Here is a 55399-nt window from a genome sequence, read left to right as displayed (position 1 = left end):
AAGCGAAGCGTCAGCGGCAAATGTTTTATCTGTGCGAAAGCGAAGCGACAGCAACAAAGCGCCCAGTCGGAACGGAAATCAACCACACGTTATGGGGATGAGCGAGCCTCTAATTGATAATAGGGGATAAAGATGGTTAATCATTACACCTGTTAAATAACCTAATTATCACTTTATATCTAAGTTTTCTTTTAGAAATTGTATAAAGGGGTGTTCAATTGTTTCATTTTTCCTCGTGCAAATAAATAAGCTTTGTTTAATATCAATTCCATCAATATAAATCCGAGCTAACTTTTGGCTTTCAATGCTATTTGTCACACTAAAAGAAGGGGCAAGCATAAAGCCATAACCTGCTTCAACAACCTTGATCGATTCATGTAAGCCTTGCATTTGTACGCCTACTTTAGGTAAAGGACAATCATTTGTGTAAAATATAGCTTCAAGTAAATCTAGCGTGGCGCTACCTTTCTCTCGATAAACGATTTCCTCTTTTGACAAAGTCTTCAGTGGTACCGTTTGGTTCGCCAGTTTATGCAATGGATGTGCGACAAAATAAAATTCTATGTCTACTATTTTTTCGAAGTTTAAATCCTCTCGTTCTAGATTGCCTTGAACCACAAATCCAAAGTCAGCTTGATAATTTAGTAATTGTTCTTCTACATTCTTAACATTTCCTAATGAAATAAAAAATTTTACGTTTGGCTTCATCAATTTATATTCCGCAATATACGGAGGCAAAACATAATTAATCGGAATATAGGATGAGGCAATCTGTATTTTTTCTTCTTTTGTTATAAATGTTTTTATTTTCTCAGTCATTTGCTCTTCTAAATAAAATAAGCGTTGACCTTGTTCGTAAATGTATTGTCCTTCTGTTGTAAGTTGGATACCACGCCCTTTATTTTTGATTAATTTTAGATTTAATTCTTTTTCTAAATTACGTATTTGAATTGTGACAGCAGGTTGACTTAAGCGTAGTTCATTTGCAGCTGCCGTAATACTTCCTAGCCTTGCTACACTAGTAAAAATTCGTAATGAATGTAAGTTCATAAAACACCTCTTTTATAAAAAAAAATTATGAATTCGCTAAAAATATTAAATTGTTTTATATGGATTATATCAGTATTTTTAAGGTAGAGGTGATTTTATGGGAGTTTTATTAAGTGAATGGATTTCAATAAATGGATTGCAACTATTTACTATTGGGGTAATTGCCGCAATTATAGGTGTTATGTTTGGTGCAGCTGGATTTATTTTATTACCTGCTATGTTATTAGTTGGAGTTCCAATACACACAACTGTTGCGATTAATAAATTTGCAACAGGCGTTTCATCTTTATCAAATGTTATAACATTTATGATAAAAAGAAATATTTCAATTCAAACCGTTATACCCCTTTTTATAATTTCTAGTTTTGGAGGTGTAATGGGTGCATTTTTTGCTACTCGCTTATCCGAGCAAATAATGAATGTTATCGCTTGTATCATACTTATTTTTGCCTTTTTCATTGTATTAAAGAGCAATAAATTGCTAGTAGCTGATGAAAAAGAAACGGAAGTACAGCCGACATCATTGGCTATTCCATTTCTTATTAGTATATATGATGGGGGTTTTGGACCAGGATCAGCATTGATGAATATAACGTATTATTTGAAAAAGCATTATCTTTATATAAAAGCAGTTGAGTTTACACGAATCATATCATTTTCAAGTTGTTCAGGAGCATTTGTCTTTTACTACTTTTTAGGCATTATGAATTGGGGAATTGCTATACCTGTAACGGTTGGCTCAATTTTCGGATCGTTTATTGGATTGAAAATTTTACCTTATATGAAAGGGAAATGGATTCAAACGCTTTTACCTATTATCTTGTTCTTGTTAATTGTACAAGTAGTTTCCGATTTGTTATTCTAGTAACTTTCAGGCATCTGAAGCCTTTATGCGCTTACCTGTTTTACCTAAAAACCTTAAACTATAGACCAAATCATCCATTCTAAAAATGATGTGAGTTGAAATTTCACATCATTTTTTTGTATAAAATTATTATAGGTTGTTAGGATGCTTATTGATTACCTCATCAATCTTTCTATTCATTTTTTTTGCTTCAGTTTGGTTATATAAATAAAATAGCAGCCAAGAAATAGTAAAAAGTAAAATACTGAAAAATAACATTAACAGAATCGTCCCTAGAGATGATGTTGGAATCCAATTTAAAAGTGACGCAACAACTGAAAATATTCCTATAGAAATGGTAAAATGGATAGCCGTTTGTTGTAAAAACGTTAAACGCTCTACTTTATAAATAGATGATGGTAATACACAAGCAATTCCTACAATAATTGAACCTAAAACCTGATGGATGAAATCAGCCATAATAGCTTCTAAAAAATTGTCTCCAAAAATCCAATAACCAAAAAGATTAATAACAACAAAAACTGTACATCCCATACTTATACCAAATCCTACATTCTTAATAAAATGCATCTATTTAAACCCCCAAACGCTTTTTAAATTGTTTTCGATAATTACGAGAAATTACTTCCTTAATGCCCAAAACTAGCTCAATTTCCATTGTTCCATTAAATGAAGCCTCAATATTTTTAATTTTTGATAGGTTTATAATTGCAGATTTAGAAATCCGTATAAAATTATTCCCCAATAGTTGCTCTAATTCATATAAAGGTTTACTTAAAATAAGACGATGATCATCCTCATCATATAAAGCTAATTCTCTTCCTTCAGTTCGAATAACAATAATTGAATTTGGATCAATGATATATGTTTTATTATTGGCTATTCCTGTTAAAATTTGCTCTTCATTCTCTTGTTGTAATAACGAAATAGCAGCTTGAATCGTTGGAGTAAGTTTAGCTGTACAAATTGTAATGTGTGGTTCTTCATACTCTGTATCAATTTTTATCTCTATTTTCAGAATTATCACCTCTCAAAAAATTATAGCATACCCAGTGTTTGGGAAAATGTAGGTTATTCTTTGAAAAAGGCATGTTACACAATCGTGGCAACATGTTACTCCAAACGCATTGTTTGCGTGCTTTTCATTCGATATATTGAGCTCAAAAAGGAGGTTGATTTATCGTATGGGGGCATTAACTACTTCAAAAGAAAGAATTAAAACAGGTTGGGTATTGACAATTATTGCGACTATTCTCACAGTCAGTATAATTTTTTGGTTTGTGAATAATCCTGTAGGTTTTATTGAACATGGAATTGGCTATAAGAGAGAATTAATTTCACATTTATATATTTGGATTTTTACACTTTTGATTGTAATAGGTTACATCGCCTATACCATCATTGCATTACCTTTCGTAAGAGCACATTTATTTACCTTTTCCTGGCTTAAAATAATCGGTATATGGGCTGCTATTGTGACTGGAATAGTTGAAGAAGTGCTTTTTAGACATTTACTTATGGAATATTTATTATCTATTGCATTTTCAGATCTATTGCAAATACTGATATCTGGATTACTATTTGGAATGGCTCACGGTGCATGGATACTTTTGAGAGGAGATTGGAAGATTGCACTACCTGTGATTATATGTACTACAATTTTAGGAAGTTTTCTCGCGATGTTATATATTATGGCTGGAAGAAGTACCTTTGCTCCAATCGTAGCTCATATTTTCATTAATTTAGTGATCGAGCCATGGTTAATGTTATCTGCCGTTTCTGGAAAATGGGATAGTAAAATAAAGTAATTGTTTGTGCAAGTACAAAGCCGATTCCGAACGCAATTATGCCGAGGTATAGATTGATATCTTTTTGTCTCGCGGAATTTTAAGCTACTGTTCAGAGAGGCTATAGAGATTGGTTGTATAGTAAGAAAAAGAAATAGGGTATATCAAAAGAAAACTCCTTTTGATATACCCTATTTGGTTGCTTATTCGATATTTGCGAATAGAGCAAGATCCTTCCGGTGACCAATCATTACTAATAAATCTTCCTTTTCAATAATCTGCTCAGGAGAGGGGGAAATGATAATGTCTCCTTCTCGAACAATGGCAATGACACTTACATTATATTTCGCGCGAAGGTCTAAATCTCGCAGATTTTGTCCAGCCATCTTTGAAGGAATCATAATTTCTTCTATACTGTATTCTTTTGATAATTCAATATAGTTTAGCATATTGGGGGAGAGAAGCTGATTGGCAACTCGCTCTCCCATATCTCTTTCAGGATAGATAATCCAGTCAGCCCCAACTTTATCTAAAACTTGCCCGTGTCTTTTTCCAAGAGCCTTTGCAATCACTTTTTTGATGCCAAGTTCTTTTAATAACGATACGGTTAAAATGCTCGATTGCATATCATTTCCTATTGCAACGATAACATAATCGAAATTGCCTATTCCTAAAGAGGTAAGAGCTTTTTCTTCTGTCGTGTCAGCGACTACTGCATGTGTCACATATAGTTCGGCATCTTCGACTCTTTCCTCATTAATGTCGATTCCTAAAACTTCCTGCCCAGCTTCATGTAATCTGCGAGCTACACTTGTTCCAAATCTACCTAGGCCAATTACAGCATATTGTTTAATAGACATTGCACTCTACACTCCTTTATCGTGATTACCCAATCATAATATTTCCCTTAGGATGACGGAATGCCTCAGATTTCCGTCGTTTTGTTATGGCAAAAGCAATTGTTAATGGACCTAATCTACCTGCAAACATTGTCAATATGATGACGAGTCGGCCACCAGGTGATAGCTCTGGAGTTAGACCCATTGAAAGTCCAACTGTAGCAAACGCAGAGGTTGCCTCAAATAAATACATCATAAAACTATGTCCTTGCTCGGTAATACTTAAGACAAACGTGACGAATATAACAATCATCATTCCACACATTGTGACTGTTAAAGCTTTTAATATTGTTTCGTTAACGATTCTACGTCTAAAGAGGACAACATCTTCTTTCCCTCTAATTTGTGACCACATCGTGGCAACTAAAAGCGCGAAGGTTGTAATTTTTATTCCGCCAGCAGTGGAACCAGAACCTGCACCAATGAACATCAGTAAGATGATTAAAAATAGTGTGGATTGTGTTAAGTCTCCTATAGGAAGGGTATTAGAACCAGCAGTCCTTGGGGTAACAGCTTGGTATAATGAACCAAGAAATTTGCCCCATTCAGACAATGGTCCAATGGTTTTGCTATTTCCATATTCAAATAAGAAAATTAAAAACGTCGAGCCAACTGTTAAAATAAGCGTTGTGGTTAATACAATTTTTGAATGCACGGAAAGGCGTTTTGTTTCCCGATATTCATATAGTTCATTTATGACGATAAACCCTAAGCCCCCAATTGTAATAAGAGCGCAAATAGTTAAAACGATAAACGGGTCGTCTACATATTCGGTCAACCCATTAAAGCCCCCCATTAAATCAAATCCAGCATTATTAAAATTCGAGATGGAATGGAAAAAACCATAATATATAGCTTTACCTACAGGCATATCGAACGAAAAACGGATAGATAAAATTAAACCACCTATTATTTCAATTACTGCAGTAAAAAGTAGTATCCGTCTAACCAATCTGACAAGACCAGCCATTGTAATATTATTGAAGGCCTCTTTTAATAAAAGTCTTTCTTTTAAGGAAATTTTTTTTCCTAATAGTAAAAATAATAATGTTGCAAACGTCATAAAGCCTAATCCACCAATTTGGATAAGAAATAAAATGACTAGTTCTCCAAATACTGAAAATGTATCGCCAGTATCCACAACAACCAAGCCAGTTACACAGGTTGCAGAAGTCGCCGTAAATAAGGCGTCTAAAAAAGAAAGTCCCTGACCATTCTCTGTCGAAATAGGAAGAGTTAACAAAAGCGTTCCAATCAGGATAATAGTTGCAAAGCCCAACACGAGTATTTTAGGAGGATTTAATTTATTTTTTACTGTTTTCATGTTAATCTCCTCAATGTTTGGATAAAGATTTTTAAAACCATCTAAAAAAAATATAAATTTACATAATAAAAAGACCAACTGTTTTTGTATGCTTCAAGATTATAAAGGAATAAAAAATAACCATACTCATAAAAGTGGTCTAACATGACCTCCTTCGCTGGAGCCGACGAAGTTAGCTGACGGGTAGAATGGCGAAAGAGTGTCTCATTCCTTCTGCTCATGCAGAATTAACCCCAAAATACTGGTTCCTCCGTTCCCAAAAATTATTGAGATTAGGCTGTAATGCAATTGAATGTGATTATTCTACGCCTATATTCTATTTTTTGTAAACCATAAATTTTTTGAAATACATATTGATCCCACATTAACGGGCACGATAACGCCCAGAGCAAACAAGGTGGGGTATAATCTGCCCTAATAATAAGCGGGGATAAAGATACCTCCAATGATGAAAAGATTCAATATATTGTGGTCAAAAAATCAACCTGAAATTCCTCAAGAAATAAAATTAAAAATTCACCATATTAATTCTTACACTTTCTATTGACCATTTTTAGACAATACGTTATAATTCTTTAGTACACAGCAGAAGGTTATTTGCCTATTTGTGTACTGACGTGTGTTCGGAGGGAGGGAAAGAGAGATGTCAAAAACTGTCGTTCGCAAAAACGAATCGCTTGAAGATGCTCTTCGCCGCTTCAAACGTACTGTATCAAAAAGTGGTACAATTCAAGAAGTTAGAAAGCGCGAGTTCTACGAAAAACCTAGCGTTAAACGTAAAAAGAAATCAGAAGCTGCACGTAAACGTAAGTGGTAATTTAATTTCCCATTAAAAATCCCTACGTTCATAACACGCAATTGTATGATTCACTGAGCAGACAAAAATATACCTGAAATTAATCATTTTTTGATTAATTTCGGGTATTTTACTTTGTGCTCAAATTTACGTACATATCGAAGAAGCCGAATGTGATCATTGCGATCCATTTGGCTTTTTATGTTACCGTTGATACATCGTTAACTATATCGATTAATAAAGTCCCGCAGATGTAAAATTCACTGTATAATAAAATTATTAGGATTTGTGAAACTTTTTACATGGTCAATCGTATATACAGAAGAGAAGCATGTTGGAAGGGAGGGAAAAAGATGCGAAGACGGAGGTTCCTCAGTTATTTATTAGTTATTTGGATGACTTTTTTGTTAGCGTTTCCATTAACGTCGGCTTTTGCAAGTAGCAAGGTCTACCACATACCTATTCATGATGAAGTAGAACGAGGGCTTCACGCATTTTTAGAACGAGCTTTTAAAGAGGCGGAAGAAAACGGTGCAAAAGCAATAATTCTAGACATTCATACGCCTGGAGGTTTCGTGAATGCAGCGAGTGATATTGCTATGCTTATGGATGCAACGGACATACGTACGATTGCGTATATTAACAAAGACGCGCATTCTGCAGGTGCCTTTTTAGCCTTACATGCGGATGAAATCTATATGGTGCCAAATGGAACAATCGGTGCGGCTGCGGTAATCGACTCAGCAGGGAATATGGCAGATTTAAAGGCTCATAGTGCGTGGCTTGCTCAAATGGAAGCAGCTGCGGAATCGTCAGATCGCAATCCAAAATATGCACGAGCAATGGCTGATGCATCCTTTGATTTACCAGAATTTCGAGCAGAAAAAGGGAAATTATTAACTTTATCTGCTTCAGAGGCAAAAGAAGTTGGTTATTCTGAAGAAACAGTTTCAAATTTCCAAGACCTTTTAGAAAAAACGCAATTAAAAGGTAGTGATGTCGTACAGATTGAACCTACTTTTTCAGAAAAAATTGCTCGTTTTATTACGAATCCAATAATAATACCAATATTGTTGTCGATTGCTAGTTTGGGGCTTGTCATGGAGCTGTTTTCGCCAGGATTTGGTGTTCCAGGTGTAATGGGATTGTCAGCTCTTGGATTATTTTTCTTCGGTCATATGGTAGCGGGCTTCGCTGGTTATGAAACATTACTTTTATTTATTGTAGGTTTAGCTCTTGTCATTGCGGAGTTTTTTGTCCCCGGAGGTATTGTTGGTGTTTTAGGTGGCGTGCTTATATTACTAAGTCTAATACTGGCAGGTGCAAACATGATGCAAATGATTTTAGCGATTTTCATTGCGCTTGTTGTAGCGATAATAGGAATGGTGATTCTGATGAAATTTTTCGGTAAAAAAATGCATGTTTTAAACAAGTTAGTCTTGTTGGATGCGACAACAACGGAAGAAGGCTATGTGTCTAACGTTAATCGCACAGAGTTGCTCGGAAAAGTGGGTAAAACAATTACACCACTCCGTCCGGCAGGTACAATGCTATTTGGTAGTGAACGTATTGACGTAGTATCAGAAGGTGGTTACGTTGATGCAGGGGAACATGTAGAAATTATTAAAGTAGAAGGCTCACGTATTGTTGTGAGACCAACAGAAAAAGAGATGGAGGAATAACAAATGGGTTTTGATTTGGCTTTAATAGGTCCAATTGCAGGGCTAGTCGTATTGTTTATTGTGATCGCAGTATTCTTTACCTTTGTACCAGTGGCACTGTGGATTTCTGCACTTGCAGCAGGCGTCCGTGTTAGTATTTTCACATTAATCGGGATGCGTTTACGTCGTGTAATCCCATCACGAATCGTGAACCCGTTAATTAAAGCACATAAAGCTGGATTACCTGTTACGATTAATCAACTTGAAAGTCACTATTTAGCAGGTGGTAATGTTGACCGAGTAGTCAATGCGTTAATCGCAGCTCATCGTGCAAATATCGAGTTAACATTTGAACGTTGTGCGGCAATTGATTTAGCAGGTCGTGATGTATTAGAAGCTGTACAAATGTCTGTTAACCCGAAAGTTATTGAAACACCATTTATTGCAGGTGTTGCTATGAACGGGATTGAAGTAAAAGCGAAGGCACGTATTACAGTGCGCGCAAACATTGAACGTTTAGTCGGTGGTGCTGGTGAAGAAACAGTTATTGCCCGTGTAGGTGAGGGGATTGTTTCTACAATTGGTAGCGCCACTAGTCATACGACAGTTCTTGAAAATCCTGATATGATTTCTCAAACTGTATTATCAAAAGGTCTAGATTCTGGGACAGCATTTGAAATCTTATCGATCGATATTGCAGACGTTGATATCGGCAAAAACATCGGTGCAGAATTACAAATTGAACAAGCGCAGGCAGATAAAAACATCGCCCAAGCGAAAGCAGAGGAACGTCGTGCAATGGCCGTAGCGAACGAGCAAGAAATGATTGCGCGTGTACAAGAGATGAAAGCAAAAGTAGTGGAAGCGGAAGCTGAGGTACCACAGGCAATGGCAGAGGCTCTACGTTCGGGTAATCTTGGTATTATGGATTACATGAACTACCGTAATATTCAAGCGGATACAGCTATGCGAGACTCCATTTCTAAAGTAAGCTCAGATAAGCCAGAAACCAATGACTCTAACGCATAGAAACGGAAAGGAGCGGTACTAATAAATGGAACAATTAATTATAGTTGCGATAATTGCCATAGTCAGCTCTATTTTCGGGAAATCCAAAAATAAGAAAGAACAAAAAACAATGCCGCCATTTAATAAAGATTCATATGTTGAGCCTCCAGTTGAGGAGGTTCAACAACAACGTCCTACTGCTAAAGCGCAAAGCTTTGAGGATTTTACACGTGAATTTTTAGGAGAGTGGAACAATGAACAGCCTAAAGTGGAAAAGTCGAAGAAAAATGTCAAAGAAACAGTGAAAGAGGAAATGCCAAGTTATATTGCACCACCGTTAATCCCAACTGAGACAATTAGCCGTACCACGAAAAGAGAAAGTATTGGTCGTTTGGCAGCTGGGAAAAAAGAGGTGGAAGTAGCTGGATCAAAGTCGGCTTTTCAATTACCAAATTCAAAAAAATCATTCATGCAGGCTGTTGTAATGGCAGAAGTTTTAGGTCCACCGAAAGCAAAAAGAAAATAATCAGCATGTCCTCCTTTTTCGATGCATATATTGCCGAAGAAGGAGGCATTTTTTATGAGAAAACTATTTCAATTAACGCCACTACTTGAATTATTCCAATATGAAACATTAAAAATCATTGGCCCATACCGTTTCTTACATGCTGATGCTTCGTCATGCTCTTTTATCTATGCAGACTATCATATTACTGTGCGTGGAAAATCAGTAGAAATTAATGCTCTTAAAGAAGAAATGCTTCATCTTTCTGTAGAGGATTTGCAGGAGCTTCATATGAAAATGACAAAGGATATGGGTGTGAACGATAATGTGGAATAATCGACCAATTATCATACGTATAAAGCGCCACGAAAATGTTCATCCTTTTATTCAAGCATTGCACGCACAACATGTACCATTAAAGCGTGTTGTCTTCCGTGAGCAAGAGGTTGCTTTTGAAACAACTATGCACTATCTACCCAAAATTCGTCGTGTACGCAGTCAATATCGACTTAAAATGGCTGTCTATTATGCTGATGAGCTTCAAGTTTTTCGGGCACAGCTTTGGACCTTGCTTGGCCTAGCGATGATGATATTAATTCCATTACTATGTGCACAGGTTATTTGGCGTGTCGACATAGAAGCGGCATCTCCAGAGTTAGAGCAACGTCTAGGCAAGACCTTTCAAAATACATTTCAATTAGAAACGCCCATGACTAAAAAAGTCTTACCTTCAGACGCTGTCATTCGTCAGAAGCTTTTAGAAGAGCATCGAGATCTTTCATGGGTGCATATTGAAAAGTATGGCGGACGTGTAATTTTACGACCTCAGGAGTCCCCGAAACAAACTAAACAAACGAATGAAAAACTTGCGACGCATTTAGTGGCAACAAAAAGTGGTGTGATTACTCACTTTAATATTCAAAATGGTGAACGTAAAATTTCAGTGAATGATACGGCATACGAAGGTGATACGCTCGTAAGCGGAGTAATTGAAAGTGGTGAAGACGATGTTTTTGTTGGGGCAAAGGGAGAGGTTTACGCTGATTATTGGCTTGAATGTTCGTTTAAAATCCCAACAAAGCTCACGATGGAAACGCTACAACAGAAGCGGTGGCGTGTATTAGTGAAAGGCATTCATAAAGAAAAAGTTGACTATGTGCAAAAGAAAGATCTACCTAATTGGCTCGATCCATATATTTCGATTGTTGAGGAACAGTACACTAAAAAAATGCAAGTAGAGCTTGATGAATCCAAAATAGATTCATTGCTCATACCATTACTACATGAAAAGGTGCTGCGTTCATTACCTACGAAAACGGTTATAAAAAAAGAAAACCTTTTACAGGTAAAGTGGGGGAATGGTACAGTTGAAGGGAAAGTTCTATTTTTAGTCAATGAAAACATTGCCAGTCCAATACAAGGCCTACAAGGAGAATGATTATGTCAGAACATTTAACTGTATTACAAGTGGATAATCCAAACGAGGCAGTCATGCTGCTCGGAATTTCCGATGCCAATATGAAGTTAATCGAAGAGGCTCTACATGTCCACATTATTACGCGTGGTGAACAAATTCAGCTTGCTGGTGAAGAAGATGCGAAGGAACAAGCGACATTCCTTTTACATGCTCTTTTGAAGGTCATTCGCAAAGGAATTAATATTGATCAACGTGATGTTGCAACAGCTATTGAAATGACACAAAAAGGAACAATCGAATATTTTGCAGAACTATATGATGAAGAAATAGCACGCACGACGAAAGGGAAGCCTATCCGTGCAAAAACAATCGGTCAACGAGAATACATACAAGCGATCCGTCATAAAGACGTTGTTTTTGGTATCGGTCCAGCTGGTACTGGGAAAACGTATTTAGCGGTAGTCATGGCAACACAGGCGCTAAAAAATGGGCACGTTAAGCGTATTATTTTAACACGCCCTGCAGTAGAAGCAGGGGAATCTTTAGGCTTTCTTCCAGGTGATTTGAAGGAAAAGGTAGATCCGTATTTACGCCCTCTTTATGACGCTCTAAACGATATTTACGGGACAGAACAAACTCAACGACTTATTGAACGAGGCACAATCGAAATTGCACCTTTAGCGTATATGCGAGGTCGTACGCTAGACGATGCTTTTGTCATTTTAGATGAAGCCCAAAATACGACGCATCAACAAATGAAGATGTTTTTAACGCGACTAGGCTTTGGCTCAAAAATGGTCATTACGGGCGATAAAACACAAATCGACTTACCTAAAAATACAGAATCGGGATTAATTGTTGCAGAGCGAACACTAAAATATGTAAAGTCTATAAATTTCCAAATTTTAGAACAAGGCGATGTAGTACGTCATCCAATCGTAGCCAAAATCATCAAAGCCTACGAAGAACAGCAACTTTAATATGACCGCTAAAGCGGTCATATTAAAGTCTGCACCGAAAGCGAAGCGACAGGTGCAACGAATTAAAGTCTGTACCGAAAGCGAAGCGACAGGTGCAACAACGTTTAATATCAATATCGATTTAACATGAAATTGGTTGTAAAATGGCTCATAACCAAAAGTTGTGGATGACATTTTTAAAAATATATGCACTGTATATTAGTTGATTGGAGTGGAGGCTGGGCGACTCCTTGGGGATCAGCGTCACAGATGAGACCCTGGAGCGAGCAACGCGAGTGAAGCGGCTCATCGGACGCCCCCAGGAAAGCGCCCAGTCGGAACGGAAATCAACCACACGTTATGGTGAAGGACCTTTAAAATGGAAAAAAATGTGACAGCTATACAATTTGTATAGCTGTTTTTTTACTTTCTTATACATTTTTCGGGAAAAATGTTTTTTGAATTGGTATGATAGTAGGTAGATAGAGGAGGTGCCAGATGGAGAAACAATTACAAAAATTCATAAAACTTATTGGTTTCCGCTACTTTTTAATTGTCGTTCTCATCTTAACAGGAGCCCTACAATTTGTTTTTATGTATGGCAATGTTAAAGGTGTTACATATGATTTTAAACCTTTACAACTAGCGCCTGAAACAGTTCGATCTACTAAAACGATTGAAGATACTTATAAAACCCAACAGGAGCGAGAAAAAGCAGCAAGCGCTGTAGAACCAGTTTATGAATTTTCCGAGGATGTCGCCGAGCAGCGAGCCGCGATTGTAACTTCTTTATTTGACTATGTTCTTGAAGTAAAGGAGGATGTTGCGAGCAAAAAAGAACCTGTTCCGATTGGCGATCAAGTGGCGCAACTCCGAAAAAAATTTGAATCCATTGATTCAGATCAAATGCCCATTATTTTTACTGATTCACAGCTAGAAGGTTTGTTAATACAAAGTGAAGAAGATTTAAAAAGAACAAGTACGCAACTATCAAAACTCGTGAAGGAATATTTACAAAAATCCATTCGTTCAGAAAATTTGTTTGCGGCTCAAAATGATTTTGAAACAAAAATTCGCGGACAACGAGGCTATCCAGATAAAATATTTAATACGGTAGTTTTAATTGGACGTACAAGTATTATCGAAAACGAAACGATTAACGATGAACAAACGAAAATTCGAAAAGAGCAGGCAAAGGAATCGGTTGAACCCACTCGAATTCTTCAAGGTCAAGTCATCGTACAGGAAGGTCAAATTATTGATAATGAGGCGTTTCGTCAATTAGAGCTTCTAGGTATGGTGAGTAATAAAGTATCGATGAAGCCGATTGCAGGTCTCATCATTTTAATACTTTTACAAATGGTGTTCATATTTATTTTATTTGAACGTTCGGTTGAGGATGAAAACAAGAAACGTAAAGCTTTATTGGTGACAGTAATTGTTTATAGTTTATCCATCCTGCTGATGAAATTTATTAGCCTGGTCGCAGGGGGCTTCGATGTTACTGTTGCATTCCTTTTCCCAACAGCGTTGGCAACGATGCTTGTACGGCTATTAGTGGATGATCGTGCTGCAGTTCTTATTACAGTAATGACAGCGGCATCTGCTGGTGTTATTTTTCAAGAGGGTTATTCATCTGTCATGCAGATGGAAATTACACTGTATATAATTTTTGGAGGCTTTGCGAGCTTATTCTTTTTAAGTAGTGTGGAAAAGCGATCGCATATTCTACATGCAGTTGGGGTCATAGGGTTAGTAAATATGTCGTTTATCGCATTTTATTTACTGATGACACAATCTTCCTATGGTTTGTCAGAGTGGCTGTTTTACTTTATCGCTGCATTAGTATCGGCCCTTCTATCAGGGGCTCTTACAATGGGTCTCTTACCATTCTTTGAATCAGCATTTAGTTTGTTGTCGTCGTTGCGTTTAATTGAACTTTCTAACCCAAACCATCCATTGCTGAAAAAATTACTAATGGAGTCTCCGGGAACATATCATCATAGTGTAATGGTGGCGAACTTAGCAGAGGCAGCATGTGAGGAAATTGGAGCAGATGGATTACTGGCGCGTGTAGGATGCTATTATCATGATATTGGCAAAACGAAACGCCCTGCCTTTTTCATCGAGAATCAGATGTCTGGTATAAATCCGCATGATTCATTGTCCCCGGAAACAAGTGCGGAAATTATAATCGCACATACAACTGATGGGGCTGAAATGCTAAATCGTTATAAGATGCCACAGGAAATTATTGATATTGCCTTGCAACATCATGGGACTAGTCTGTTGAAATACTTCTACTTTAAAGCGAAGGAAGAAGGAAAATGTATAGATGAAACAAAGTACAGATATCCAGGACCAAAACCACAAACAAAGGAAGCGGCAGTTATTAGTGTTGCTGACAGTGTGGAGGCAGCAGTTCGATCGATGAAAGAACCGAATGCAGAGAAAATTCAAAAGTTGGTACGCTCAATTATTGATGATCGAGTACAAGACAATCAGTTTGATGAATGCGATATTTCAATAAAAGAGTTAAAATGTATAGAGCGAGTACTTTGTGGAACGTTGAATGGAATTTTCCACTCACGTATTGAATACCCAAAGGCAGATAAGTAGGAGGATCTATGATTTTAACAATTGATTTTACAGATGAAACAAATGAAGTAGCTGCAGAGCATATGGAGCTTGTTGAAAAGCTTTTACAGCATGCTGCGAAAGTAGAGAATATTGAGCCGGAAACAGAAGTGTCAGTGACGTTTGTGACAAATGAAGCGATTCAAGAAATAAACCGAGAATATCGTGATAAGGACCAACCTACAGATGTTATCTCGTTTGCCTTGGAGGAATTAGGCGAGGGAGAAATGGAAGTAACATTCGAAGGAATGCCCCGCATTTTAGGCGATATTATTATTTCAACGGATCGCACGAAAGAACAAGCGGATGAATACGGCCATACTTTTGAACGAGAATTAGGTTTTTTAGCGGTGCATGGTTTTTTACATCTACTTGGTTACGATCATATGGTACCAGAAGATGAAAAGGTTATGTTCGGTAAGCAGGATGAAATTTTACAATCTTTTGGCTTAGGGCGAGATTAAATGAATGTTCGCAAATATATCCGGTCTTTTGGTTATGCCTTTGAAGGTATCGTTACAGCCTGTAAAGAGCAAAACTTTAAGTCTCACTTGCTAAGTGCAGGAATTGTTTTAATTGCTGGCTATTTTACAGGTTTATCACGTGTGGAATGGTATATAGTGCTAATATTAATAGCACTAATGTTTGCACTTGAAATAGTTAATACTGCTATTGAACGAGTAGTGGATCTAGCTTCACCAAAAAAGCACCCACTCGCTAAGCAGGCGAAAGATCTTGCAGCGGGCGCAGTGCTTGTATTTGCGATATTCAGTGCTATAATCGGATTACTCATCTTTATACCGAAATGGTTTTGACATTACTAAAAATATTAATCGGTCATGAAGTAGTAGCAATTGTGCTAGAGAATTTATGATGTCTTAGACTCATCACCAAAAGTTTGGTATGACATTTGTTAAAATGTATACCATTTATATAAGTTGATAGGCGTGGAGGCTAGGCGACTCCTTGGGGATTAGCGATAGAGGAACGAAGGCTAAGAGCATCACGTCCTGTGATAAAGCCTTCGTGACCAACATCCTTTTGGCCCAAGAGGCTCATCGGACGCCCCAAGGAAACGCACAGCTGGAACGGAAATCAACCCACATTATGGTGATGAGCTATTTATTATTTAGAGGTGAACATTAATGACAATTGAAATGCATGCATTACTAGAAGAATCAAAAAAAGCGCGTGAAAAGGCTTATGTACCTTATTCAAAATTTAAAGTCGGTGCGGCGCTTTTAACGAAAAATGGCGAGGTTATTCATGGCTGTAATATTGAAAATGCTGGCTATAGTATGACCAATTGTGCAGAACGTACAGCATTTTTCAAGGCTGTGTCAGAAGGTATTTATGACTTTGAGGCAATTGCTATTGTAGCTGATACGGAAGGACCTTGTGCGCCATGCGGAGCTTGTCGTCAAGTGATGATGGAATTTTGTGCGCCATCAATGCCTGTATATTTAACAAATTTAAAAGGTGATGTCACGGTAACGTCTGTAGGCGAATTACTACCGTTTGCATTTACAACGGAGGATTTAGAGAATGCTGGAAACTAACAATGGCTACAAGTCAGGCTTTATCTCCATAATCGGTCGACCGAATGTAGGGAAATCAACATTTTTAAACCGTGTCATTGGTCAGAAAATCGCGATTATGAGTGATAAACCACAAACAACACGAAATAAAGTACAAGGTGTACTTACAACAAATGATAGCCAAATGATTTTTATTGATACACCAGGAATCCACAAGCCGAAACATAAGCTAGGGGATTTTATGCTCAAGGTTTCCAAAAATACATTGCGTGAAGTGGATATTATTATGTTCATGGTCAATGCAGAGCAGAAGCTTGGAAAGGGTGACGAATTCATCCTTGAAATGTTGGCGGGTAATCCAACCCCTGTATTCCTTGTCATCAATAAAATCGACCAAATTCATCCTGACGAATTAATCGGGATCATTGAAAGCTACAAAGAGCGTTATGATTTTGCGGAAATAGTGCCTATTTCAGCTTTACAAGGGAATAACGTAGAAAATTTATTGGAGACAGTAACGAAATACTTACCGGAAGGTCCGCAATATTATCCAGCAGACCAGGTAACGGATCATCCTGAGCGATTTATTATTTCAGAGTTGATTCGTGAAAAAGTGTTACATTTAACGCGTGAAGAAATCCCACATTCCATCGCTGTTGTCATTGATAAAATTCGCCGAGATGAAGAAAATGAAGGTAAAATTCGTGTAGCAGCGACAATTATGGTGGAAAGAGATTCTCAAAAAGGGATTGTAATTGGTAAACGCGGGGCGCTATTAAAAGAAGTGGGGATACGTGCACGAAAAGATATTGAAATGCTTCTTGGTTCAAAAGTGTATTTAGAACTTTGGGTAAAAGTGCAGAAGGATTGGCGAAATAAATCAACACATTTACGCGACTTCGGTTTCCGTGATGATGAATATTAATAGATCCTGTTGTGAAATTGTGAAATAATTCCACGGCATTACTATGTATGTCTAAAATTTGAATGGAGCTGTCCAAAAGTCTTTTGGAGAGCTCTATTTTCATGCGAAGCTTGTAGAAAGGAGGAGGGCTATTGCTTTATAAATGGGAAGGGATTGTTCTAAAGGTACGTGCCTATGGAGAATCAAATAAAATTGTCACATTACTAACAAGAGAAGCCGGGAAGGTTGCCACGATGGCTCGAGGTGCCAAGAAGCCTTCTAGTAGGTTAGCATCTGTGACACAGCCATTTACGTATGGCATGTTTATGGTGCAGCATCATACGGGTATGGGGACAATGCAACAAGGTGAGCATCTTAATTCAATGCGCCATATTCGTGAGGATATAATGGCAACGGCATATGCAAGTTATATAATGGAACTTGTCGAGCGTGTAGTAGAAGAAGGAAAAGCTGAGCCATTTGCATTCGATGTGCTCCTACAAGCATTACAAGCAATTGAGGAAGGCTATGACCCTGAGGCTATTACATTATTCGTAGAATGGAAAATGCTACCCTATACAGGTGTGCAGCCTATCTTACATACGTGTGCTGCTTGTGGTTCCGTTGATGGTGAATTTGCATTCTCCTTTGCACAGGGAGGCTTTTTATGTCATCGCTGCTATCATCATGATCCTTATATCATTCGATTAACACCGACCCAGCTTAAGCTTATTCGAATGTTTTATACTGTACCGATTGACCAGATTGGGAAATTAGAATTAAAAAAAGAAACAAAGTATTTTATAAAAAAAATAATTTCAACAATTTATGAGGAGCAAACAGGAATTCGTTTTAAGACTAAAAAATTTATCGAGCAGCTTGAAAGAACGCCCGAATTAAACCTAAGAACAAGTGCCGATCAAGAAAAAACGCCAGAAGACCAATAATATTGATCTTCTGGCATTTTACTTTAAATTTCTTCTTGATCATCCATGAATTCGTAATAAGTAGCCCATTTATTAGCGATTTTTAGAAATTCAATATATAAATAAGCAGTTTCACCATTTTTACCTGTAATATGTAAAATAGAAGTGCCTTCTGCTAGTGGTGTAACATTTACTTTGTTTTCCTTTATCGAAGCTTTCACAGTCGCTGGCTCATAATTTAACTTTTCTAAAGCAACACTTGTTGGCTCGAACGATAGATCATCACTAGAAAACGCTAACTCATCTGTAATCTGATACATATCAATACTGCGCACGAAATCATACGTATCGACATCTGCAGCCATCATTTGTTGTTGTGTACCATTGGAGAATGTCAGCATATATTGCCCGTTTTTATAGATAGAAAGTGTAGCTGTATTATTAGTTGATTTAAAACTAAATAATTCAGGAGATAGGGCTTGACCATCTGCTGTTTGAATACTAACCTCTGTAGGGATAAATTTCAAATCAGTTTCCAATAAGTTGAGCGGTAAGTCTTCTACGTGATCCGCTTCATTCACTTCTTGAAGTGTTGTTTGTAGCTTTCCATCTACATTTTTCACATGAACTACATAAAAGATATCCGTAAATTCTTCAGTTTCTTCGTTAAAGCCCGAAATCACTAATTTTCCTGTGCCTTCTTTTAATGGTTTAAAGGTGATAGATTCCGTCATATCTTCTTCTTCGTCCCATGTGAAAATATCTTCAGCTGGGTTAATACCGCCATATGAAGCAAAGATATAGTCCTGATTGAATTGACTAGCGTAAACAGTAACATTGCCTTGAACATTTTCTGCGCGTACAACGAAAGACGCTAATTGCGAGCGCTTTACATTGCTTTGAGGTCCAAAGGTAGTAGGGGTTGTACCTTTTGTTATGCTGTTGGCAAATAGTGTTTTTATATATGGTTCGTATTCACTGCCCGCTTTAACATCGTTGAAAGGAATGTCAATATCGTTTGTAATCGTTAAATTAAAGCCTTTCACAATCATTTTTGACATTTGTCCACGAGTAATATTTTTTGTTGGGTTGAAATAGCCATTTGAGCCACTAATAATGCCTGCATTTGCTAAGGCTGCGATTGCACCATAATTCTCATCGCCAGGTTTTACATCCTTAAAATTAGGATTTTTCACATGAACCGTATCGAGCTTTAAAATACCGGCCAAAATTTTTGCCGCTTGTGTACGAGTAATTGGGTTCGCGGGTTTAAATGTGCCATCTGGGTAGCCTGAAATAATGCCACGTTCGGCTAAGTTAATAATAGCCTTGCCTTCCTCTGTTGACGCATTTACATCGGGGAATACCGATGCAGCATGTGCCGAGGGTGTAATGACAATAGCACTTGTTGCTAATGCCGAGGCCATTGCGATTTGATAAAAACGATTAGTCTTCAAATTATTTCCTCCAAAGTAATCAAAATATTTTATAGTGTTGCCTTTTGCTAGAGTCCTCCCACAATTTCAATCTTCAGGATGATGACTCTTCACCAAAATATGTACTTGCCTGCACTTTTTATTGCAGGAGGGCGCTCTCTGCGGGTATGGTCTAAGCATCCTTGTCATGCATAATTCACGCCTGTAGTGTCTCAAAAACAGGAGTACTCGTCTCCCTCTGCTTCATATGTACAAGCTTTTAGTATTGATCCCGGGAGATTGAATCTTAATAGATTGGGATTGTAGTGAATTGTTGTTATTTAAAGATTAACTATAATACTTTATTTATATCAAAATGATGAAGGGGATAATAGAGGGAATTTTATCCTGAAAAACTATTGAATGTATGTAAAAAAATGGCTATAACTGTAATGTGGAGTTGATCTCTGTTTCGACTGGGTATCCATTGAGTCGCTTGGAGCAAAAGTATTGAAAGCTGAGCGTCATGCATATAAAAAGGAGTCGCTGATTATGCGACTCCTTCTTTATATACGTCTTAAATTAGAATTGAAGGTGTTTTTCAATGTATGCTTTAACATCTGTAATTGGCATACGAACTTGAGACATTGAATCGCGATGACGCACTGTTACTTGACCATCTTCTTGTGAGTCGAAGTCGTAAGTAATACAGAATGGTGTTCCGATTTCATCTTGTCGACGATAACGTTTACCGATTGATTGTGACTCGTCAAAGTCAACTGGGAATGCTTTGCGAAGCTCTGCCCAAACATTAGTCGCTTCATCCGAAAGCTTTTTAGAAAGTGGTAAGACTGCAGCTTTAAATGGTGCTAGAGCAGGGTGGAAGCGTAAAACTGTACGCTTATCATCGCCTTCAAGCTCTTCTTCATCATAAGCATCGCATAGGAATGCTAATGTTACACGGTCTGCACCTAAAGAAGGCTCGATACAATATGGAACATAGCGTTCGTTTGTAACTGGGTCGATGTAAGTAAAATCTTCACCAGAATGCTCCATATGTTGTTTTAGATCGTAATCTGTACGATCCGCTACGCCCCAAAGTTCGCCCCAGCCGAATGGGAATTTAAATTCGATATCAGTTGTAGCATTTGAGTAGTGAGACAATTCATCTTCTTCATGATCGCGAAGACGCATAGACTCTTCTTTCATGCCTAAGTTTAACAACCAGTTTTTACAAAATTCTCTCCAGTATGCGTGCCATTCAAGATCTTCACCTGGCTTGCAGAAAAACTCAAGCTCCATTTGTTCGAATTCACGTGTGCGGAATGTGAAGTTACCTGGTGTAATTTCATTACGGAATGATTTACCAATTTGTGCAATACCAAATGGTGTACGTTTACGCATAGAACGTTGAACGTTTTTAAAGTTTACGAAGATACCTTGTGCTGTTTCTGGGCGTAAATAAATTTCGTTAGTAGAAGATTCTGTTACACCTTGGAATGTCTTGAACATTAAATTGAATTGACGGATATCTGTGAAATCAGCCTTACCGCAATCTGGGCATACTACGTCATACTTAACCATCGTTTCTTTCATTTGGTCAAATGTCATACCATCGACAATAATTTCATCGCCTTTTGCTAGTGCAGCGTCTTCGATGATTTTATCAGCACGATGGCGCGCTTTACATGCCTTACAATCAATCATTGGGTCATTAAAGTTACCAACGTGACCAGAAGCCACCCAAGCTTTTGGATTCATTAAAATTGCGGCGTCTAGCCCAACGTTGTGCTCCGACTCTTGAACAAATTTTTGCCACCATGCTTTTTTAACATTGTTTTTTAATTCAACACCTAGTGGACCGTAATCCCATGTGTTTGCTAAGCCTCCGTAGATTTCAGAACCAGGGAAGACAAAGCCGCGATGCTTCGCTAATGATACGATTGTTTCCATTGATTTGTTAGCCATAAAAAATAGCCTCCTTCATAGTTTTCACAGAGTGAACAGTAATTTTGTTTTAGCGAATTTATAAAACTGATCGACAAATTCGCCAAAGATATTTTCAATTTAGTAAGAACTAAATTAAAAATAGCACCCGTCTCCGGGCACATTAAATGCCCAGGGACGAGTGCTATAACCCGCGGTTCCACCCTGATTGTTTTAAACGTGATGTTTAAAACCTCTTTTCAAAAAGTTAGCTCAAGGAGTGCCTTTTCTCTGTTACTATGTAGACTTTCACCATCTTCTACTCGCTTTAAAATGGAACAGATACTCTTTTCCTATCATCGCCTGTATAACGCAAATCGCTCGAAAATACATTTAGAGCAAGCGTATGTGTCAATATTGTAGCATGTAGTTCTTTTCTTCGCAATAATTATTAAAATAGTATATAATAATTGAGCATAAGTATAACACTATTAGATTTGAGGCGGTGAGTCCAATCGAACTCAATAAACGTCAGGAAGACATTTTACAAATTGTGAAAGAAAACGGCCCAATCACAGGCGAACATATTGCAGAACGTCTTAGTCTGACAAGAGCGACTTTAAGACCAGATTTAGCTATACTCACAATGGCAGGCTTTTTAGATGCTAGACCTCGTGTTGGCTATTTCTATTCAGGTAAAAAAACATCCGTTACATTGACGGATAGTATTAACAATTTAAAGGTGAAAGATTTTCATTCGGGACCGGTTGTAGTACCAGAAACAATGACTGTATATGATGCGATTTGCTTCATGTTTTCTGAGGATGTTGGAACACTCTTTGTCGTGGATAAGAATGAGTTTTTGACAGGAGTACTTTCTCGCAAGGATTTACTACGTACAAGTATTGGTACTCAGGATTTAAATAAAATCCCTGTACATATCATTATGACACGCATGCCAAATATTTCGTATTGTGAGAGATCAGATTCTTTAGTTGTCGCAGCGAATAAACTAATTGAACGAGAAGTTGATTCGTTACCAGTAGTAGAGACGCAGGAAGGCGGATTGACAATCGTCGGTCGTCTTACAAAAACGACGATTACACGAGCTTTCTTATCGCTTGTACAGAATGTCTAAATATTTGAAGGAGAACAGCATGAAAAGACTACGTGTTTTTGTTATATCTGATTCAGTCGGTGAAACTGGTGATCAAGTAGCGAAAGCAGTTATTAGCCAGTTTCGACCTGGTTTGGAAAACACGGTGATTCGGCGTTTTCCTCATATTCAGTCAGAGGAGCTCATCCGAAAAATTGTTTGCCTTGCAGCGAAACAGCAGGCATTTATTGTGTACACGCTTGTTCGACAGGAGATGCGATCGTTATTACATGAACTGTGTGAACAAGAAAAAGTATATGCAATCGATATTTTAGGACCTGCTTTAAAAACAATGGCAACATTTATGGAAGAGATCCCATTAGAAGCACCAGGAATCGTTCATAAGCTAGATGATGATTACTTTAAAAAAATTGAGGCTATTGAGTTTGCAGTAAAATATGATGATGGAAGAGATCCACGTGGTCTATTGCAGGCTGATATTGTACTTGTTGGTGTTTCACGTACCTCTAAAACACCATTATCACAATACTTAGCACATAAACGCTATAAGGTGGCGAATGTCCCTTTAGTACCAGAAGTGGAGCCACCTGAAGAACTATTTAAGATTGATCCAAAAAAATGTTTTGGTTTAATTATTTCTCCTGATAAATTAAACTCAATTAGAAAAGAAAGATTAATGACTCTTGGATTGAATGATGATGCTATCTACGCGCAACATAAGCGTATATTAGAAGAAATTCAGCATTTTGAAAAAATTGTCGGTAAAATTGGTTGTAAAGTTATTGATGTGACAAATAAGGCTGTAGAAGAAACAGCAAATGTCATTATAGAGCATATCTCGACCTGTAAATAAGAAACGAATTTCGATAAACCACCTCGGTTGTAAGAGGCGGTTTTTTTGAGTAGGTTTTGAAAATAGTATAGATAAAAACTAATTTTTGTTTTATAATAATAAAATTGTGGTAAAAATATTTCTAAAGAGAAAAATCCTATTTTTTTGTCGAGAAATAAAGGATTTTTAAATCGGATAGCGAATTGTGTTTTAGAACGTAATTTAAAGATGGTGATGATTTGGCAGGGAAAATTCCAGAAGAAGTGATTGAACAGATTCGTACACAATCGGATATTGTTGATGTCATAAGCGAATATATGCAGCTTACAAAGCGTGGACGTAATTGGTTTGGTCTCTGTCCATTTCATGGAGAGCAAACGCCATCTTTTTCTGTGTCAACAGACAAACAAATTTTTCATTGCTTTGGTTGTGGTGCAGGTGGTAACGCTATTACTTTTGTCATGGATATAGAAGGTGTTTCTTTTCCTGACGCAGTTGTGAAACTTGGTGAACGTGTTGGCATAGAATTAGATGTTGGGCCTAGTTTACCTGAAGTAACGAAAAAGGTATCTAAAGCAGAAGAAAGGATGAAAGAAGCACACGCTTTTGCAGCAGATTTTTTTCATCATTTACTGTTAAATACGGAAGATGGTGAAGAACCTTTAAATTATTTGCTAGAAAGAGGATTTACAAGGGAACTTATAGAATCTAATAGCATTGGATGGTCTCTTCCAAGCTTTGATGCATTAACAATATTGCTTGAAAGAAAAGGTTATAACTTACAAGAAATCGCAGAAAGTGGTTTAATCATCAAGCGCGAAGGGGAAGAACGCTATTTTGACCGTTTTAGAGGGCGTATTATGTTTCCTATTCGTGATGAGAACGGTAAGATTATTGCATTCTCAGGACGAATCCTTTCTTCAACTGGTGAAGAGGCAAAATATTTAAATAGTCCAGAATCACCAATATTTCAAAAGAGTGAAGTGCTATATAACCTAGATAAAGCACGAACCTCAATTAGAAAAAATCGTCAAGTAGTATTGATGGAAGGTTTTATGGATGTTTTAGCAGCAACTTCTGTTGGTGTAACGAATGCCGTAGCAACAATGGGTACTTCGCTTACGAATCAGCATATCACGAAGCTAAAGCGCTTAGTAGAGCAGATTACGATTTGCTACGACGGTGATAATGCTGGTTTTGATGCGGCAAAAAGAGCGGCACAATTACTTCAAACAGAACGTATGAAAGTCAATATTGCGGTGTTACCAGATAAGCTAGATCCTGATGAATACATTCGTAGTTTAGGTGGACAAGCATTTAAAGAACAAATTTTGGAAAACCCTCATGCGTATATTGCTTTTATGATGATGCATGCTAGACGAAATAAGAACTTTCAGTTTGAAAATGATACGCTTCAATATATTCAAGAGGTTCTTGAACAACTGGTAGGTAGATCGTCACCGGTTGAACGAGATTTGTATATAAGACAGCTATCGAATGAAACCAATATCTCGGAAGAAGCGATTTATGCTCAATTCCGAAAGCTAGAGGCAAATCAGGTGCGTTCTGCAAAAGTAGAAATGCCTGTTCAGACGCCTTCGATGCCAGTCACTCAACAACATAAGCCTATGGACGCAGCTGAACGTGCCGAACGTTTATTACTGGCTCATATGCTTCATAATATAGATGTAGTGGACAGGGTATTACGTAGTGAGCAAAAAGAGCCGTTTGTACGAGATGCCTATATGGCAGTTTTTGTTCGCTTAGTAGGATTTTATGAGGAATATGGTCATCCTGATTATCAGCGTTTTGTTGAGGTATTAGATGACTCGGAATTACGAAAGATTGTTATGGAAGCGGCTTTAGCAGAGCGGGATCCCGACCAAGCAGAGGCGGAGGTCACAGACTCAACACGACAGCTGCAAAAATATAGAATTGAGCAAGAAATTCAACAAAAGATGCATGAGTCAAAGGAAGCGGAGAAGATGCATGAGTATGCGCGTGCACTTGAAATCGCCCAACAGATTATTCATTTAAGAAAATCGTTATCGGCGATTTAACCCGATTCGGTTGTTTAGAAGGAGGAAGGTTTATGGCGGACAAGTCAGAACGTTCAAAAGAGGTAGAAGTTGAAATTACATTAGATGAAGCAAAAAAAATACTACAAGAAAAAGCAAAAACAGAAGGTGAAATTTCGATGAAAGAAATTTCAGAGAAATTAGCGCCTTATGAATTGGAGAATGAAGAGATTTTCCACTTTGCTGAGGATCTTGAAAAGAATAAAGACATTCAAATCATCGGAAAAGAAGAATTTGAAGAAGAGAGCTTAATGAAAGAAGAAGCAAGCGAAGAGACGTTCGATTTAAATGATCTGAGTGTACCACCAGGTGTAAAAATAAATGACCCTGTACGCATGTATTTAAAAGAAATTGGTCGAGTTGATTTACTTTCTGCCAACCAAGAAATCGCATTAGCGGAACGTATTGAGCAAGGTGACGAGGAAGCTCGTAAACGTCTAGCAGAAGCAAATTTACGTCTTGTTGTATCGATTGCGAAGCGATATGTTGGTCGTGGGATGCTATTCCTTGATTTAATTCAAGAGGGGAATATGGGGCTTATCAAGGCTGTTGAGAAATTTGACTACCGTAAAGGCTTTAAATTTTCCACTTATGCAACATGGTGGATTCGCCAAGCAATTACACGTGCAATTGCGGACCAAGCACGTACAATCCGTATTCCGGTGCATATGGTTGAAACCATTAATAAATTAATTCGTGTACAGCGCCAATTATTACAGGACTTAGGCCGCGAGCCATCTCCAGAAGAAATTGGTGAAGAAATGGATTTAACACCAGAAAAAGTACGTGAAATTTTAAAAATTGCACAAGAACCAGTATCTCTTGAAACACCAATTGGAGAAGAAGATGATTCACATTTAGGAGACTTTATCGAGGATTCTGAAGCTCAATCTCCATCTGACCATGCAGCATATGAATTGTTAAAAGAACAATTAGAAGACGTGTTAGATACATTAACTGACCGTGAAGAAAATGTCCTTCGCCTACGTTTTGGTTTAGATGATGGTCGCACACGTACATTAGAAGAAGTAGGGAAAGTATTTGGTGTAACACGTGAACGTATCCGCCAAATTGAAGCGAAGGCGCTTAGAAAGCTACGCCACCCTTCTCGCAGCAAACGTTTAAAAGACTTCTTAGAATAGAATAAATCAAGTTGGGCTATCTGGATTAGTAATGACTAATCAGGTAGCCCTTTTTAGGCTTTTCTAATATCCGCGAGTCCGGGGGAAATATCCGAGGAGGAGGAGCAAATATCCGCGATTGTGGAGAGAATATCCGCGGAAGAAGAGCAAATATCCGCGATAGTAGGGAGAATACCCGCGCCCGGGAAGGGAACACCCGCGAAAGATGGGCAAATACCCGCGCCCCGAGAGAATACCCCGGAAGAGAAATGACTAATTACTTACATCAACTTTAATAAATATAGTTTCGAAAATACTTCTATAGAGTAATTAGAATGAGACAATTTTGCTATTTTTGCTACTTTATACAGATGTGTTTTTGAAGATTTTGAGATAAAATTGTAATAACAACCATTATCAAGCAATGTTTGGAGTAACTACTATGACAAATCCTCGAAAAAAAATAATCTTAAATGAGATATTGTTTTGGAAGCAGAATAAGCTATTACCAGAGCACTACTGTGATTTTTTAGCGACTCTTTACGCAGAAGGAGCTGATCTTGAAGAGTTGAACCCAGTGCATCATAAGCAAGCTATATTACCTTCTGAAAAGAGAAAATTGGTATTTTTAATTGTAGGTATATGTACCGCTATGATTGCTCTTCTGTTTATGTATTTTACAATAACCTCTTTAATGTTAATTTTAACGGTAATCATTGGAATAGCCGCACTAACATTATTTATTACAGCATTTCGAGTGGCACGGAGAAATGATTTATTAGCGCCTATTTTTCATTTATTAGCTGCGGTTTTATTGTTCAGTATGACTATTCGAATTTACACTACATATTTTAATGGAGATAATATTGCATTGTTTTGCTTGATTGCAACAAATTGTGGGGTTTGGCTTTGGTCAGGTATAAAAATGAAGTTATTTTATTTCACGGTCTCAGGTGTTCTAGGATTACTAGCACTGATTGGCTACTATATCATAAACTTATCTTAAGAACTCATTTTGTCTATCAGGAATCTGTTTGCTTTCAAATAGCTTACAGATTCTTTTTTGTATCAACAATATTTGTTTTTCGGCAAAAGTAGTATGTTTTTTTGGGGGAAACTATTCACAGAATTGGCTTTTGAAAATACAGATTTAAGATATTAGGATAACTTTTTTAGCTAATTAATTGTTTGCAAATAGGGTTATAAGAAATTTTTGATTTTCATGGTATACGAAAGCGTAAAGAATGGAAAGATAACTGCGTGTGAAAAGCTAGTTTCAAATTGCTAAAAGGTAATAGATAGTCCAAATATTGGAGAAAACAAGACATATTTTATCCAATAGATACAGAAATGTCGAAATTGTTACAAACAAAGGAAAACTTAGCGAATAGGGCTTTTCGTTTCATGGTTAATGAAGTACAATATTAGGTGTTGACTGATTCTATATTATAATAGAAGTAGATTTACAATGAGGAGGGAAAACATATGAAAAACAATCCAGTCGTTCCTTACATCTTAATTCTGGCATTTGGTATTGGTCTTATTTTCTTCATGTCTTTAACAGGTGCAGAGAACAAAAAAGAAATTGCTGCTGAAAAAGAAGGCGGTGGCGAAAAGACAGAAGCTACTGATGACGGTTCAGCTTTAGTACAATCTTGTATTGGCTGTCACGCTGCTGACTTAACTGGTGCTGTGGGTCCAAACCTACATGAAGTAGATGAGGCTCGTATCGTAGACGTTTTAACGAACGGTATCGAAGGTACACCAATGACACCTGGAATGAAAAACGAAGCGGAAGCAAAAGCAATCGCTGAATACATTTCAACTCTAAAATAATTTAACTTCTTTCATCGGATGTCTAAACATCCGATGAAAGAAGTAAAAGCCTCCGGCGGATGTCATGGAATCGGTTTTGTGCAAGCACAAAACCGATTCCAGACGCAATTATGCTGAGGCATAATTGATAAAAGTAGCTGTACTGAAAGCGTTTAATCGTTATTGGTACAGCTATAATTTATTTATCTTCATTATTTAATGGAAAATGGAGTTGCTCAAAATTTGAGGCAACTCCATTTGTTTTTTTTCACGACATCATACATACTAATAATGGACTCTATATAAGGTAGGCGGTAAAAAATGAACGCACAAAAATTATCAAAGCGATTAGAAACAGTAGCAAAATTTGTTCCCTCAGGTGCAGTTGTAGCTGATATTGGCAGTGACCATGCATATTTACCATGCTACTTAATTCATAAAGGCATTGCTTCTTATGCGATAGCAGGGGAAGTTGTGAAAGGACCTTTTGAATCAGCAGTTGGACAAGTGAAAAAAGAAGGTTTAACAGAAAAAATTACGGTACGACTTGCAAGTGGTTTAGCGGCAGTAGAAGCAGATGATCACGTAGATACGGTTACGATTGCGGGGATGGGTGGACCTCTTATTGTATCAATTTTAGAAAAGCATCCAGAAAAACTGCAAGGGGTAACACGACTTGTTTTACAACCGAATATTCATGCTAAAGTGATTCGTGAGTGGGCTTTAGCACATAATTGGGCTATTCTCGACGAAGAGATATTAGAGGAAGATGAAAAAATTTACGAAATTCTTGTATTACAAAGAGGTCCAATGGCGTTAACGGAATCAGAAATTTTATTTGGACCAAAATTAATGCAGCGAAAATCACCAGCATTTATTGAAAAATGGTTACGTGAAAAAGAAAATTGGCAACGTGTGTTAAAGTCCATTGAAGTTGCAGATCAAACACCTGAAATTGAAGAAAAACGTGCTGAGTTAGGAGCACTACTCGATTTAGTGGAAGGGGTTTTGTGAGATGAAGACAGTAAACGGTCAGGAAATTATCCAATTATTCGAATCATGGTCACCTAAAAAGCTTGCCTGTATGGAAAATGATCCAATTGGGCTTGCTATTGGCACATTAAACAAGCCTGTAAGTAAAGTATTAGTCACATTAGATGTTAATGAAGCGGTAGCAGAAGAGGCAATACAGCAAGGCTGCGAGCTAATAATCGCACATCATCCACCAATCTTCAGACGTTTAGCGAATATTCGTACTGATAATCCAACTGGACGTTTATATGAAAAGCTTATAAAAAATGATATTGCCGTTTATGCAGCACATACAAATTTAGATGTGGCTGAAGGTGGTGTCAACGATTTACTGGCAGATGCTCTACAGCTTGAAAATCGTTCTATTTTAGAAGAAACATATGCGGAAAATATGTTGAAGTTGGCTGTTTTTATACCAACTGCAAATGCCAATGATCTACGTGAGGCATTAGCAAAGGCAGGAGCAGGTCATATCGGCGATTACGAAGCGTGTAGCTATACTACATTGGGGGAAGGACGTTTCCGTGCACTAGCAGGTGCAAATCCACATGTAGGTTCTATTGGTGAATTACATGTTGAAGAAGAAGTGAAGGTAGAAGTGGTATTCCCGGAGTCTATTCGAAACCGTATATTAAAGGCAATGTTACTTGCACATCCATATGAAGAACCTGCCTATGATATCATTCGTCTAGATCAGCAAACAAATGTAATGGGCTTAGGACGTGTTGGTTTCTTACCACAAGAAATGACTCTTCATGAATTTACTCAATTTGTAAAGCAGCAGCTAGATGTACCTGCTGTCCGAGTAGTTGGCGATTTACAGTCGAAGGTGAAAAAAATTGCGCTTGTCGGTGGCGACGGCAATAAATATATCTATTCTGCAAAGCGTGCAGGAGCAGATGTATTTTTAACAGGAGATATGTATTTCCACACTGCACAGGACGCACAAGCAATTGGTTTACAAATCGTGGATCCGGGTCATCATGTTGAAAAAGTGATGATTGCAGGTGTAGCTGAAAAGATGGCAAAAATGTGTGAGGATAAAAAATATACGGTTGAATTTGTACAATCTACTATTCATACAGAACCGTTTTTATTCGTGTAAGAGAGGGGAATAGATGTGGCGAGTGAAAGACCTGCTGGCAATAATGCCGGTAAGTTATGGCTTATAATTGGTTTAATGATTGCTGTGTTTGGGCTAGGTATGACATTTATGACAAATAAGATAAATGCCAATAAAATTGACGCCATGACAGCGCAGTGTGAAGAAGATGGCGGAGAAGCCATTGTCTCAAAGGAAAAGAAGTTTTTATCAACAAGCTATTCATTTAAATGTAACCAGTAATAATAACAAGACTGAATTATAGTATTTAAATATAATTCAGTCTTTTTGTGTATGCATAGATTAATTTCAGAGTGTTATGATAGGTGAGTATACTTTGGAATGAAAGGGGAGTTTTGGTTTGTTTATTCGTTTTACAAAAGAACAACAGGAAACGATCATAGCTGATATTCAACGATTTTTTTATAATAATCGAGATGAGGATATTACAGAATTTGAAGCAGAGCGAGTATTGGACTTTATCAAGGAAAATATAGCTCCACATATTTATAATGTAGCTATTTCGGATGCAAAGTATGTTGTAGAAAGACAATATGCATCGATTGAAGATGAGCTTGCAGCATTAGAAAGACCAATTAAGATAAAATAATTTAACTTCTTTCGCAGAAGTCTTCCACCTCAATAGGTGGTGCGATGAATGCGAATTTAGTTAAAGCCTCTGGCCGATTCCGGACACAATTATACCGAGGCATAATTGATTCGGAATCAAACAATTGGCAATTTTCGTAAATATATGATATTTTTATTTTGAATTGAATATAATTTGATTCAAAGTAAAAAGTGGTTAAATTAACCACCTGTGCATTGAATAAAGGGATGGATTCCTGTACAACATGGCTAGGAGAACCGTTTTTAAATTCAAATGAATGATTCGGTCACAATTTGAGGGATGAATGAAGGAGGAGTAGTATGTTGAAAATTGGGATTATTTTAGGTAGTACACGTGAAGGTCGTGTAAGTCCACAAGTTGGAGAATGGGTACAGGGAGTAGCTGAAAAACGCGGTGATGCAGTATATGAAATAATTGATATCGCTGATTTTAAATTACCATTTCTAGGGGAGCCAGGAGGAGATACTTCAGGAGTAGCTGCTTGGTCAGAAAAAGTCGCTGCCTGTGATGGTTTTGTATTTATCACTGCAGAATATAATCATTCCATTACGGGTGCATTAAAAAATGCGTTAGATTATTTACGAAACGAATGGAATAATAAAGCAGCAGGTATTGTTTCTTACGGTTCTGTTGGTGGGGCAAGAGCAGCTGAACATTTACGTGGTATTCTTGGTGAATTATTAGTAGCAGATGTTCGCGTACATCCTGCTTTATCCTTATTTACAGACTTCGAAAACGGCACGATTAAACCAAAGGATGTACAAATAGATTCAGTAAATCAAATGTTAGATCAACTTATTCCTTGGTCAACAGCATTAAAAACAATTCGATAATATCCTTAAGCAGTATGTACAGTAACAAGTACATATTGCTTTTTTTATGCGGAAACACATAAAAATCGAACATTACCCTCTTTCACTTTTAAAAGGAAAAAGTTTAGAATCCTTAGGTTTTTTTACGTGCCCTGCCTCCGCTTTCAAAGCTTAGAAATTTATGAAACTTTTTAGCAGGAAATTCGTATCCATTAATGTAAGTAAATTGGATATTATAGAAGAATTGGAGTGTAAAGTGTGACACAAAAACAAACTAAGAATGAATTTTGGGCATGGTTTAAAGCGATTGGACTAGCAATCATTTTTACAATGGGCGTACGTTATTTTATTTTATCTCCTGTAGCTGTAAAAGGTGCTTCAATGGAGCCAACTTTTGAAAATGGAGATAAAGTAATTGTTAATAAAGTGGGACCACGAATTTCAAATTATGACCGCTTCGATATTATTGTTTTTGAGGCAAAAGATGATGAGAATTTTATCAAAAGAATCATTGGTTTACCAGGTGATCATATAGCCTATAAAGATGATGTTTTATATATAAACGGAAAAGTTTATGATGAGCCCTATTTAAGTGAATATAAAGAAGCATTACATGATAAAGGTGATTTTACTTATGATTTCACCCTTGAGGAACAATTAGGTGAAATGACTGTACCAGAGGGGCATTTTTTCGTTCTTGGAGATAATCGTCGTAGAAGCATAGATAGCCGAAAGCCGGAAGTAGGGTTTGTTTCGCAGGATCAAATTTTAGGAACGGCAGACTTTGTATTGTGGCCATTTGAAAGACTTGGTAGTACACGCTAGTTGAAGTAGACTTTAAGTACAAAGGGGAAGGAAAAGCATATGAAAATTGTTACTGTTCATCATTATGATGCGTTTAGCACGATACCAAATAAGGGGAACCCAGCAGGTGTCGTAGTAGAGGGAGATCAATATAGTGAAATAGAAATGCAGGATATTGCAGAGCAAGTTGGCTTCAATGAAACAGCCTTTGCGCAAAAATCGGATAAAGCAGATTTACGTATACGTTATTTCACGCCAGGGCACATGAGGTGAATTTATGTGGACATGCTACGATGGCGACGCTATATGCACTAAAAACAAAAGGATTACTAGAAGATAAGTCACAACTAACTATTGAGACGAAAGCAGGAATTCTTCCAATTGAGATAAAAGAACAACAAGCAGGACAAATTTACATTACCATGCAACATGCAACGCCTCAGTTTGAAGCCTTTAACGGTTCAAAATCTAAACTTGCTCAATCAATTGGACTATTAGAGGAAGCGATACATCCTGAATTACCGATAGTTTATGGAAGCACAGGAATTTGGACATTGCTAATCCCTATTAAAAATTTATCATACTTTGAAAAAATGACGCCGCAATCTGCAGATTTTCCAGCCATCCTAGAAGAAATGCCAAAAGCATCCTTACATCCTTTTTGTTTAGAGGCAATTGATAAGAATGCTGATATGCACGCAAGGCATTTTTCATCTCCATACTCTGGAACAATTGAAGATATTGCTACAGGTACTGCCTCAGGTGTTATGGGAGCTTATTTTGCAGAGTATATTGATCGACAAGCACAATTGCCAAAAACGCTAATCGTTGAACAAGGTCAGGAACTTGGGAAAGAGGGTCGTGTGCATGTTCATGTAAAAAATGATGAGGGGAAATTAAATATTTCAATTACAGGAACTGCTGTGCATGTGAAGGAACTAAAGGTGCAAATATAAAAAGAAGCCGCTTATAGTATTTTTTAACTAGGAAGCGGCCTCTTTTTAAAATGCCATTCATTCCATTAATGTTTAATTTCTTCAATAACTTTTTCTTTTAAATCTGCATCCATAGATGAAAGCTTAACGTTATTTGTAAGACGTTCTTTTAATTCTCGATCTGTCATAATACCACGTTCTTCTAAAATTTGAACAAGTAAATCTAACGTCATTAAATTTTTAATATCTGCTGCTTTTGTATCCATTTTAAACGCCTCCAAAGTATAGTATTTCTACCTCTTTAGTGTACTCCTTTTTTATAAGAACGGCGTATAATGGTCAAAACAAAGCAAATATATTTCGTGTCCCGGAATATATTGAATGATTCTAGCAGTAGTGTAGTGGAAGACAAGTAATAGCTAGAAATTAGCGACAAATACTGGTAAATGCAATAAAGTAATTAATAATTTCTATATCAAAAAACTCCTAACAATAGGAGTTTATTTTTTAATTATCTATTTAAACCGGTGTGTATTTATGTTAATAATTAGGAGCTTACTCTCCGTTGATAGAACTTTGATTTCCGCCGCTAAAGCGGTCCGCATCGTCGCTAAAACTGCTTTTTTCGCCGCTAAAACTGATTTTTCCGCCGCTAAAGCCGACCACTTCGCCGCTAAAACTGCTTATTCCGCCGCTAAAGCCGACCACTTCGCCGCTAAAACTGCTTATTCCGCCGCTAAAGCCGACCACTTCGCCGCTAAAACTGCATTTTCCGCCGCTAAAGCCGACCACTTCGCCGCCAAAACTGCTTTATCCGCCGCTAAAGCCGACCACTTCGCCGGAACGGAAATCAACCCCACTCTATGATGATGAGCCTACTAATTACTCATTGAAAATAATGCCTGATACAAAGTTGCTAGCAAAGCAACAAAAAGCGTATCATCGGAGTTAAAGAGCTTAAAAGATACACCAGTACGCACGAGTTCAGTTTCGATATTACTTGCACTTGCTATTTTTTCATCATTGCAATATAAATAGGCAGTAGATGTAAAATCTTGTTCAAAGCGAAACGCGAGTCCATCCATTGTAAAAGAGTAGGAGGATTCAAGTAATTGAACCGTCTTTCGTTGTATTGGTAAAATGGATCCATCTGGCATAATAAGCTGATGGCTGACACCCTTTGTTAATAGTGTAGATTGCACCTGAAAAAGTGGTGCACCTAAAGTAGAACGTGTTTCATAGCGATGTGGTAATGATTGCTGTGCAGCAACTAGCATAACAGCGTTCAATACTTTTCCAACAGATGAACGCTCAACTTTTTGCAGCAAACAAACTGTCTCATTTTGTTCATTCACAATAGGAATATTTGAAAAGCTTTCGAATGCTTTTGGGTAGGTAAGAGTAAATGTAGTCATATATAAACCTCCAATTTACTTACTATACGGGTAAGTGGTACATGAGGTTTCATATTGAAAAGGGAAAATAAAAGGCTGACCGATCATGTGAAGATTTCACTTTCGGACAGCCTTTCATTTTATTATTTGATGATCGCTTCTCCTGCAAGAGCACGTTTTTCCTGCTCTGGATCGAATTCTTTTTCCATTTTTGAAACGACAACTGTTGCGACACCATTACCAATTAAGTTTGTAACGGCGCGAGCCTCTGACATAAATCGGTCGACACCAATTAAAAGTGCGATTCCCTCTACTGGAATCATAGGGAATGCCGCTAGTGTTGCCGCGAGCGTAATAAAGCCTGAGCCTGTAACACCTGCAGCTCCTTTGGATGTCAGCATTAGAACAGCAAGTAATGTAATTTGATGCCAAATATCTAAATCAACCCCATAAGCTTGTGCGATAAAAATAGCTGCCATGGATAAGTAAATAGACGTACCATCTAAGTTAAAGGAGTATCCTGTAGGGACTACAAGACCAACCACCTGTTTAGAGCAACCATAGTTTTCTAATTTGCGCATCATCGAAGGGAGTGCAGATTCTGATGATGAAGTCCCAATCACAATAAAAATTTCATCTTTAATATATTTAATGAACTTAAAGATATTGAACCCAAAGTAACGTGCAATTAGGCCAAGGATGACTGCGATAAAAATAAACATCGTAACATAAACGGATAGCATTAAAAATCCTAAGTTTCCGAGTGATTTAAGACCGAAATTTCCGATAGTGTAGCTCATAGCACCAAATGCACCAATCGGGGAAACCTTCATGACGATATTAACAATTTTAAAGAATATTTCCGCTACTTGTTCGAAAAATGTAATAACTGGTTTAGCTGGTTCACCAATAGCAGCAGCAGCTATTCCAAATAACACAGCTGAGAATAAAACGGGTAATAACTCTCCGTTTGCAAGTGCTCCTACAACATTTTCAGGAATGATATTCATGATAAATGCGCCAAAACCATGCTCTGTTTCAGCAGCAGCCTGTGTATATTGAGAAACATCTGCACCGTTTGCAGCCTCTGTATTAAAGCCTTTACCTGGCTGTACAATATTGACAACGATTAAGCCAATCGCTAGTGCGAAAGTAGAGACGATTTCAAAATAAAGTAATGCCTTCCCGCCAATTTTACCAACTTTTTTTACATCGCCCATACTACCAATGCCAATAACAACCGTTAAGAAGATGATAGGAGCTATTAACATTTTAATTAATTTAATAAAAATATCAGCTAATATTTTTAACTTCGCCCCGAACTCAGGGAACAAAGCACCGACAATGATACCTAGTACAATAGCAATCAGTACTTGTACAGTTAAGTTTTTAAAATTTATACGCATAAAGTTCTCCCCTTACACTATTAATGAAAATTTTGTGAACGCTTTCATGTCGTTATCATAGCTGAAATTTTCCGAAAATAGTTTTTATGACCGTAATGTTTCTATTGTTCATTTTGGTCATTTTTAGTGGAAGGATGAATAAACGTAGTGATAGCAAGGGTTTGAACTGTTTTATAGTAGTTTTGTAATTTTGAAATCTATTATAATACAAAAAGAAAATCCCCACTTAATGTGAGGATTTATCATAAATGAACAAAAATACGGCTCATCACCAAAAATTGTGGATGACATTTTTTAAGACCCCTGGAAAGCGCCCAGTCGGAACGGAAATCAACCACACGTTATGGTGTTGCCCCCAAAATACTTACTGGGAAACAATTTCTTCAATTTCCGATAAAACATCATTATTTTGTACATTGTTTCTATAAAAATCATAGACAGGTGCTAGCTTTTCTTTAAAGCGTTGGCGTTCCTGATCACTCATCGTATAAATTTCAAAGTTATCTTGTTGCGCTAGTTTTTGCAAATCTTTTTCATTCATTTGTACAGCTTGCTCAAACTGCCAGTCTGTTGTTTCTTTCATAGCGGCCATAATTTGCTTTTGAATTTTTGGAGGTAAGGAATTCCAAAAATTCTCGTTAATTAAAACAGCGTATCCTAAAATCCCATGCTTTGTTAATGTCATATGCTTCTGTACTTTATAAAAACCTTTAGAATAAATATTTGATGCAGTGTTTTCCTGCGCATCAATGGCGTGCGATTCTAAATCAGTAAAAACCTCGCTAAAGGAAATCGGGATGGGTGTAGCTCCAACAGCCTCGAATTGCTTTTCAAGTGTTTTACTTGGCATTGTCCGGACACGCAAGTTTTTTAAATCCTCGAATGTATGAATAGGGTGATCGACAGAGGTTAAATGTTTAAAGCCATTATGCCAAAAGCCCAGACCCTTTATTTTAAAAGGCTCAAGCTCACTTAACAATTGTTCACCAATCGATCCAGTAAGAACCTCATGAACTTCATCATCCGTATTAAAAAGGTAGGGTAGATCAAGAACCTGCCAATTTGGTAGATAGGATGTCATCTTTGAAAAAGTAGGGATAATCATTTCTACTTCTCCATTTTGCAAAGCCTGAAACTCATTTTCATCATTAAACAAGGAGGAGTTCGGGTAGACGTGTACCTTCACTTCGCCATTTGTTTTTTCCTCCACAAGCTCAGCGAATTTGCTTGCGGCCTGTCCTTTTGGCGTATTTTCAGCTACAACGTGACTTAAATGAATTGTAATTTGTGTGTCCAAGCCTTTTTGCTCATCATCATAGGGAAGAGGCTTTGCAAATAGTAAACCTTGTTGAACGCCTATTGCGATTGTTAACAGTAAAACGGTTACGATTGTTCCAATAATAAATTTTTTCATCTATTACACCCAATTAATTCGTATTTTCTGATGTTTTTGTTATTCTAACATATGGAGTACGCTAAAATATAGTAAGAGGGAGGCGAACATCTTGAAATTTCAAAAATTATCGATGAAGAGAAAAATCATGTCATTGACTTTTTTTATTCTCATGCTCTCCTTTAGTATAGGTGGTACATTTTTGCTAGGGTTTGTCATGAATGAGCAGAAGGATAAGCTCGAAAATCAGGCTTTGCTTGTGGCAAAAACCGTATCACAGCTTCCTGAACTTAAAACCTACATTTCAAATAATAATGATTTTAACGAGGCTACTCAACACATTAATCCTGTAGTGGAAGAAATACGTGATATAAATGGTGCACAGTATATTGTTGTACTTGATATGCAAAGGCGCAAGTACTCACATCCAAATACAAAAGAGATTGGTCAAGTCTCGCAGTCAGCAGATCTAAACGCGGCGTTTGCTGAGCATTATTATACATCCGTTGCACATGGCGAACATGGAGATATGGTACGAGCATTCGTTCCGGTCATGAGTAATGAAGGAAAGCAAATAGGTGTAGTAGTAGTAGGTTATAGTGTTTTAACTGTTGCGGAGTTATTACAATCTATCCAAACAGAACTCATTATTACAATTTTAGTATCACTTCTCTTTAGTGCATGGGGTGCTCATACTTTGGGGCTGCATATGAAAAAGCAAATGTTTGGGCTAGAGCCCCATGAAATTGCTAAAATGTATGTAGAACGAACAGAAACCTTTAACGCGATGCATGAAGGGATTATTGCAATTGATAATAAATTGACAATCACTATATTTAATGAAAAAGCATGTGAAATATTAGATGTTCACAAACAACCGTCAACATTAATAGGGAAGAAAATCTTTGACGTGTTACCTGATACACGATTACCTGAGATTTTGGAGCTAGATCAACCTATTTTCAATCGTGAGCTCTATATTAATGGACACAGTATTATGAGTAATCGTATTCCTATACAAGTAAACGGAAAAACGGTTGGAGCTGTGGCAATGTTTAAGGATCGTACAGAAGTGAAAAAGCTTGCAGAGGAATTAACGGGTGTTAAGGCATTTGTACAGGCATTACGTGTTCAAACACATGAACATAAAAATAAATTGCATACTATTGCTGGTCTTTTACAGCTTGGACATCATGAACAAGCACTTTCTTATTTAACACAAGTAAAGGAAGAACATGATGAAATTACAAATTTTTTAAATGAACGGATTAAAAATGAGAATATTTCAGGGCTATTACTTAGTAAAATTTCCTATGCAAAAGAACAGGGAATTCGCTTGGAGATTGATCGGGAAAGTCGTTTGACAATTTTTCCAAAAAATTTAGATCATCATGATTTCGTCATTTTATTTGGTAACTTAATAGAAAATGCTTTTGATGCATTGAGGGATGTACAAATGGACGAAAAAATGATCCATGTCTCTGTTGATGAGGATGAGGATGTACTGGCAATCTTAGTAACAGATAATGGTATAGGTATGTCAGATGAAGTAAAGGCACATATTTTTGATAATGGCTATTCAACAAAAGAGAAAAAGGGTCGAGGTATTGGACTTTATTTAATAAATGAAATTGTGCAAAAAGGGCAAGGTGAAGTAGAGGTCATAAGTGAACCAAATAAGGGAACAAGCTTTTTAATAACTTTTTACCATACTTAATAGTCGTAGTTGATTTTGAAGTAGAAGCGAGAAATTCTATAGGAACAGTGTGACACGCTCCTTTAGTTTGCTTCCTTAGGTGAAATTTACACATATAGAGATAGAACAGAGTGTATGGAGGACTGACAGTGACACAGATGAGGGTTTTATTAATAGAGGATGATCCGATGGTACGAGAAGTTAATCGTCAATTTATTGAAAAGATAGCTGGATTCGAAGTAATTGGACAAGCTTCAAATGGAGTTGAGGGGATTGCGCAAATCCATAAACTTAAACCAGAACTAGTATTTATGGATATTTTCATGCCAGAGCAGGATGGAGTAACAAGCTTACGAAAAATTCGCGAACTCAAATTACCAGTAGATGTCATTACGGTAACTGCTGCTAATGATATGGAAACGGTAAAACAGGTCCTGCATCTTGGCGTCTTTGATTATATTATGAAGCCTTTTTCATTTGAACGAGTGCAAGGAACACTTGAAAATTATTTGCGCTTTAAAAAGCAAATGCAAACAGAGCGTGAGCTAACGCAAGGGGAGCTTGATCAGTTATTCCATTATCATGGTGGGCATAATGAGGTTCAGCAATCGAATGTCTTACGGTCAGAAAAAAGTTTACCTAAGGGCTTTAATCGTGCCACACTTGAGAAAGTTGTGCATTATTTGCAATCTGTAGAAGGAGCATCGGCGGAAGAAGTTGCGAGTGGTGTTGGCATTGCGCGCGTAACAGCAAGGCGATACTTAGATTATTTAGAGAAACAAGAGGAAATTACGATGGATGTGCATTATGGTGGTATCGGCCGTCCAGTCAATTATTATTTTAGTAAATAACGAAAAATCCTGATTGTCAAATAGGCAATCAGGATTTTTTTTATGTTAGTAAGGCATAATTTTTTCGACAGGCTTCGGTGTTTTAATTTTAGGTAAAATTTTGTCTAATGTAACGGTACGTTTAATAATATGTGTTGATTCATCATTTTCATCAAATTGCTCGAGGAATGAAATAACCTCTTTTACAATAGGCGTTGGTGTTGAAGCACCTGCAGTGACAGCAACGGAATTAATTCCTTTTAACCATTCAATTTTCAGCTCGGAAACGTCTGCGATTCGATAGGATGGTGTTCCTGCTATCTCAACAGACACTTGCGTTAAACGATTCGAGTTATTGGATTTAGGGTCACCTACAACAATAAGTAATTCGGCTTCCCCAGCTTGCTGAGCAACTGCCTCTTGACGTACCTGAGTTGCCAAACAAATCTCTTTATGCACTTCAATATGTGGGAATTTCTCTTCTAAACTATCCATTAAATGAGCGACATCCCATTGACTCATCGTCGTTTGATTCGTTACTAGTAATTTATCATTTGTTAAATTTAATGCATCAATATCAGTAGATGATTGCACTAAATGCACGTGATCTGGTGCAACCCCAATTGCTCCCTCTGGCTCGGGATGGCCTTTTTTACCGATATAAATAATATCATAGCCATCTGCTGATTTTTCACGAATTAAATCGTGTGTAACTGTAACGTCAGGACATGTAGCATCAATGGATACTAAGCCTTTGCGCTTCGCAATTTCACGAATTTCAGGTGAAACACCATGCGCTGTGAAAATAACAGTGCCAGTTTCAACCTGTTGAATAATTTCTAAACGATTATCACCATCTAATGTGATGATGCCATCCTCTTCAAAGGCATCTGTGACATGTTTATTATGCACAATCATACCTAAAATGTAGATAGGTCTTGGTAATGATTTATCGAGTGCGGCGTTTCGAGCGATGACCATCGCATCAACAACACCGTAGCAATAGCCACGTGGATTAATTTTTAATACTTGCATGGTTGTGACTCCTTTCAAGCTTACCTATCTACATTATAACGGACAGGGACGGCGAATACAAAGAAACGTTCATCTACATAGGTGGCTGAAAAATACGCGGCTTGGATGGAAGTGGGTCAGGAGGGGTAAATGATGCATTCTGCCGCGACGCACTTCGACTTATAGTAGAACCTGCTCCATTGCTTGCCGCAGCCTCCGTTGTTCCAGCCCCTGCTTTAGTTCCTACAGAAGGTAGACCTTGAAATCCTTTATACAATTTTAAAAGTGACGGGATATTTTTTACCATTGGCATTGCTTGCTGAATGTAAGGCGTATATGTTTTAGCAGTGTTGAATATGTTATTCGCATTTTGTAAAAATGAACCGATTTTTGAAGCATCCTGCACTGGTGGCATTGGCATTTGTCCCCCGAATGTACCTATCCCACTAGACATTGGAAAGCCACCTGGAATTCGTGGTTGGTTCGGGAAGCCTCCAGGCGTGAAAAAGGACTGCGGTGACATTGGTGTTGGCATTTGCATTGGCATTTGCATTGGCATTTGCATAGGCATTTGCATGGGCATAGGCATTTGCATTTGCATGGGCATCCTCATGCCACCAGGATACATTGGAAACTGATAAGGTGGTCTAAATACCATAACGATCTCCTTTCTTTAACATTGATGACATACCTGATTATAAATATGATATGCAGTGGGGGATGTTAGCGTTCGACATACACAATAAATAACTAGGGTAATATTGCATGTAACCCTCTAAAAACCACGGAATTTTTACTTATTAAATATGTAGTGTCAATAAGTAGAGGAAATTTTAAGTCTAAGCTAGTACGTAAGGAGCCTTCCTTATCTAAATGCTTACAAAAAAGTGAGGTAGTCGCCAAAGAAGTTAACAATTTGGAACTACCTCACTGTATTATTTTTGAGTAAAATCTTTCAATTTAGAAGGAGGTGCACAAGTGTTAGTAGAACAACTCTTCTGTAATGAGCAAGCGGCGCATTTACCTTTCTTCTGCTTCTTAATGCTCTTATATAAGGTAATACCAGCATAGCCAAATATAATACTACCGATCAAGATATTAACCAATAAAGTCATTCTTACCACCTCACATCAATAAATTCCCAATACCATAAATGATAAGTGCAATAATATAAGCTACAACAAATGGATAAAGTGTTGCAAATAAAGTCCATTTTACAGACTGTGTTTCCCTTTTTATTGCACCGACTGTTGCTAAACAAGGCATATAAAGTAAAACAAAGGCCAAGAATGTATAGGCACTTAAAGCGGTAAAATGAGTTGTCATTGTAGAGGATAAGACACCCTCACTCACGCCATAAATAATTGCCATTGTCGAAACAATTACTTCTTTCGCCAGGAATCCAGCAATAAGGGATGCCCCAGCTTGCCACGTTCCAAATCCAAGTGGGATAAACAATACGCCAAAAGCGCCTCCGATCATGGCTAAGAAACTTTCGTCCATATTGACATTAGCGCCATGTGGTCCTAGATAAGAAAGGAGCCAAATGATAACGGAACCAGCAAAGATAATAGTACCAGCTTTACGGAAAAATCCTTTTCCTTTTTCCCAAGTGGAACGCCAAAGTGTTTTAAGCTGTGGTACATGATAGGCTGGTAATTCAACAATAAAAACTGAAGTTTCATTTTTCAAAATCGTCATAGATAAAATTTTTGTTACAATAAGCGCAATCACGATTCCCATTATATATAGGGAGAATACTACTAAAGATTGATGTTCAGTAAAGAATGCTGCTCCAAACAAAGCATACACAGGTAACCTTGCTGAACAGCTCATAAACGGAGCTACTAGAATAGTTAATAGCCTCTCTCTTGGCTGTTCAATTGTTCTTGCAGCCATTACACCAGGAACATTACATCCGAAACTTACAATCATCGGAATAAAGGCTTTGCCGTTTAAGCCGAAAAATTCCATAAGACGATCCATGACAACAGCAATCCTCGCCATATAACCTGAATCTTCTAATAGTGAAATAAAGAAAAATAGTACAAAGATTTGTGGAATGAAAACTAAGACACCGCCAACACCTGCAATGATCCCATCACATATTAAATTAATAATAAAAGGGGCGGCACCAATAGCTTTTAAGCCATTCGTAACTGTCTCTGTAAGAGTACCACTTACAAAGCCATCCAGTAAATCCGAAAGTGGGGTACCAATCCATGCAAATGTTGCTTGAAACATTAAAAACATGAGCGCTAAGAAAATAGGTACACCTAAAATCGGATGCGTTAAAATTTTATCAATTTTCTCTGACCATTGTCTTTCACTTTTCTCTTGTATGACTACTTCGCTATAGATAGTAGAAATATATAAATCTCGTTTTTTAGCAATAGCTTTATTTAATGGTTCACCTAGTTGCTTCTCTAAAGCAGTACGTATTGCTACAAGCTTTTCAAAGTATTCCTTTTCCTTCAAATAAGCATCAACAGCCTCATTTTCCATTAAAAATTGAATAGTACACCATCTTCTTTGTTCTTCAGGAATATGCTGTAATAAGGCTTCAATTTTTGAGATACCTTCTTCAATTAAATCATCATAGGTTAATGTAAAACGTTGTTGAGTACGATCGGAGTCTTGAATAGCAGCATAAATGCCTTCGACACCTTTACCAGTACGAGCGCTTATTGGAATAACAGGTACTCCTAAAAAACGCTGTAATTTTTCGACATCAATTGAAATGCCTTTCTTTTTCGCTACGTCAATCATATTTAAACAGATAAAAACAGGCTTTCTAAGTTCAAGTATATCTATCGTTAATTGCATATTTCGTTCGAAATTAGAAGCATCGATAATATTTAAAATTCCATCTACCTGATCTTCAAGTAAAAATGAAGTAACAACACTTTCATCTCTTGAAATCGGGTTCAGCGTATAGACACCAGGTAGATCAATAATTTCCTTTTGTAGTTTTTTTACTTGTCCTACTTTTTTTTCAACGGTTACACCACTCCAATTGCCAACATATTCATATGAATTTGTCAACGTATTGAATAATGATGTTTTACCGATATTTGGGTTTCCTATTAAAGCTAATCTACTCATAATTGCTCAACCTTTATATTCATTAAATCTTTTTTTCTAAGCCCGATTTTCTGCCCCTGGCATTCCAATATACATGCTCCAGAAAACCATCCTTTTTGAATCATACAAATTCGGCAGCCTTCCTTAATGCCAAAAGCATTTAAACGTTTAGATAAAAGAGAGTCAATTTGCTGAAGATCTTTCACTTTAACTATTTCACCCAATTGAACCGAATGAAGGTTCATAAGATCTACCTACTTCCTTGTGAATGATAATCATTATCAAATAATTACTATAGTATAGTATCATTTTTTATCAACTCTATCAATAAAAAGCTTGCAGTTTAAAGTTTAGGAAAACTATAGCATATTAGGAAGTTGAAGCATGATCAGACCCTTATTCTTCGTCATGACAACGAAGCATTCTGTACCCAACGCGGACATGTGTCTGGATTAATTTTGGATTAGCTGGATTGTCCTCTATTTTCTTTCGAAGTGTGGCCATGAAAACTCTAAGACTTGGAACATCCGACTGAAGTACGTTGTGCCAAATTTCCTTTAAAATAAAGTTATGCGTTAAAACTTTACCGACATGCTTTGATAAAATAACCAATAGCTTATACTCAATAGGCGTCAAATGAACTTCTTTTTCATTCACAAACACCGTATTTGCTAAGTAGTTTATTTGTAAATGACCATTGACAAAGACAGAGGGTTCATTTTCTAGCTGATGCTCATACGTCAATCTTCTTAAGGCTACTCGAATACGGGCTAATAGTTCTTCAACACTGAAAGGCTTTGTGACATAATCGTCCGCGCCAGCATCTAATGCATTGATTTTATCGTGTTCTTCTCCACGTGCACTAACAACGATAATCGGTGTTTGAGTCCAGCTTCTAATTTTCGTTATTAGTTCTACACCGTCTATGTCAGGTAGTCCTAAATCCAAAATAAAAACATCTGGTTTCATGGCAAGAGCCTTTTGTAGTGCGCTGTTACCATCTCTTACAATTTCGAATTCATAATGCTGCGTAGCTAATGTCATTTTAATTAGATTGCCGATGGCTACATCATCTTCTACTACTAGAATTCGTTTATTCATTGAATGTCATTTCTCCTTTTTGGCGCATCACCATAACGTGAGGTTGATTTCCGTTCCGACTGGGCGCTTTGTAGCTGTCGCTTTGCTTTCGCTACAGAAAACATTTGTTGCTGTCGCTTCGCTTTCGCACAGATAAAACATTTGCCGCTGACGCTTCGCTTTCGCACAGATAAAACATTTGCCGCTGTCGCTTCGCTTTCGCGCAGATAAAACATTTGCCGCTGACGCTTCGCTTTCGCGCAGAGCAGAGCTTCCTGGGGGCGTCCGATGAGCCGCTTGGGCCAACACGATGTTGGTCACGAAGGCGTTATCACAGGATGTGATGCTCTTAGCCTTCGTTCCTCTATTTGCTCGCTCCAGGGTCTCGGGCCTACACGATGTAGGTCACGAAGGCGTTATCACAGGACGTGATGCTCTTAGCCTTCGTTCCTCTACCGCTGATCCCCAAGGAGTCGCCCATTCTCCACTCCAATCAACTTATATACACGACATATTTTTAATAAATGTCATCCCTCACTTTTGGTAATGGACTTTTTTTCAGTGAAAAGTTAAAGATAGTTCCTTTAGGTTTATTGTCTGAAACAGTTATTTCACTGTCATGTAATTTTAAAATAGTTTGACAGAGCGCTAAGCCTAAGCCTAGGCCTCTTCGACTATCACTACGTTGTACTTTTCCGGTTGTAAATGGCTCAAAAAGGTTGCTTTTTATCGCATCATCGATACCAGGTCCATCATCAGAAATGCTAAATTGTGCTAAGCCATCAGCTTCTTTCACCGTTATAGTAATAGCGCTACCTGATGGTGTGTAAGTCAGTGCATTATCGATCATATTAATCAGTACTTGAATAATTAGTCGTGCATCCATTAAAGCGAATAAAAATTCTGGTTCAATATGATAGGATATTGTGTGTGTATTGTTTAGACGAACGACATGGGTTAATGCCTCTTGAATAATTTCTTCTACAAGCTCTAATTGCATCTCTAAAGCAAGGTGTCCATCTTCCAACTTAGAAACAGCAAGTAAGTTTTCCACCATTTGTACAAGCCATTTAGAATTTTTATAAATATCCTCATATATTTTGTTTTTTTCATCATCCCGAATTTGCGATGCATTGGTCAGTAATATATCTGCATTTCCGGATATAGCAGTAAGCGGTGTTCTTAAATCATGAGAGATTGCGCGCAAAAGGTTAGCTCGCATCTGTTCCAGTTCAGCTTCTCTAGCCACTTCTTCATTGAGTTTCTGTAAATACCACTTATCAAGTGCGAATGAAAAATCATTGATAATGGCATGCAGAATATTACGCTCAAATGCAGGTAATAGTGATTGCTTTGACAGTGCAATGCCAATAACGCCCTTAACACTCCCGTTAGATATAACTGGTAAATAGTAGGCGTTCACTTCGGGAAATATATCAGTGGTTACTCCTGCTACATGCTTATTATTTATGACCCAACTTACTACACCATGCTCATTCGGATTGTCAAAAAGGGATGCAATCTTATTATTTTCAAGGTTAGCCATGCCCTCAGCACGGAAAAAAGTAGTTTTCACAATTAAATTATTTTCAATTTCAAAGAATTGTACTGGTTTTTCTACTAACTTAACGATTTGCGACATGCCTTCAGTAATAATTTCCTCTATAGATTTGGCATGTTGAAGTCTGCGATTTGTATCAAGGAGCACCTCCATTCGATAAGATTTTCGAACGGCTACAATGGTTTGCTCCTTTATTTTTTTTGTTAAGCTACTTGTAATTACTCCTGAAAGAAACATGATCATAAAGGTCATCGGATAGTCGCGATGATAGGCCTCAAAAGAAAAACGTGGTTCTGTAAATAAATAATTAAACAGGAGTACTGCTATGGTGGAGCTAATGATGCTCATCATCCATCCTGATGACCAAATGGCAAGAATTAAAACGCCTAAAATATAGATCGTGATGATGTTCGATTCACTTACGCCAATTGTGTAGAAAGAGAGACCGACAATTGATACTATGCCAAACACGATGACCATTTTAAATAAGTCAAGCCATTCAAATGACAGCTTATTTTTTACATTAGGAAAGTAGAATTGTTCATTTTCTTGATCTGGCACTATGTGTATGGCTAAATTCGGTACAAATTCGGTGAGTCGATCGCTGATTTTTGTGTTTGGTCGCCACCATTTTTTTCTCATGCTCGTTCTACCGATGACTAATTTCGTGACGCCGCTAATTTGTGCATAGTTGGCAAGGGCAGCGGCTACGTCGTCTTCTTGAACAATTACGACATGGCCACCAAGCTGTTCAACAAGCTTTATATGCTGCTGAAGTCGTTCTGAATTTGCATTATTTCGATCATGCTCCTGTACGTTTTGTACGTAGAGAGCTGTAAATTTGCCATGTAATGCTTGTGCAAGTCTTGCGGTAGTTCGAATAACTTTAGCATTCGTAGGAGAACTACTAATACCAACAAGTAAATGCTCTTCGATTTGTACATGATGTTTTGAAGATTCGTTGCTGTTTAATTGCTTATAGTTTATCGTATCTGCAGCTCTCCGTAGTGCAATTTCTCGCAGCGATACTAAATTTTGTTTGCGGAAAAAAGATTGCAGTGCTTTTTCTACTTGTTGTTTTACATAGATTTTGCCTTCTTGTAGGCGTTGGATTAACTCATCTGGTTCAATATCGACAATTTTTATTTGTGCCGCTTGATCAATTAAATAATCTGGAATACGTTCCCGTACCTTGATGTCAGTTATTTCTTCTACTAAATCATGAAGACTTTCAATATGTTGGATATTGACGGTTGTATAGACATGAATACCCTTTGCAAGTAATTCCTCTACATCTCCAAATCGTTTCTTGTGCCGCATCGTTGGAACATTAGTGTGTGCCAATTCATCAATAAGGACAATTTCCGGCTTGCGCTGCAATACCGCATCAATATCTAATTCCTGAAAAGTTTTCCCTTTGTAATTTATTTTTTTCGTAGGGATTTGCTCAAGCCCTTCGAGTAGAGCTAACGTCTCTGGACGAGGATGTGGCTCTACATAACCAACTACCACATCTTTACCTAGTTTTTTCGCCTGATGTGCTGCATCCAGCATTGCATAAGTTTTACCTACTCCAGCAGCATAACCAAGAAAAATTTTTAGCTTTCCTACGAATTGTTCCTCTTGTTGAAGCCTCGCTAAAAACGTCTCTGGAGTTGGACGTGCATTTTCCATCCTCTTTCACCTCATTTGTATTATAGCGTTATCTACCATTAAGAAAGTATTAAGATTTTCGCTCTTTATAGTTTCTTAATGGAAAAAGTGATTTCCTAACACTACATTAATTTGAAAGTCAGTATGATGAGAGCATCCTAATTGGAGGAGGGGTGTTTCGATTGATGGACTTTTATATGATTGGCTTACTAATTATAAGCTTTGCATGTCTTTATGCGTTAACCGCTTGGTGCTTCAAGCTTGTGGAAGAAAAGTAAGGGGGAATAAAAAATGTGGATTGTTATGGGGATTGTACTCGTGTTCCTTTTCGGTTATCTAGGGCATGCATTACTATATCCTGAAAACTATTAATAGGCTGGTAGGAGGTACTACAGTATGTGGCAAATCGCCATTGTATTAATCATTTATTTACCGCTCGTGATTTTAACTGGGCACTATCTATTTCGAGTGACGATGCATCAAAAAACATGGCTTGATCCAATTATGGATAGATTTGATGCTGTTATTTATAAATTATGCGGCATTAAACAAGGCGATATGACGGGTAAACAGTATGTGCTTTCGTTAATTTTGTCGAACGCCTTTATGGTGTTTATTGGATACGTTCTTTTACGCATTCAAGCGATGCTGTTTTTAAACCCAAACGATATTGACAATATGGAATCAACACTTTCATTTAATACCATTATTTCATTTATGACGAATACGAATCTTCAACATTATAGTGGCGAATCAGGACTCAGTTATTTATCACAAATGCTAGTCATTATCTTTATGATGTTTACATCTGCAGCTACTGGTTATGCAGCTTGTATGGCGTTCTGCCGTCGTCTAGTTGCTAAAACTGACACTATAGGGAATTTCTTTGTGGATTTCGTTCGTGTTATTACACGTGTGTTAATGCCTTTATCTATTGTTGTTGCCATTATTTTAGTAGCGCAAGGTTCTCCGCAAACCTTTAGTGCGAATGAAACTGTCCAAACAATAGAAGGTAAATTCCAAGATATTGCCCTTGGACCTGTAGCTTCTCTTGAATCCATCAAGCATATAGGTACTAATGGTGGTGGTTTTAATGGAGCGAATTCAACGACACCATTTGAAAATCCAACGGTCATTTCTAATATTGTGGAAATGCTATCTATGATGTTATTACCAGGTGCTTGTGTAGTTGCATTTAGTTTAATGGTCGCATATAGAAAAAAGAAAACGATATTTGGGAAACAAGGGCTAGCCATTTTTGCGGCAATGAGTATGCTGTTCCTAGTTGGGCTTGTAACTGTGTATGTAGCGGAGAAAGCGGGTAATCCAATTATTAGTGAGCTCGGAATTTCGCAGGAGCTTGGCAGTATGGAAGGAAAAGAGATGCGCTTTGGGGTAGCACAATCAGCACTATTTACAACAGTGACTACTGCTTTTACAACGGGATCTGTTAACAATATGCACGATACATTGACGCCGCTTGGTGGCCTTGTACCGATGTTTAATATGATGCTAAATGTTGTGTTTGGAGGCAAAGGAGTCGGCCTAATGAACATGATGATGTATGTGTTACTAACGATATTCATCGCCTGTTTAATGATTGGTCGAACACCTCAGTTTTTAGGCAAGAAAATTGAAGAGAAGGAAATGAAACTGATCGCTCTTTGTATTTTGATTCATCCTGCTATTATTCTACTATTTTCAGCACTTGCAGTTGCAACAACAGCAGGGGTAGCGGGCATAACGAATCCGGGTGCACATGGTTTATCGCAGGTTTTATATGAGTTTGCATCTGCCTCTGCTAACAACGGCTCAGGTTTTGAAGGATTAGCTGACAATTCAACATTTTGGAATGTGACGACAGGGCTTGCAATGTTCTTTGGACGTTATTTGACGATTATTATTCAACTAGCTATAGCGTCTCTACTTGCTAAAAAAATGTTTTACAGCGATTCGGTGGGAACATTGAAAACGGATAATACTGTTTTTACATTGTTACTTGTTGCGATTGTTTTAATGATTGGTGCTCTTACATTTTTACCAGCATTAGCTCTTGGACCAATCACAGAGCACTTACAACTTTATTTTCATTCAGCTTAAGACGCCCACCTTTTAATGTGATGAGGTGAATGCGGATGTGATTCCTTTTCAGTGGGTATCTGAATACCTATTATGCCAAGGTGAAATTGATTTTAGTAAGGAGAGACACTTATGGAAACTGCAAGAAAAAGTTTTATTACGGGTAAAATGTTTAAAAGCTCGATGATAGACGCTTTAAAGAAGTTTAGTCCAGTATATATGGTGAAAAATCCTGTTATGTTTGTAGTAGAGATAGGGTTTATGTTAGTCCTGTTATTAACCCTTTTTCCGAATATATTTGGTAACGAAGTAGGGGAACATGACCGATTGTATAATGCGATCGTCGCCGTTATTCTTTTTGTTACCATTCTATTTGCTAATTTTGCAGAGTCGATTGCTGAGGGGCGAGGGAAGGCACAGGTTCAAACGTTAAAAAAGACGAAAACAGTGACACAGGCTCGTGTTCTGCTTAGTGATGGCTCTGAAATAGTTAAACAGGCACATGAGTTAAAAAAGGGCGATATCGTTTTAGTTCAGGCAGGAGAGGTTATTCCAAATGATGGAGAAGTCATTGATGGAATTGCTACTGTAGATGAATCGGCGATCACAGGTGAATCTGCACCAGTTGTAAAGGAGCGGGGCGGTGATTTTTCATCAGTTACAGGTGGCACGACGGTTACGAGTGATTGGCTGATGATCGAAATTACATCGATGCCTGGTGAATCATTTTTAGATAAAATGATATCGCTTATCGAAGGAGCTAGTCGTAAAAAAACGCCAAATGAAGTAGCGCTCAATACACTTTTAGTAAGCTTAACAATTATTTTCTTGTTAGTTGTTGTGACACTCTATCCAATGACAGCTTATTTAAATGTGCCGATTTCTATCGCAACATTAATTGCGCTTACAGTTTGTTTAATTCCTACAACGATTGGTGGATTATTGTCGGCGATTGGAATTGCAGGAATGGATAGGGTTACACAGTTTAATGTTATTGCAATGTCTGGAAGAGCTGTAGAGGCTTGTGGAGACGTGGATACATTAATCTTAGATAAAACAGGAACGATTACTTATGGAAATCGTATGGCAGCCGAATTTCTGCCAGTAACAGGCGTGGAAAGTAAAGATTTAATCCGAGCTGCATGGCTTAGTTCCTTAACAGATGATACACCTGAAGGAAAGTCTATTTTGTCACTTGCTTGTGATTTAGGAGTAAAAACAGACGGTGAAGAAAATATTATCAAGTCAAGTGAACATATTCCATTTACTGCACAGACAAGAATGAGTGGTTTGGATATGAAGGATGGCACAAAAATTCGAAAAGGAGCCTATGATACGATAAAAAAAGAAAGTATGAAAGCAGGTTATAGCATTCCTGCAAATTTAGAACAGCTGATCCATCAAGTATCTTCTGTTGGTGGGACACCACTTGTAGTAACGTTAAACGATAAAATTTTAGGTGTTATTTACTTAAAGGATGTTGTAAAGGCTGGACTTAAGGAACGCTTTGAACAACTTCGTGCAATGGGCATTAAAACGGTTATGTGTACAGGAGATAATCCACTTACTGCAGCATCCATCGCAAAGGAAGCTGGAGTGGACAGCTTTATTGCAGAAAGTAAGCCGGAAGACAAGATTCAAGTCATTAAAGATGAGCAGGCACAAGGGAAAGTGGTCGCTATGACTGGTGATGGAACGAATGATGCGCCAGCACTGGCACAGGCAAATGTAGGGCTTGCTATGAATTCAGGTACGAATGCAGCGAAGGAAGCTGCTAACATGGTCGATTTAGATTCAAATCCAACTAAAATTATTGAAGTTGTAGAGATTGGGAAACAATTGCTAATGACTCGAGGCGCACTAACGACCTTCAGTATTGCCAATGATATTGCAAAGTATTTTGCCATTATCCCAGCTATGCTAATGGTCGCTGTACCTGAGATGAGCGCACTAAACATTATGAATCTCAATTCACCTTCAAGTGCGATTATTTCTGCCTTAATTTTTAATGCGGTCATCATTCCATTGTTAATTCCAATTGCAATGAAAGGCGTAAAATATAAGCCGATGAGTGCTGCAAAATTATTAAATAAAAACTTACTTGTTTATGGCGTAGGCGGAATTATAGCTCCCTTTATTGGCATTAAGTTGATTGATTTACTAGTTGGACCATTATTCCATACGTTCGGGTTATAGGAGGAAGTTACATGCGAAAATTTTTTGAGAACTCAAAGCAAGCATTATTAATCACAATGACGATGTTCGTTCTATGTGGTTTTATATACCCGTTTGCTGTGACTGCATTAGCTCAAGGGTTATTTCCTCAGGAAGCAAATGGCAGTTTAATAGAAATGGATGGTGAAGCTGTTGGTTCAGAATTAATAGGTCAAGCTTTTACAGCACCTGAGTACTTCTGGGGACGTGTTTCATCCGTCAATTACAATGTTTATACGGAAGAGGATACGATACCAGATGAAAATGGCCAGGTGAATTATAGCGGTGTTAGCTCTGGAACTTTTAACTATGCACCATCTAATCCAGAATTGAAGAAGCGAATAGAAGCAGATATCGAGAAGTTTTTACTAGCAAACCCAACCGTAAAACGACAAGACATACCTGCTGATTTAATGACTGCTTCAGGTTCAGGGTTAGATCCCCATATCAGTGTAAAAGCTGCACAAATTCAAGTTGAACGTATTGCCCAAGCAAGTGGGCTCTCTAAGAAAGAGATTGAAAAAATTATAGAGGCAAATACGGAAAAACGGTCATTTGGGGTTTTTGGAGAAAATAAGGTGAACTTCCTTATGGCCAATCTAGATATTATGAAAAAAATGGAGGGAAATGAGGCTCATCACTAAAAGTTGCTTGGGGTGGAGTCGCCCAGTCGGATCGAAGATCAACCCCGCGTTATGGTGACATGCAAAAAAAGAGGGATAACAAATCAAAAACAGGTAGAGAAAAGTTTCTTTATTTTCTCTACCTGACTCTATTTTATGCTTGTGAATTTACAAGGATTTTAATATGGTTTCGCTCTTTCATTAGGGCTTCAAAGCCTTCAGTTACGACTTCATCAAGAGCAATTCGTTTCGTCACAAGTTTTTCAGCAGGGAAGTAACCTTGTTTCATTAATTCCATTACTGCTGGGAAAATATCGCGATAAGCAATAATACCTTTTACAGAACGCTCTGTTAAAACAATATTGTTAGGCTGAATGGAAGCCGTAGATTCCCAAATGGAAACGATAATTGTTTCGCCTTCGAATGTTGTGGAATCAATTGCTTGTTGTAATACTACAGGGACACCTGTTACTTCAAATGCAACATCTACGCCACCATTTGTTAATTCATGTAGGCGCGCTACTGCATCCTCGTCTTTAGGATTAATAACTGCTGTTGCGCCTAACTCTAAAGCCTTGGCAGCACGCTCAGCTGAAAGTTCTACTGCGTAAATTTCAGCTGCTCCAGCAGCACGCAATGCTTCGATCACAAGAAGACCGATTGGACCTGTACCAAAGACTGCTGCTTTATCACCAGCTTTTAATTTACTTTGACGTACTGAATGTAATGCTACTGCTGCCGGTTCAACTAGTGCACCTTGTTCATAGGAAAGCCCTTCTGGCATTTTATGTACCATTTTTTCGTCTACCATTGTATATTCAGAGAATCCTCCGCCCCCGCCAGAAAGACCGTGGAAACCTAGGTGCTTACAAATATTATATTTACCTTTTTTACAAGCAGCACATTCGCCACATGCAAGAATAGGTTCTACAACTACGGGATCACCAACTTGTACTTTTGTAACACCTTCACCAACCTCTACTACTTCACCAGAGAACTCATGTCCCATAACAATTGGCGCAATATCTTTACTTACATAGTGAGGTTGTTCCACTGGAATGAAGATTGGGCCAGCTGCGTATTCATGTAAATCACTTCCACAAATTCCTGTCCAATGTACTTTGATCTTTACTTTTCCTGATGCAATTACTGGTTCTTCAATGTTTTCTACTCGGATGTCTTTTGCTTTATACCATTTTGCTGCTTTCATGATAAGTCAACCTCCTCTAATATCTTACATTTTTATCGTAGCATATGGTAATTCTTCAAATCATTAGTTATCAATAAATTGACATAAAATATACTAATTCTTAGCTTATAACATACTAAAACAGGTGTATTGATTAACCATTTTTATCCATCTTAATTAATTTAAAGGTTCTGATTTCCGCTACGGGCTACTCGCTTTGTTGCTGCCGCTTCGCTTTCGCACAGATAAAACATTTGTTGCTGCCGCTTCGCTTTCGCACAGATAAA

At 37.6% G+C, this 55399-nt stretch carries 56 protein-coding genes, 1 pseudogene and 1 riboswitch; of the genes and pseudogenes, 37 read left to right on the top strand and 20 right to left on the bottom strand.

Features of this window, described 5'->3' with window-relative positions; translation table 11 throughout:
- Nucleotides 1-168 precede the first annotated feature (168 nt).
- The gene (locus tag ACVWXS_RS19480) at nt 169-1050 is read right to left on the bottom strand and encodes a LysR family transcriptional regulator (protein WP_456959751.1); all 882 of its coding nucleotides are present in this window, start codon (nt 1048-1050) and stop codon (nt 169-171) included.
- A 97-nt stretch (nt 1051-1147) separates the two neighbouring features.
- Here ACVWXS_RS19480 and ACVWXS_RS19475 point away from each other — a divergent pair, with 97 nt between their 5' ends.
- Complete coding sequence (locus ACVWXS_RS19475; protein ID WP_456959749.1) at nt 1148-1915, top strand: sulfite exporter TauE/SafE family protein; 768 nt, start codon at nt 1148-1150, stop codon at nt 1913-1915.
- Between the two features lie 129 nt (nt 1916-2044).
- Here ACVWXS_RS19475 and ACVWXS_RS19470 read toward each other — a convergent pair whose 3' ends face one another.
- Together ACVWXS_RS19470 and ACVWXS_RS19465 are read right to left on the bottom strand one after the other, a co-directional pair.
- Nucleotides 2045-2485, bottom strand: coding sequence for a DUF3021 domain-containing protein (locus tag ACVWXS_RS19470; RefSeq protein WP_456959748.1), 441 nt, complete (start codon nt 2483-2485; stop codon nt 2045-2047).
- Between the two features lie 4 nt (nt 2486-2489).
- Complete coding sequence (locus ACVWXS_RS19465; RefSeq protein WP_368635923.1) at nt 2490-2942, bottom strand: LytTR family DNA-binding domain-containing protein; 453 nt, start codon at nt 2940-2942, stop codon at nt 2490-2492.
- Between the two features lie 157 nt (nt 2943-3099).
- On the opposite strand from ACVWXS_RS19465, the gene ACVWXS_RS19460 reads away from it, so the two are divergent.
- Nucleotides 3100-3723, top strand: coding sequence for a CPBP family intramembrane glutamic endopeptidase (locus tag ACVWXS_RS19460; RefSeq protein ID WP_456959747.1), 624 nt, complete (start codon nt 3100-3102; stop codon nt 3721-3723).
- 182 nt (nt 3724-3905) lie between these two features.
- On the opposite strand, the gene ACVWXS_RS19455 is transcribed toward ACVWXS_RS19460, so the two are convergent.
- Together ACVWXS_RS19455 and ACVWXS_RS19450 are read right to left on the bottom strand one after the other, a co-directional pair.
- Nucleotides 3906-4562 carry a potassium channel family protein gene (locus ACVWXS_RS19455; RefSeq protein ID WP_374965900.1) on the bottom strand — a complete coding sequence of 219 codons (657 nt, stop codon included), beginning with the start codon at nt 4560-4562 and terminating at the stop codon, nt 3906-3908.
- 25 nt (nt 4563-4587) lie between these two features.
- The gene (locus ACVWXS_RS19450) at nt 4588-5925 is read right to left on the bottom strand and encodes a TrkH family potassium uptake protein (RefSeq protein ID WP_456959745.1); all 1338 of its coding nucleotides are present in this window, start codon (nt 5923-5925) and stop codon (nt 4588-4590) included.
- A 146-nt stretch (nt 5926-6071) separates the two neighbouring features.
- Nucleotides 6072-6214, bottom strand: a riboswitch (cyclic di-AMP (ydaO/yuaA leader).
- A 354-nt stretch (nt 6215-6568) separates the two neighbouring features.
- Between ACVWXS_RS19450 and rpsU the strand changes: the two genes are divergently transcribed.
- The 16 genes from rpsU to recO all read left to right on the top strand — a co-directional run bounded on the left by rpsU (nt 6569) and on the right by recO (nt 18297).
- Nucleotides 6569-6742 carry a 30S ribosomal protein S21 gene (rpsU, locus tag ACVWXS_RS19445; RefSeq protein WP_004227078.1) on the top strand — a complete coding sequence of 58 codons (174 nt, stop codon included), beginning with the start codon at nt 6569-6571 and terminating at the stop codon, nt 6740-6742.
- Between the two features lie 332 nt (nt 6743-7074).
- Nucleotides 7075-8403: an NfeD family protein gene (locus ACVWXS_RS19440; RefSeq protein WP_456959744.1), complete on the top strand. Its 1329-nt coding sequence runs from the start codon at nt 7075-7077 to the stop codon at nt 8401-8403.
- A 3-nt stretch (nt 8404-8406) separates the two neighbouring features.
- Nucleotides 8407-9411, top strand: a complete 1005-nt coding sequence (floA, locus tag ACVWXS_RS19435; RefSeq protein WP_368635928.1) for a flotillin-like protein FloA — start codon at nt 8407-8409, stop codon at nt 9409-9411.
- Between the two features lie 25 nt (nt 9412-9436).
- Nucleotides 9437-9916, top strand: coding sequence for a hypothetical protein (locus tag ACVWXS_RS19430; RefSeq protein WP_456959741.1), 480 nt, complete (start codon nt 9437-9439; stop codon nt 9914-9916).
- A gap of 54 nt (nt 9917-9970) precedes the next feature.
- Nucleotides 9971-10231 carry a hypothetical protein gene (locus ACVWXS_RS19425; protein ID WP_456959739.1) on the top strand — a complete coding sequence of 87 codons (261 nt, stop codon included), beginning with the start codon at nt 9971-9973 and terminating at the stop codon, nt 10229-10231.
- On the top strand, nt 10221-11333 hold the full coding sequence (locus ACVWXS_RS19420; RefSeq protein WP_374965904.1) for a sporulation protein YqfD: 1113 nt from the start codon (nt 10221-10223) through the stop codon (nt 11331-11333). The genes ACVWXS_RS19425 and ACVWXS_RS19420 overlap by 11 nt, the downstream gene beginning before the upstream one ends.
- Before the next feature lie 2 nt (nt 11334-11335).
- Nucleotides 11336-12292 carry a PhoH family protein gene (locus ACVWXS_RS19415; protein WP_368635931.1) on the top strand — a complete coding sequence of 319 codons (957 nt, stop codon included), beginning with the start codon at nt 11336-11338 and terminating at the stop codon, nt 12290-12292.
- 1 nt (nt 12293) lies between these two features.
- Nucleotides 12294-12422 carry a hypothetical protein gene (locus ACVWXS_RS19410; RefSeq protein ID WP_456959737.1) on the top strand — a complete coding sequence of 43 codons (129 nt, stop codon included), beginning with the start codon at nt 12294-12296 and terminating at the stop codon, nt 12420-12422.
- 76 nt (nt 12423-12498) lie between these two features.
- Nucleotides 12499-12666 (top strand): hypothetical protein, encoded by a 168-nt coding sequence (locus tag ACVWXS_RS19405; protein ID WP_456959736.1) that lies wholly within the window; start codon nt 12499-12501, stop codon nt 12664-12666.
- Between the two features lie 103 nt (nt 12667-12769).
- The gene (locus ACVWXS_RS19400) at nt 12770-14890 is read left to right on the top strand and encodes an HD family phosphohydrolase (RefSeq protein WP_456959734.1); all 2121 of its coding nucleotides are present in this window, start codon (nt 12770-12772) and stop codon (nt 14888-14890) included.
- An 8-nt stretch (nt 14891-14898) separates the two neighbouring features.
- Nucleotides 14899-15372, top strand: a complete 474-nt coding sequence (gene ybeY, locus ACVWXS_RS19395) for an rRNA maturation RNase YbeY (protein WP_068983609.1) — start codon at nt 14899-14901, stop codon at nt 15370-15372.
- Entirely contained in the window at nt 15373-15723 is a 351-nt protein-coding gene (locus ACVWXS_RS19390; RefSeq protein WP_374965907.1) for a diacylglycerol kinase family protein, read from the top strand.
- A gap of 151 nt (nt 15724-15874) precedes the next feature.
- Nucleotides 15875-16054 (top strand): hypothetical protein, encoded by a 180-nt coding sequence (locus tag ACVWXS_RS19385; protein WP_456959733.1) that lies wholly within the window; start codon nt 15875-15877, stop codon nt 16052-16054.
- On the top strand, nt 16054-16467 hold the full coding sequence (locus tag ACVWXS_RS19380; RefSeq protein ID WP_374965908.1) for a cytidine deaminase: 414 nt from the start codon (nt 16054-16056) through the stop codon (nt 16465-16467). Before ACVWXS_RS19385 ends, ACVWXS_RS19380 begins: the two co-directional genes overlap by 1 nt.
- Entirely contained in the window at nt 16454-17371 is a 918-nt protein-coding gene (gene era, locus ACVWXS_RS19375; RefSeq protein ID WP_374965909.1) for a GTPase Era, read from the top strand. The genes ACVWXS_RS19380 and era overlap by 14 nt, the downstream gene beginning before the upstream one ends.
- A 131-nt stretch (nt 17372-17502) precedes the next feature.
- On the top strand, nt 17503-18297 hold the full coding sequence (recO, locus tag ACVWXS_RS19370) for a DNA repair protein RecO (RefSeq protein WP_368635936.1): 795 nt from the start codon (nt 17503-17505) through the stop codon (nt 18295-18297).
- Between the two features lie 23 nt (nt 18298-18320).
- Here the strand turns inward: recO and ACVWXS_RS19365 are convergent, their stop codons facing one another.
- Both ACVWXS_RS19365 and ACVWXS_RS19360 read right to left on the bottom strand, forming a co-directional pair.
- On the bottom strand, nt 18321-19733 hold the full coding sequence (locus tag ACVWXS_RS19365; protein ID WP_456959732.1) for an S-layer homology domain-containing protein: 1413 nt from the start codon (nt 19731-19733) through the stop codon (nt 18321-18323).
- A 540-nt stretch (nt 19734-20273) separates the two neighbouring features.
- Nucleotides 20274-21659, bottom strand: a complete 1386-nt coding sequence (locus tag ACVWXS_RS19360) for a glycine--tRNA ligase (protein WP_374965911.1) — start codon at nt 21657-21659, stop codon at nt 20274-20276.
- Between the two features lie 463 nt (nt 21660-22122).
- Between ACVWXS_RS19360 and ACVWXS_RS19355 the strand changes: the two genes are divergently transcribed.
- From ACVWXS_RS19355 to ACVWXS_RS19295, 13 genes and pseudogenes are all read left to right on the top strand, one after another.
- On the top strand, nt 22123-22755 hold the full coding sequence (locus tag ACVWXS_RS19355) for a helix-turn-helix transcriptional regulator (protein ID WP_368635939.1): 633 nt from the start codon (nt 22123-22125) through the stop codon (nt 22753-22755).
- Between the two features lie 19 nt (nt 22756-22774).
- On the top strand, nt 22775-23587 hold the full coding sequence (locus tag ACVWXS_RS19350; RefSeq protein ID WP_368635940.1) for a pyruvate, water dikinase regulatory protein: 813 nt from the start codon (nt 22775-22777) through the stop codon (nt 23585-23587).
- Nucleotides 23588-23805: 218 nt separating this feature from the next.
- Entirely contained in the window at nt 23806-25626 is a 1821-nt protein-coding gene (gene dnaG, locus ACVWXS_RS19345) for a DNA primase (protein ID WP_374965912.1), read from the top strand.
- 32 nt (nt 25627-25658) lie between these two features.
- Nucleotides 25659-26786 (top strand): RNA polymerase sigma factor RpoD, encoded by a 1128-nt coding sequence (gene rpoD / locus ACVWXS_RS19340; protein WP_068983600.1) that lies wholly within the window; start codon nt 25659-25661, stop codon nt 26784-26786.
- A gap of 421 nt (nt 26787-27207) precedes the next feature.
- Nucleotides 27208-27771, top strand: a complete 564-nt coding sequence (locus ACVWXS_RS19335; protein WP_456959728.1) for a hypothetical protein — start codon at nt 27208-27210, stop codon at nt 27769-27771.
- A gap of 479 nt (nt 27772-28250) precedes the next feature.
- Nucleotides 28251-28601 (top strand): c-type cytochrome, encoded by a 351-nt coding sequence (locus tag ACVWXS_RS19330; RefSeq protein WP_374965914.1) that lies wholly within the window; start codon nt 28251-28253, stop codon nt 28599-28601.
- 300 nt (nt 28602-28901) lie between these two features.
- Complete coding sequence (locus ACVWXS_RS19325; protein ID WP_368635944.1) at nt 28902-29594, top strand: tRNA (adenine(22)-N(1))-methyltransferase; 693 nt, start codon at nt 28902-28904, stop codon at nt 29592-29594.
- Nucleotide 29595: 1 nt separating this feature from the next.
- Nucleotides 29596-30717, top strand: coding sequence for a Nif3-like dinuclear metal center hexameric protein (locus tag ACVWXS_RS19320; protein ID WP_456959727.1), 1122 nt, complete (start codon nt 29596-29598; stop codon nt 30715-30717).
- A 15-nt stretch (nt 30718-30732) separates the two neighbouring features.
- Nucleotides 30733-30957 carry a hypothetical protein gene (locus tag ACVWXS_RS19315; protein WP_456959725.1) on the top strand — a complete coding sequence of 75 codons (225 nt, stop codon included), beginning with the start codon at nt 30733-30735 and terminating at the stop codon, nt 30955-30957.
- A gap of 118 nt (nt 30958-31075) precedes the next feature.
- Nucleotides 31076-31324, top strand: a complete 249-nt coding sequence (locus ACVWXS_RS19310; protein WP_368635947.1) for a DUF2164 domain-containing protein — start codon at nt 31076-31078, stop codon at nt 31322-31324.
- A 320-nt stretch (nt 31325-31644) separates the two neighbouring features.
- Nucleotides 31645-32178, top strand: a complete 534-nt coding sequence (locus tag ACVWXS_RS19305) for an NADPH-dependent FMN reductase (RefSeq protein ID WP_456959724.1) — start codon at nt 31645-31647, stop codon at nt 32176-32178.
- A 237-nt stretch (nt 32179-32415) separates the two neighbouring features.
- Nucleotides 32416-32982, top strand: coding sequence for a signal peptidase I (lepB, locus tag ACVWXS_RS19300; protein ID WP_456959723.1), 567 nt, complete (start codon nt 32416-32418; stop codon nt 32980-32982).
- A gap of 39 nt (nt 32983-33021) precedes the next feature.
- Nucleotides 33022-33917 (top strand): annotated as a pseudogene (locus ACVWXS_RS19295) (PhzF family phenazine biosynthesis isomerase).
- Between the two features lie 65 nt (nt 33918-33982).
- On the opposite strand, the gene ACVWXS_RS19290 reads toward ACVWXS_RS19295, so the two are convergent.
- Nucleotides 33983-34162, bottom strand: coding sequence for a hypothetical protein (locus tag ACVWXS_RS19290; protein WP_049663817.1), 180 nt, complete (start codon nt 34160-34162; stop codon nt 33983-33985).
- Between the two features lie 310 nt (nt 34163-34472).
- Between ACVWXS_RS19290 and ACVWXS_RS19285 the strand changes: the two genes are divergently transcribed.
- On the top strand, nt 34473-34763 hold the full coding sequence (locus tag ACVWXS_RS19285) for a hypothetical protein (RefSeq protein ID WP_456959722.1): 291 nt from the start codon (nt 34473-34475) through the stop codon (nt 34761-34763).
- A gap of 11 nt (nt 34764-34774) precedes the next feature.
- Here ACVWXS_RS19285 and ACVWXS_RS19280 read toward each other — a convergent pair whose 3' ends face one another.
- The 3 genes from ACVWXS_RS19280 to ACVWXS_RS19270 form a co-directional block, all read right to left on the bottom strand.
- Nucleotides 34775-35311: a tubby C-terminal domain-like protein gene (locus ACVWXS_RS19280; protein WP_456959721.1), complete on the bottom strand. Its 537-nt coding sequence runs from the start codon at nt 35309-35311 to the stop codon at nt 34775-34777.
- Nucleotides 35312-35433: 122 nt separating this feature from the next.
- Nucleotides 35434-36696 (bottom strand): dicarboxylate/amino acid:cation symporter, encoded by a 1263-nt coding sequence (locus tag ACVWXS_RS19275; RefSeq protein WP_368635954.1) that lies wholly within the window; start codon nt 36694-36696, stop codon nt 35434-35436.
- Between the two features lie 364 nt (nt 36697-37060).
- A complete protein-coding gene (locus tag ACVWXS_RS19270) occupies nt 37061-38110 on the bottom strand; it encodes a TRAP transporter substrate-binding protein (RefSeq protein ID WP_456959718.1) in 1050 nt (349 codons plus the stop codon).
- 112 nt (nt 38111-38222) lie between these two features.
- Between ACVWXS_RS19270 and ACVWXS_RS19265 the strand changes: the two genes are divergently transcribed.
- Both ACVWXS_RS19265 and ACVWXS_RS19260 read left to right on the top strand, forming a co-directional pair.
- Complete coding sequence (locus ACVWXS_RS19265) at nt 38223-39806, top strand: ATP-binding protein (protein WP_423471314.1); 1584 nt, start codon at nt 38223-38225, stop codon at nt 39804-39806.
- 128 nt (nt 39807-39934) lie between these two features.
- A complete protein-coding gene (locus ACVWXS_RS19260) occupies nt 39935-40636 on the top strand; it encodes a response regulator (protein WP_083226915.1) in 702 nt (233 codons plus the stop codon).
- A gap of 45 nt (nt 40637-40681) precedes the next feature.
- Here ACVWXS_RS19260 and ACVWXS_RS19255 read toward each other — a convergent pair whose 3' ends face one another.
- From ACVWXS_RS19255 to ACVWXS_RS19220, 8 genes are all read right to left on the bottom strand, one after another.
- Nucleotides 40682-41650 carry a 4-hydroxy-3-methylbut-2-enyl diphosphate reductase gene (locus tag ACVWXS_RS19255; RefSeq protein ID WP_402990180.1) on the bottom strand — a complete coding sequence of 323 codons (969 nt, stop codon included), beginning with the start codon at nt 41648-41650 and terminating at the stop codon, nt 40682-40684.
- 73 nt (nt 41651-41723) lie between these two features.
- Nucleotides 41724-42287 carry a VrrA/YqfQ family protein gene (gene vrrA / locus ACVWXS_RS19250; protein ID WP_456959716.1) on the bottom strand — a complete coding sequence of 188 codons (564 nt, stop codon included), beginning with the start codon at nt 42285-42287 and terminating at the stop codon, nt 41724-41726.
- A 277-nt stretch (nt 42288-42564) separates the two neighbouring features.
- Nucleotides 42565-42744: a FeoB-associated Cys-rich membrane protein gene (locus tag ACVWXS_RS19245; protein ID WP_083226914.1), complete on the bottom strand. Its 180-nt coding sequence runs from the start codon at nt 42742-42744 to the stop codon at nt 42565-42567.
- A gap of 10 nt (nt 42745-42754) precedes the next feature.
- Nucleotides 42755-44734 (bottom strand): ferrous iron transport protein B, encoded by a 1980-nt coding sequence (gene feoB, locus ACVWXS_RS19240; RefSeq protein WP_368635958.1) that lies wholly within the window; start codon nt 44732-44734, stop codon nt 42755-42757.
- Nucleotides 44731-44958 carry a FeoA family protein gene (locus ACVWXS_RS19235; RefSeq protein WP_368635959.1) on the bottom strand — a complete coding sequence of 76 codons (228 nt, stop codon included), beginning with the start codon at nt 44956-44958 and terminating at the stop codon, nt 44731-44733. The genes feoB and ACVWXS_RS19235 overlap by 4 nt, the downstream gene beginning before the upstream one ends.
- 151 nt (nt 44959-45109) lie before the next feature.
- Entirely contained in the window at nt 45110-45814 is a 705-nt protein-coding gene (locus tag ACVWXS_RS19230; RefSeq protein WP_427419573.1) for a response regulator transcription factor, read from the bottom strand.
- A 27-nt stretch (nt 45815-45841) separates the two neighbouring features.
- Nucleotides 45842-46114, bottom strand: coding sequence for a hypothetical protein (locus tag ACVWXS_RS19225; protein WP_456959713.1), 273 nt, complete (start codon nt 46112-46114; stop codon nt 45842-45844).
- A gap of 196 nt (nt 46115-46310) precedes the next feature.
- Nucleotides 46311-49028: a DUF4118 domain-containing protein gene (locus tag ACVWXS_RS19220; protein WP_456959712.1), complete on the bottom strand. Its 2718-nt coding sequence runs from the start codon at nt 49026-49028 to the stop codon at nt 46311-46313.
- A gap of 375 nt (nt 49029-49403) precedes the next feature.
- Between ACVWXS_RS19220 and kdpA the strand changes: the two genes are divergently transcribed.
- From kdpA to kdpC, 3 genes are all read left to right on the top strand, one after another.
- Entirely contained in the window at nt 49404-51107 is a 1704-nt protein-coding gene (gene kdpA, locus ACVWXS_RS19215; protein WP_456959710.1) for a potassium-transporting ATPase subunit KdpA, read from the top strand.
- Nucleotides 51108-51218: 111 nt separating this feature from the next.
- Complete coding sequence (kdpB, locus tag ACVWXS_RS19210; RefSeq protein WP_456959709.1) at nt 51219-53282, top strand: potassium-transporting ATPase subunit KdpB; 2064 nt, start codon at nt 51219-51221, stop codon at nt 53280-53282.
- Between the two features lie 11 nt (nt 53283-53293).
- Nucleotides 53294-53944, top strand: a complete 651-nt coding sequence (gene kdpC, locus ACVWXS_RS19205; RefSeq protein WP_456959708.1) for a potassium-transporting ATPase subunit KdpC — start codon at nt 53294-53296, stop codon at nt 53942-53944.
- A 133-nt stretch (nt 53945-54077) separates the two neighbouring features.
- Here the strand turns inward: kdpC and ACVWXS_RS19200 are convergent, their stop codons facing one another.
- The gene (locus tag ACVWXS_RS19200) at nt 54078-55133 is read right to left on the bottom strand and encodes a 2,3-butanediol dehydrogenase (protein ID WP_456959706.1); all 1056 of its coding nucleotides are present in this window, start codon (nt 55131-55133) and stop codon (nt 54078-54080) included.
- Nucleotides 55134-55399 lie beyond the last annotated feature (266 nt).

This window comes from Lysinibacillus sp. TE18511, assembly GCF_054062295.1.
This window is presented reverse-complemented; position numbering and strand designations above follow the sequence as displayed.

Bases quoted from the DNA above. Each gene is read 5' to 3' on its own strand.
- ACVWXS_RS19430 (WP_456959741.1), top strand. From the start codon at position 9,437: ATGGAACAATTAATTATAGTTGCGATAATTGCCATAGTCAGCTCTATT.
- ACVWXS_RS19480 (WP_456959751.1), bottom strand. From the start codon at position 1,050: ATGAACTTACATTCATTACGAATTTTTACTAGTGTAGCAAGGCTAGGA.
- ACVWXS_RS19450 (WP_456959745.1), bottom strand. From the start codon at position 5,925: ATGAAAACAGTAAAAAATAAATTAAATCCTCCTAAAATACTCGTGTTG.
- feoB (WP_368635958.1), bottom strand. From the start codon at position 44,734: ATGAGTAGATTAGCTTTAATAGGAAACCCAAATATCGGTAAAACATCA.
- kdpA (WP_456959710.1), top strand. From the start codon at position 49,404: ATGTGGCAAATCGCCATTGTATTAATCATTTATTTACCGCTCGTGATT.
- ACVWXS_RS19305 (WP_456959724.1), top strand. From the start codon at position 31,645: ATGTTGAAAATTGGGATTATTTTAGGTAGTACACGTGAAGGTCGTGTA.
- ACVWXS_RS19440 (WP_456959744.1), top strand. From the start codon at position 7,075: ATGCGAAGACGGAGGTTCCTCAGTTATTTATTAGTTATTTGGATGACT.
- ACVWXS_RS19230 (WP_427419573.1), bottom strand. From the start codon at position 45,814: ATGAATAAACGAATTCTAGTAGTAGAAGATGATGTAGCCATCGGCAAT.
- ACVWXS_RS19290 (WP_049663817.1), bottom strand. From the start codon at position 34,162: ATGGATACAAAAGCAGCAGATATTAAAAATTTAATGACGTTAGATTTA.
- ACVWXS_RS19455 (WP_374965900.1), bottom strand. From the start codon at position 4,562: ATGTCTATTAAACAATATGCTGTAATTGGCCTAGGTAGATTTGGAACA.
- ACVWXS_RS19350 (WP_368635940.1), top strand. From the start codon at position 22,775: ATGAAAAGACTACGTGTTTTTGTTATATCTGATTCAGTCGGTGAAACT.
- ACVWXS_RS19475 (WP_456959749.1), top strand. From the start codon at position 1,148: ATGGGAGTTTTATTAAGTGAATGGATTTCAATAAATGGATTGCAACTA.
- ACVWXS_RS19270 (WP_456959718.1), bottom strand. From the start codon at position 38,110: ATGAAAAAATTTATTATTGGAACAATCGTAACCGTTTTACTGTTAACA.
- ACVWXS_RS19330 (WP_374965914.1), top strand. From the start codon at position 28,251: ATGAAAAACAATCCAGTCGTTCCTTACATCTTAATTCTGGCATTTGGT.
- ACVWXS_RS19265 (WP_423471314.1), top strand. From the start codon at position 38,223: ATGAAGAGAAAAATCATGTCATTGACTTTTTTTATTCTCATGCTCTCC.
- ACVWXS_RS19425 (WP_456959739.1), top strand. From the start codon at position 9,971: ATGAGAAAACTATTTCAATTAACGCCACTACTTGAATTATTCCAATAT.
- ACVWXS_RS19200 (WP_456959706.1), bottom strand. From the start codon at position 55,133: ATGAAAGCAGCAAAATGGTATAAAGCAAAAGACATCCGAGTAGAAAAC.
- ACVWXS_RS19235 (WP_368635959.1), bottom strand. From the start codon at position 44,958: ATGAACCTTCATTCGGTTCAATTGGGTGAAATAGTTAAAGTGAAAGAT.
- ACVWXS_RS19460 (WP_456959747.1), top strand. From the start codon at position 3,100: ATGGGGGCATTAACTACTTCAAAAGAAAGAATTAAAACAGGTTGGGTA.
- rpoD (WP_068983600.1), top strand. From the start codon at position 25,659: ATGGCGGACAAGTCAGAACGTTCAAAAGAGGTAGAAGTTGAAATTACA.
- ACVWXS_RS19335 (WP_456959728.1), top strand. From the start codon at position 27,208: ATGACAAATCCTCGAAAAAAAATAATCTTAAATGAGATATTGTTTTGG.
- ACVWXS_RS19420 (WP_374965904.1), top strand. From the start codon at position 10,221: ATGTGGAATAATCGACCAATTATCATACGTATAAAGCGCCACGAAAAT.
- ACVWXS_RS19400 (WP_456959734.1), top strand. From the start codon at position 12,770: ATGGAGAAACAATTACAAAAATTCATAAAACTTATTGGTTTCCGCTAC.
- kdpB (WP_456959709.1), top strand. From the start codon at position 51,219: ATGGAAACTGCAAGAAAAAGTTTTATTACGGGTAAAATGTTTAAAAGC.
- ACVWXS_RS19255 (WP_402990180.1), bottom strand. From the start codon at position 41,650: ATGCAAGTATTAAAAATTAATCCACGTGGCTATTGCTACGGTGTTGTT.
- floA (WP_368635928.1), top strand. From the start codon at position 8,407: ATGGGTTTTGATTTGGCTTTAATAGGTCCAATTGCAGGGCTAGTCGTA.
- ACVWXS_RS19280 (WP_456959721.1), bottom strand. From the start codon at position 35,311: ATGACTACATTTACTCTTACCTACCCAAAAGCATTCGAAAGCTTTTCA.
- ACVWXS_RS19380 (WP_374965908.1), top strand. From the start codon at position 16,054: ATGACAATTGAAATGCATGCATTACTAGAAGAATCAAAAAAAGCGCGT.
- vrrA (WP_456959716.1), bottom strand. From the start codon at position 42,287: ATGGTATTTAGACCACCTTATCAGTTTCCAATGTATCCTGGTGGCATG.
- ACVWXS_RS19275 (WP_368635954.1), bottom strand. From the start codon at position 36,696: ATGCGTATAAATTTTAAAAACTTAACTGTACAAGTACTGATTGCTATT.
- ACVWXS_RS19325 (WP_368635944.1), top strand. From the start codon at position 28,902: ATGAACGCACAAAAATTATCAAAGCGATTAGAAACAGTAGCAAAATTT.
- ACVWXS_RS19245 (WP_083226914.1), bottom strand. From the start codon at position 42,744: ATGACTTTATTGGTTAATATCTTGATCGGTAGTATTATATTTGGCTAT.
- ACVWXS_RS19360 (WP_374965911.1), bottom strand. From the start codon at position 21,659: ATGGCTAACAAATCAATGGAAACAATCGTATCATTAGCGAAGCATCGC.
- ACVWXS_RS19415 (WP_368635931.1), top strand. From the start codon at position 11,336: ATGTCAGAACATTTAACTGTATTACAAGTGGATAATCCAAACGAGGCA.
- rpsU (WP_004227078.1), top strand. From the start codon at position 6,569: ATGTCAAAAACTGTCGTTCGCAAAAACGAATCGCTTGAAGATGCTCTT.
- ACVWXS_RS19320 (WP_456959727.1), top strand. From the start codon at position 29,596: ATGAAGACAGTAAACGGTCAGGAAATTATCCAATTATTCGAATCATGG.
- kdpC (WP_456959708.1), top strand. From the start codon at position 53,294: ATGCGAAAATTTTTTGAGAACTCAAAGCAAGCATTATTAATCACAATG.
- ACVWXS_RS19470 (WP_456959748.1), bottom strand. From the start codon at position 2,485: ATGCATTTTATTAAGAATGTAGGATTTGGTATAAGTATGGGATGTACA.
- ACVWXS_RS19410 (WP_456959737.1), top strand. From the start codon at position 12,294: ATGACCGCTAAAGCGGTCATATTAAAGTCTGCACCGAAAGCGAAGCGA.
- ACVWXS_RS19390 (WP_374965907.1), top strand. From the start codon at position 15,373: ATGAATGTTCGCAAATATATCCGGTCTTTTGGTTATGCCTTTGAAGGT.
- ybeY (WP_068983609.1), top strand. From the start codon at position 14,899: ATGATTTTAACAATTGATTTTACAGATGAAACAAATGAAGTAGCTGCA.
- era (WP_374965909.1), top strand. From the start codon at position 16,454: ATGCTGGAAACTAACAATGGCTACAAGTCAGGCTTTATCTCCATAATC.
- ACVWXS_RS19220 (WP_456959712.1), bottom strand. From the start codon at position 49,028: ATGGAAAATGCACGTCCAACTCCAGAGACGTTTTTAGCGAGGCTTCAA.